51 protein-coding genes and 1 pseudogene (1 of these 52 only partly in view) are annotated in these 53,846 nt (G+C 69.1%); 29 read left to right on the forward strand and 23 right to left on the reverse strand.

Features of this window, described 5'->3' with window-relative positions; genetic code table 11:
• From ACTMTF_RS42945 to ACTMTF_RS42960, 4 genes are all read left to right on the forward strand, one after another.
• Nucleotides 1-800: the final stretch of an amino acid adenylation domain-containing protein gene (locus ACTMTF_RS42945; RefSeq protein WP_441115859.1), read on the forward strand. The gene continues 937 nt to the left of window position 1, outside the view; only the last 800 of its 1,737 coding nucleotides appear in the window; its start codon lies beyond the left edge, outside the window; its stop codon occupies nt 798-800.
• 4 nt (nt 801-804) lie between these two features.
• Nucleotides 805-1,752 carry a chlorinating enzyme gene (locus tag ACTMTF_RS42950; protein WP_441115860.1) on the forward strand — a complete coding sequence of 316 codons (948 nt, stop codon included), beginning with the start codon at nt 805-807 and terminating at the stop codon, nt 1,750-1,752.
• 45 nt (nt 1,753-1,797) lie between these two features.
• Nucleotides 1,798-2,922, forward strand: coding sequence for an alpha/beta fold hydrolase (locus tag ACTMTF_RS42955; RefSeq protein ID WP_441115861.1), 1,125 nt, complete (start codon nt 1,798-1,800; stop codon nt 2,920-2,922).
• 120 nt (nt 2,923-3,042) lie between these two features.
• Entirely contained in the window at nt 3,043-3,717 is a 675-nt protein-coding gene (locus tag ACTMTF_RS42960) for a Crp/Fnr family transcriptional regulator (protein ID WP_441115862.1), read from the forward strand.
• A 76-nt stretch (nt 3,718-3,793) separates the two neighbouring features.
• Here ACTMTF_RS42960 and ACTMTF_RS42965 read toward each other — a convergent pair whose 3' ends face one another.
• From ACTMTF_RS42965 to ACTMTF_RS42980, 4 genes are all read right to left on the reverse strand, one after another.
• Nucleotides 3,794-4,510, reverse strand: a complete 717-nt coding sequence (locus tag ACTMTF_RS42965; protein WP_441115863.1) for a PIG-L deacetylase family protein — start codon at nt 4,508-4,510, stop codon at nt 3,794-3,796.
• A 698-nt stretch (nt 4,511-5,208) separates the two neighbouring features.
• The gene (locus tag ACTMTF_RS42970) at nt 5,209-6,093 is read right to left on the reverse strand and encodes an HpcH/HpaI aldolase/citrate lyase family protein (RefSeq protein ID WP_441115864.1); all 885 of its coding nucleotides are present in this window, start codon (nt 6,091-6,093) and stop codon (nt 5,209-5,211) included.
• Nucleotides 6,083-7,267 (reverse strand): CaiB/BaiF CoA transferase family protein, encoded by a 1,185-nt coding sequence (locus tag ACTMTF_RS42975; RefSeq protein ID WP_441115865.1) that lies wholly within the window; start codon nt 7,265-7,267, stop codon nt 6,083-6,085. The genes ACTMTF_RS42970 and ACTMTF_RS42975 overlap by 11 nt, the downstream gene beginning before the upstream one ends.
• Before the next feature lie 99 nt (nt 7,268-7,366).
• Complete coding sequence (locus ACTMTF_RS42980; protein WP_441115866.1) at nt 7,367-8,296, reverse strand: LysR substrate-binding domain-containing protein; 930 nt, start codon at nt 8,294-8,296, stop codon at nt 7,367-7,369.
• A gap of 106 nt (nt 8,297-8,402) precedes the next feature.
• Between ACTMTF_RS42980 and ACTMTF_RS42985 the strand changes: the two genes are divergently transcribed.
• Genes ACTMTF_RS42985 through ACTMTF_RS42995 form a run of 3 tightly spaced genes read left to right on the forward strand, consistent with a single transcriptional unit; the run spans nt 8,403 to nt 12,944 of the window.
• Nucleotides 8,403-9,740 carry a CitMHS family transporter gene (locus ACTMTF_RS42985; protein ID WP_441115867.1) on the forward strand — a complete coding sequence of 446 codons (1,338 nt, stop codon included), beginning with the start codon at nt 8,403-8,405 and terminating at the stop codon, nt 9,738-9,740.
• A gap of 10 nt (nt 9,741-9,750) precedes the next feature.
• Nucleotides 9,751-11,325: a CocE/NonD family hydrolase gene (locus ACTMTF_RS42990; protein ID WP_441115868.1), complete on the forward strand. Its 1,575-nt coding sequence runs from the start codon at nt 9,751-9,753 to the stop codon at nt 11,323-11,325.
• Entirely contained in the window at nt 11,322-12,944 is a 1,623-nt protein-coding gene (locus tag ACTMTF_RS42995) for a tannase/feruloyl esterase family alpha/beta hydrolase (protein ID WP_441115869.1), read from the forward strand. Before ACTMTF_RS42990 ends, ACTMTF_RS42995 begins: the two co-directional genes overlap by 4 nt.
• A 398-nt stretch (nt 12,945-13,342) precedes the next feature.
• Here ACTMTF_RS42995 and ACTMTF_RS43000 read toward each other — a convergent pair whose 3' ends face one another.
• A complete protein-coding gene (locus ACTMTF_RS43000; protein WP_441115870.1) occupies nt 13,343-14,143 on the reverse strand; it encodes a hypothetical protein in 801 nt (266 codons plus the stop codon).
• A gap of 101 nt (nt 14,144-14,244) precedes the next feature.
• Between ACTMTF_RS43000 and ACTMTF_RS43005 the strand changes: the two genes are divergently transcribed.
• Nucleotides 14,245-14,637 carry a hypothetical protein gene (locus ACTMTF_RS43005; protein WP_441115871.1) on the forward strand — a complete coding sequence of 131 codons (393 nt, stop codon included), beginning with the start codon at nt 14,245-14,247 and terminating at the stop codon, nt 14,635-14,637.
• Nucleotides 14,622-15,233 carry a class I SAM-dependent methyltransferase gene (locus ACTMTF_RS43010; RefSeq protein WP_441115872.1) on the forward strand — a complete coding sequence of 204 codons (612 nt, stop codon included), beginning with the start codon at nt 14,622-14,624 and terminating at the stop codon, nt 15,231-15,233. Before ACTMTF_RS43005 ends, ACTMTF_RS43010 begins: the two co-directional genes overlap by 16 nt.
• An 11-nt stretch (nt 15,234-15,244) precedes the next feature.
• Here ACTMTF_RS43010 and ACTMTF_RS43015 read toward each other — a convergent pair whose 3' ends face one another.
• On the reverse strand, nt 15,245-15,622 hold the full coding sequence (locus tag ACTMTF_RS43015; protein WP_441115873.1) for a hypothetical protein: 378 nt from the start codon (nt 15,620-15,622) through the stop codon (nt 15,245-15,247).
• A 612-nt stretch (nt 15,623-16,234) separates the two neighbouring features.
• Here ACTMTF_RS43015 and ACTMTF_RS43020 point away from each other — a divergent pair.
• From ACTMTF_RS43020 to ACTMTF_RS43030, 3 genes are all read left to right on the forward strand, one after another.
• Entirely contained in the window at nt 16,235-18,199 is a 1,965-nt protein-coding gene (locus ACTMTF_RS43020) for a BTAD domain-containing putative transcriptional regulator (RefSeq protein ID WP_441115874.1), read from the forward strand.
• Between the two features lie 67 nt (nt 18,200-18,266).
• Nucleotides 18,267-18,923 carry a peroxiredoxin gene (locus ACTMTF_RS43025; protein WP_441115875.1) on the forward strand — a complete coding sequence of 219 codons (657 nt, stop codon included), beginning with the start codon at nt 18,267-18,269 and terminating at the stop codon, nt 18,921-18,923.
• A 41-nt stretch (nt 18,924-18,964) separates the two neighbouring features.
• Nucleotides 18,965-20,107, forward strand: a complete 1,143-nt coding sequence (locus tag ACTMTF_RS43030) for an NAD(P)/FAD-dependent oxidoreductase (RefSeq protein ID WP_441115876.1) — start codon at nt 18,965-18,967, stop codon at nt 20,105-20,107.
• Between the two features lie 155 nt (nt 20,108-20,262).
• Here the strand turns inward: ACTMTF_RS43030 and ACTMTF_RS43035 are convergent, their stop codons facing one another.
• From ACTMTF_RS43035 to ACTMTF_RS43050, 4 genes and pseudogenes are all read right to left on the reverse strand, one after another.
• Nucleotides 20,263-20,730: a GOLPH3/VPS74 family protein gene (locus tag ACTMTF_RS43035; RefSeq protein WP_441115877.1), complete on the reverse strand. Its 468-nt coding sequence runs from the start codon at nt 20,728-20,730 to the stop codon at nt 20,263-20,265.
• 179 nt (nt 20,731-20,909) lie between these two features.
• A complete protein-coding gene (locus tag ACTMTF_RS43040; protein WP_441115878.1) occupies nt 20,910-21,686 on the reverse strand; it encodes a MerR family transcriptional regulator in 777 nt (258 codons plus the stop codon).
• Between the two features lie 97 nt (nt 21,687-21,783).
• Nucleotides 21,784-22,325 (reverse strand): annotated as a pseudogene (locus ACTMTF_RS43045) (transposase family protein); the annotation flags it as partial.
• A 29-nt stretch (nt 22,326-22,354) separates the two neighbouring features.
• A complete protein-coding gene (locus ACTMTF_RS43050) occupies nt 22,355-23,107 on the reverse strand; it encodes an SDR family NAD(P)-dependent oxidoreductase (protein WP_441115879.1) in 753 nt (250 codons plus the stop codon).
• Between the two features lie 113 nt (nt 23,108-23,220).
• Here ACTMTF_RS43050 and ACTMTF_RS43055 point away from each other — a divergent pair, with 113 nt between their 5' ends.
• The 3 genes from ACTMTF_RS43055 to ACTMTF_RS43065 all read left to right on the forward strand — a co-directional run bounded on the left by ACTMTF_RS43055 (nt 23,221) and on the right by ACTMTF_RS43065 (nt 25,071).
• Nucleotides 23,221-24,180, forward strand: coding sequence for an AraC family transcriptional regulator (locus ACTMTF_RS43055; protein ID WP_441115880.1), 960 nt, complete (start codon nt 23,221-23,223; stop codon nt 24,178-24,180).
• Between the two features lie 181 nt (nt 24,181-24,361).
• Complete coding sequence (locus ACTMTF_RS43060; RefSeq protein ID WP_441115881.1) at nt 24,362-24,703, forward strand: hypothetical protein; 342 nt, start codon at nt 24,362-24,364, stop codon at nt 24,701-24,703.
• Nucleotides 24,700-25,071, forward strand: a complete 372-nt coding sequence (locus ACTMTF_RS43065) for an integrase core domain-containing protein (protein ID WP_441115882.1) — start codon at nt 24,700-24,702, stop codon at nt 25,069-25,071. The genes ACTMTF_RS43060 and ACTMTF_RS43065 overlap by 4 nt, the downstream gene beginning before the upstream one ends.
• 167 nt (nt 25,072-25,238) lie before the next feature.
• Here the strand turns inward: ACTMTF_RS43065 and ACTMTF_RS43070 are convergent, their stop codons facing one another.
• Genes ACTMTF_RS43070 through ACTMTF_RS43090 form a run of 5 tightly spaced genes read right to left on the reverse strand, consistent with a single transcriptional unit; the run spans nt 25,239 to nt 33,861 of the window.
• Nucleotides 25,239-29,255, reverse strand: coding sequence for a glycoside hydrolase family 2 TIM barrel-domain containing protein (locus tag ACTMTF_RS43070; RefSeq protein WP_441115883.1), 4,017 nt, complete (start codon nt 29,253-29,255; stop codon nt 25,239-25,241).
• Complete coding sequence (locus ACTMTF_RS43075; protein WP_441115884.1) at nt 29,252-31,072, reverse strand: glycoside hydrolase family 2 protein; 1,821 nt, start codon at nt 31,070-31,072, stop codon at nt 29,252-29,254. The genes ACTMTF_RS43070 and ACTMTF_RS43075 overlap by 4 nt, the downstream gene beginning before the upstream one ends.
• Before the next feature lie 19 nt (nt 31,073-31,091).
• Nucleotides 31,092-31,934, reverse strand: coding sequence for a carbohydrate ABC transporter permease (locus ACTMTF_RS43080; protein WP_441115885.1), 843 nt, complete (start codon nt 31,932-31,934; stop codon nt 31,092-31,094).
• Entirely contained in the window at nt 31,931-32,860 is a 930-nt protein-coding gene (locus ACTMTF_RS43085) for a carbohydrate ABC transporter permease (protein WP_441115886.1), read from the reverse strand. Before ACTMTF_RS43085 ends, ACTMTF_RS43080 begins: the two co-directional genes overlap by 4 nt.
• Entirely contained in the window at nt 32,857-33,861 is a 1,005-nt protein-coding gene (locus ACTMTF_RS43090; RefSeq protein ID WP_441115909.1) for a LacI family DNA-binding transcriptional regulator, read from the reverse strand. The genes ACTMTF_RS43085 and ACTMTF_RS43090 overlap by 4 nt, the downstream gene beginning before the upstream one ends.
• 151 nt (nt 33,862-34,012) lie before the next feature.
• Between ACTMTF_RS43090 and ACTMTF_RS43095 the strand changes: the two genes are divergently transcribed.
• The 3 genes from ACTMTF_RS43095 (at nt 34,013) to ACTMTF_RS43105 (ending at nt 37,334) form a co-directional block, all read left to right on the forward strand.
• Nucleotides 34,013-35,464, forward strand: a complete 1,452-nt coding sequence (locus ACTMTF_RS43095; RefSeq protein ID WP_441115887.1) for an ABC transporter substrate-binding protein — start codon at nt 34,013-34,015, stop codon at nt 35,462-35,464.
• 9 nt (nt 35,465-35,473) lie between these two features.
• Complete coding sequence (locus tag ACTMTF_RS43100; protein ID WP_441115888.1) at nt 35,474-36,949, forward strand: sulfatase-like hydrolase/transferase; 1,476 nt, start codon at nt 35,474-35,476, stop codon at nt 36,947-36,949.
• A 241-nt stretch (nt 36,950-37,190) separates the two neighbouring features.
• Nucleotides 37,191-37,334, forward strand: a complete 144-nt coding sequence (locus ACTMTF_RS43105) for a hypothetical protein (protein ID WP_441115889.1) — start codon at nt 37,191-37,193, stop codon at nt 37,332-37,334.
• A 155-nt stretch (nt 37,335-37,489) separates the two neighbouring features.
• Here ACTMTF_RS43105 and ACTMTF_RS43110 read toward each other — a convergent pair whose 3' ends face one another.
• From ACTMTF_RS43110 to ACTMTF_RS43125, 4 genes are all read right to left on the reverse strand, one after another.
• Nucleotides 37,490-37,822, reverse strand: a complete 333-nt coding sequence (locus ACTMTF_RS43110; protein ID WP_441115890.1) for an MFS transporter — start codon at nt 37,820-37,822, stop codon at nt 37,490-37,492.
• Nucleotides 37,819-38,145, reverse strand: coding sequence for a hypothetical protein (locus ACTMTF_RS43115; RefSeq protein WP_441115891.1), 327 nt, complete (start codon nt 38,143-38,145; stop codon nt 37,819-37,821). Before ACTMTF_RS43115 ends, ACTMTF_RS43110 begins: the two co-directional genes overlap by 4 nt.
• A gap of 164 nt (nt 38,146-38,309) precedes the next feature.
• Nucleotides 38,310-38,492: a DUF6009 family protein gene (locus ACTMTF_RS43120; RefSeq protein WP_441115892.1), complete on the reverse strand. Its 183-nt coding sequence runs from the start codon at nt 38,490-38,492 to the stop codon at nt 38,310-38,312.
• Nucleotides 38,493-38,830: 338 nt separating this feature from the next.
• The gene (locus ACTMTF_RS43125) at nt 38,831-40,417 is read right to left on the reverse strand and encodes a golvesin C-terminal-like domain-containing protein (RefSeq protein WP_441115893.1); all 1,587 of its coding nucleotides are present in this window, start codon (nt 40,415-40,417) and stop codon (nt 38,831-38,833) included.
• Nucleotides 40,418-40,541: 124 nt separating this feature from the next.
• Here ACTMTF_RS43125 and ACTMTF_RS43130 point away from each other — a divergent pair, with 124 nt between their 5' ends.
• Nucleotides 40,542-41,351, forward strand: coding sequence for an IclR family transcriptional regulator (locus ACTMTF_RS43130; protein ID WP_441115894.1), 810 nt, complete (start codon nt 40,542-40,544; stop codon nt 41,349-41,351).
• On the opposite strand, the gene ACTMTF_RS43135 is transcribed toward ACTMTF_RS43130, so the two are convergent.
• From ACTMTF_RS43135 to ACTMTF_RS43150, 4 genes are read right to left on the reverse strand one after another with little or no spacing between them, the layout of a single operon-like run.
• Entirely contained in the window at nt 41,281-41,934 is a 654-nt protein-coding gene (locus ACTMTF_RS43135; protein ID WP_441115895.1) for a YesL family protein, read from the reverse strand. The genes ACTMTF_RS43130 and ACTMTF_RS43135 overlap by 71 nt on opposite strands.
• Complete coding sequence (locus ACTMTF_RS43140; protein ID WP_441115896.1) at nt 41,927-42,649, reverse strand: SDR family NAD(P)-dependent oxidoreductase; 723 nt, start codon at nt 42,647-42,649, stop codon at nt 41,927-41,929. The genes ACTMTF_RS43135 and ACTMTF_RS43140 overlap by 8 nt, the downstream gene beginning before the upstream one ends.
• Entirely contained in the window at nt 42,646-43,776 is a 1,131-nt protein-coding gene (locus tag ACTMTF_RS43145) for a mandelate racemase/muconate lactonizing enzyme family protein (protein ID WP_441115897.1), read from the reverse strand. Before ACTMTF_RS43145 ends, ACTMTF_RS43140 begins: the two co-directional genes overlap by 4 nt.
• A complete protein-coding gene (locus ACTMTF_RS43150; protein WP_441115898.1) occupies nt 43,773-44,639 on the reverse strand; it encodes a dihydrodipicolinate synthase family protein in 867 nt (288 codons plus the stop codon). The genes ACTMTF_RS43145 and ACTMTF_RS43150 overlap by 4 nt, the downstream gene beginning before the upstream one ends.
• 136 nt (nt 44,640-44,775) lie before the next feature.
• Here ACTMTF_RS43150 and ACTMTF_RS43155 point away from each other — a divergent pair, with 136 nt between their 5' ends.
• The 10 genes from ACTMTF_RS43155 to ACTMTF_RS43200 all read left to right on the forward strand — a co-directional run.
• A complete protein-coding gene (locus ACTMTF_RS43155) occupies nt 44,776-45,555 on the forward strand; it encodes an IclR family transcriptional regulator (protein WP_441115899.1) in 780 nt (259 codons plus the stop codon).
• The gene (locus ACTMTF_RS43160) at nt 45,552-46,997 is read left to right on the forward strand and encodes an ABC transporter substrate-binding protein (protein WP_441115900.1); all 1,446 of its coding nucleotides are present in this window, start codon (nt 45,552-45,554) and stop codon (nt 46,995-46,997) included. Before ACTMTF_RS43155 ends, ACTMTF_RS43160 begins: the two co-directional genes overlap by 4 nt.
• Nucleotides 46,994-47,887 carry a carbohydrate ABC transporter permease gene (locus tag ACTMTF_RS43165; RefSeq protein ID WP_441115901.1) on the forward strand — a complete coding sequence of 298 codons (894 nt, stop codon included), beginning with the start codon at nt 46,994-46,996 and terminating at the stop codon, nt 47,885-47,887. Before ACTMTF_RS43160 ends, ACTMTF_RS43165 begins: the two co-directional genes overlap by 4 nt.
• The gene (locus ACTMTF_RS43170; RefSeq protein ID WP_441115902.1) at nt 47,884-48,705 is read left to right on the forward strand and encodes a carbohydrate ABC transporter permease; all 822 of its coding nucleotides are present in this window, start codon (nt 47,884-47,886) and stop codon (nt 48,703-48,705) included. Before ACTMTF_RS43165 ends, ACTMTF_RS43170 begins: the two co-directional genes overlap by 4 nt.
• Nucleotides 48,689-49,546 (forward strand): SMP-30/gluconolactonase/LRE family protein, encoded by an 858-nt coding sequence (locus ACTMTF_RS43175; protein WP_441115903.1) that lies wholly within the window; start codon nt 48,689-48,691, stop codon nt 49,544-49,546. Before ACTMTF_RS43170 ends, ACTMTF_RS43175 begins: the two co-directional genes overlap by 17 nt.
• On the forward strand, nt 49,543-50,661 hold the full coding sequence (locus ACTMTF_RS43180; RefSeq protein WP_441115904.1) for a mandelate racemase/muconate lactonizing enzyme family protein: 1,119 nt from the start codon (nt 49,543-49,545) through the stop codon (nt 50,659-50,661). The genes ACTMTF_RS43175 and ACTMTF_RS43180 overlap by 4 nt, the downstream gene beginning before the upstream one ends.
• A gap of 7 nt (nt 50,662-50,668) precedes the next feature.
• Nucleotides 50,669-51,412 (forward strand): NAD-dependent epimerase/dehydratase family protein, encoded by a 744-nt coding sequence (locus ACTMTF_RS43185; RefSeq protein ID WP_441115905.1) that lies wholly within the window; start codon nt 50,669-50,671, stop codon nt 51,410-51,412.
• Between the two features lie 2 nt (nt 51,413-51,414).
• Nucleotides 51,415-52,359: a sugar kinase gene (locus ACTMTF_RS43190; RefSeq protein ID WP_441115906.1), complete on the forward strand. Its 945-nt coding sequence runs from the start codon at nt 51,415-51,417 to the stop codon at nt 52,357-52,359.
• Complete coding sequence (locus tag ACTMTF_RS43195; RefSeq protein WP_441115907.1) at nt 52,356-52,979, forward strand: bifunctional 4-hydroxy-2-oxoglutarate aldolase/2-dehydro-3-deoxy-phosphogluconate aldolase; 624 nt, start codon at nt 52,356-52,358, stop codon at nt 52,977-52,979. Before ACTMTF_RS43190 ends, ACTMTF_RS43195 begins: the two co-directional genes overlap by 4 nt.
• Before the next feature lie 591 nt (nt 52,980-53,570).
• The coding region (locus ACTMTF_RS43200; RefSeq protein WP_441115908.1) for a hypothetical protein at nt 53,571-53,846 on the forward strand (276 nt) is incomplete at its 3' end.

Here is a 53,846-nt window from a genome sequence, read left to right on the forward strand (position 1 = left end):
ACCTCGACCACCCGGAGCTGAGCCCGATCGGCGTGCCTATCCCGGACCTCCGGCTCGACGTGCTCGACGAGCACGGACGTCCGGCCACCACCGGGAACCTGCACGTCTCCGGCCCCGGGCTCGCCCGCGGCTACCTCGGCCGGCCTGAGCTGACCGCCGAGCGCTTCGCGGTCCTGCCGGACGGTGGCCGCCGCTACGACTCGGGCGACGTCGTCACCCGGCTGCCCGGCGGCGAGTACGCCTACCTGGGGCGGTCCGACGACCAGATCAAGGTCCGCGGATTCCGCCTGGAGCCCAGGGAGATCGAGCTGTGCCTCCTGGGTCATCCGCAGGTCGCCCACGCGGTGGTGGCCCACCGCGACTACGGAGAGGGCGACGTCCGGCTGCTGGCCTTCGTCGTCGCGGACGGCGAGCCCGGCCCGGACCTGATCGAGCAGCTCACCGAGCGGGCCGCCGGCCGGCTTCCGGCACACGCCCGCCCGTCCACCTACCACATCGTGTCGGAGATCCCCATGACGCCGCAGGGAAAGGCGGACCGCGCCGCTCTGGCCAGGTCCGCGCAGGCATCGTCGGCCGCCAAGGTCGTGCAGCGCATCGCCGAGGACGTGCTCGAACGCGACGAGGTGCCACCCCGGGTGGACCTGTTCGACCTGGGCGCCACCTCGCTGGCGATGGCCCGCATCATCACCCAGGTGAACGAGCGCTTCGGGCTGGAGCTGACGGGACGCGAGCTGGAGGAGGAGGCGTCGGTCGCCTGCCTGGCCTCCTGCGTCGAGGAACAACTGACCGTGAAGGGATAGACCCATGCAAGAGACCGGATTGCGCGGCAAGTACTCGATGAGCCCCGAGGAGCTGAAGAGCTTCCACACCCAGGGCTATTTCGGGCCGTTCAAGGTCTGCGAGATCGACGAGATGCGCCAGAACTGGCGGCGCGAGCGCATGCGCCTCATGGACCGCAGCAACGCCGTGTATCAGGACGACGCCGCCTCGTCGGGCAACACCAACATCTCCAACTACGACCGGCACCTGGACTCGGCCTTCCTCGCCGACCACATCAGCCGACCGCAGATCGTGGACCGGGTGGTCAGCGTGCTCGGCCCGGACGTGCTCTGCTGGCGCACGGAGTTCTTCCCCAAGTACCCCGGCGACGAGGGCACGGACTGGCACCAGGCCGACACCTTCGCCAACGCGTCGGGCAAGCCGCAGATCGTCTGGCCGGAGGCGGAGGAGTTCGGCGGCACCATCACCGTCTGGACCGCCTTCACCGAGGCGAACGAGGACACCGGGTGCCTGCAGTTCATCCCCGGCACGCACGAGACGATGTTCTACGACGAGACCAAGCGCATGCACTACGACCCCAACAAGATCAATCAGGAGGACAAAGAGGGCGTCCGGCGCGGTTTCTTCGGCTACGACTACCGCGACCTGCAGATCGACCCCGCGTGGAAACCTGACGAGTCGAAGGCCGTCTCCATGGTCATGAGGCCGGGCGAGGCCATCCTGTTCTGGTCGACGCTCATGCACGCGTCGCTGCCGCACAGGGGCCTGACCGAGGAGATGCGCCTCGGCTTCGCCTCGCGCTATGTGCCGACCAAGGTGGACGTCTACCCCGACACGGACGAGATCGAGGAGTACGGCGGCCGGGTCAGCCTGGAGCGGTACGGCGCCGTGCTGGTGGCCGGGCAGAACGGCAACCCGCGCAACCGGATCGCGACCGCCACCACCACCGGGCATCCCTTCACGACGCGGTGAGGCCGTCGTGACAGCTCACAACCCACGGAACGCGGTGATCATCTCGTGGCCACCGAACTCAGACGTCTGACGCGGGCCGTGCAGGACGCACGGCCGCTGGTGGACGTCCTGTGGCACCCGGTGCGCCTGGCCGGCCCACCCGGCCTCGCCTCCCTCTTGGGCCGTGTGACCCGACGGCTGGGCGCACCGGAGTTCGCGCTGGAGGACCAGGGCTCGCTAGACACCTTCGAACGCCTGGTCAGCGACCATCTCGCGCTGCGTGAGGGCATGGGGGAGGACCTGCCGCCCGCCGTCGTCGACGAGGTCGTGGACGGTGCGGCGAAGGACGGCTTCGAAGGACTGTGCGTCCGTGAGGAGGTCGAACCGGCGGACGGGGGCCCGCCGCTGCCCGCCTACGCGGCCGGTGACCCGGCGGCCCCCGCCGTGGTGATCGTGGCCGCCTGCGGCATGCCGGCCCGGCTGTGCGAGCGGTGGATACGCTTCCTGTCCCGCACCCATCACGTGATCACGTGGGAGACCCGCGGCCTCTTCGGCCCCGGCGCGGACGGCTGCCCGGAGGCCGGCGTGACGGCGCAGGCCGGCGATCTCTTCGCGGTCATGGACCACTTCGGCGTACGGAGCGCGCATCTGATGTGCCTGTGCGGCGGAGCCGTCATCGGCCTGGCCGCGGCGCACCGCGACACGACCCGCGTGGACTCCCTCAGCCTCTGGCACGGCGACTTCGCCGCTGTCTCGGGAGCCGAGCGAACCCACCACCAGCAGAACCTGGTGGCGCTCATGGAGATGGGCGCGGCCGGCCCCGACCGGGCCGCCGCCATCCATCCCGTGCTCTGCCAGACGATGCTCTCCTCGGTGCCGCCGGATCTGGCGCACCTGGTGGTCTATCCGTACGCGACGGCCGATCTCCTGTACCGCTACTGCCGGCTGAACGGGGAGATCATGAAGACCGACGTGACCCCCTGGCTGGCCGGCATCGACCGGCCCGCGCTCGTGGTCACCAGCCGTGACGACGAGACCGCGCATCCGGAGGGGTCGAAGACGGTCGCGGGCGCGCTGCCCGACGCCATGTTGCACGTCAGAGGGCACGGTGATCACATCTCGCTCTTCAAAGGAGAACCGGAGCTGATGAATATGGCCCGCGACTTTATTGATTCCACAGTGGGCCGATAACATCCGTAATCCGCCTGGGCCTATTTCTCCTCGAGCCCGAGAATCCTGGCACATCTTGTTAATCAGTCGATTGATGGGTAGGGCTAGAGCATTCCTGGCGAGAGCACGAGGGGCGGGCCTATGAAGTCACCGGATATCGCGCGGCTAATGGCAGACCTCCATTCCTTCATTGCGCACGATAAATCGGGAGCGCGTTCGGTCAGGGTGCCGAGGCGCTCCAACATCTACAACTGCGGGCAGCGCGACAGCAATATCTACGTGATCGAGAGCGGACAGATCAAGACGCAGATGTACGCCCGCTGCGGCAAGGAATGCCTGCTGTCGATCTTCACGGCCGGTGACATCTTCGGCGAGTCCTCGCTGCTCGGGGACGAGCGCAACGAGACGGCGACCGCCATGCGCACCACCTGGGTCCGCCGCATTCCGGCGGCCCGATTCCGCGCGGCGATGACCGAGAGCGAACTCATGGACGGGTTCATCGACTATCTCGCGTTGCGGTTGCAGGAGCAGCAGGAAGTCATCGCCACGATGGTCACAATGGACAGCGAGCAGCGCCTCGCCTCCGTCCTCCTGCGTTTATCCCGGAAAATCGGGAAACGTCGCGCACCGCATGTGAGCGCCATTGAGGAACGCATCACCCAGGAAGAACTCTCCGGTATGGTCGGCACCACCAGATCCCGCGTCGGCTTCTTCCTGAAAAGATTCAAGGACGCCGGTCTGGTCCTGCCGACCTCAGATCCGTTCCTTGTCGTGAACGAGGAACGCCTGGCCGAATACGTCGACGAGGTCGTCTGACCGAAAAACGGCTGGACCGGCCGTTGCGAAGGCCGATCCAGCCTCCTCGGCGGATTGGATCCGGTCGTGCGGCCACTCAGCAGGCGATCAGCTCGAAGGGAACCGCCGGACGCCCGCCGAAGCGCTGCCCGGCGGCGTTCACGAAGCCTTCGAGCGGCACCCGCGCACCACCCGGGGGCACGCCCAGCGCGGCCAGGTACGCGGCGTGCGCCTCGACCGAGGCCAGCGCCGCGTCCAGATACCCGGTCACGTCCACCGCGTGCGTCGGCCGGATGGAGCCGGCGATCGCCACGTACTTGACACCACCCCAGGGCTCGGCGCCGGCGTCGGGCAGGATCCACCGGTTGCCCGCGTCGAGGACCGCGTCCAGCACGGCCCGTCCGGTGGTGCGGTGATCGGGGCTGTTCCACTTCCCCGTGAAGGTGAAGTCGTGGTGGTTGAAGGTGATCACCAGCTCGGGGCGGTGACGGCGGAGCGCGGCCACCAGGTCGTGCCGGAGACGTGGCGAGTACTCGATCCCTCCGTCCGGATGGTCGAGGAACTCGACCGACGAGACGCCGACGATGGCGGCGCTGGCGTGTTGCTCCTCCTCCCGCACCTTGCGTGCCTGCTCCGGCGGCATCGAGTCGATGCCCGCCTCCCCGCGGGTGAGCAGGAGATAGCCGACCTCCTTGCCGGTCGCGGTCCATGCGGCCACGGCGCCGGCGCTGCCGAACTCCATGTCATCGGGATGGGCCACGACGGCCAGGGCTCTCGTCCAGTCATCGGGCATGGGCTGTAAGTCGTCCGTCATGCCCTTCCCCCTGACATGCACGGAGATCACTAAACGTTTCGGTGGGCTTCCCCTCGCAACGTGGAGACCGAACCAAGAGAGGTTCGGTCGTGGCAGGAACCACGAGGCGGCGCTTTGATCCGGAGTTCCGGGCCGGGGGCGCTGCGCATCGTCAAGGAGACCGGCAAACCCGTCTGGGTTCGAGACCTCTTCCCACAGGTCAGAGCCATCTGATCTTGTCAGGCACGTAAGGCATGTTGACCAGCCTTGAAGGCAGCGCCGAGCTGGGCGTGCGCGGCCCTCGGCCGGGGCCGCGATGACAGATGGCTGGAGTTCTGTGTCACACCGCCCGACGCATGCGGCCACCCGAGCGTCCCGGTTCTCCCGGCCGAAACCCGGTCGAGCGCCGCCCGCGGCTGAATGCCGCGGGCCCAAGCTCTGGCGGGCAGACCGGCAGGTAGGGCAGGTCGGATCAGAGGGTGTCCGGAACTGATCTGTGTTCCTCGCCGCGCTCCTCTTATGGTCACCGAGTGTGATCGCCAGGCGCATAGGTCTTCCACTCGCCTTCGCCCTCGGTGGCCAGGCGATGGGCAGGCTCCACGTGGGTAGCAGCATTTGGGACCGTACGGTTTACCGGACAGGCCGTATCGCCCTGCTGCAATGGATACGGCAGGTCACAGTCGTGGAGAGGGGACCGAGTCATCAACGATGACGAGCCGTCACCGGTACTGCGCTCTGTGCAGGGCCGCGCGAGCTCTGGCCGCCATGGCTTCGTCCACCATTTCGCCTTCGAAGGTGATCGCTCCTGCTCCGCGAGCCTGAGCTTCCTCGACTGTGGCGATCAGCCGCGCGTACCGGGCGAGGTCGTCGGGACCGGGTGAGAACGCCTCGTTGATGACGGGGATATGGGAGGGGTGGATGGCCATCATGCCCTCGTAGCCGAGGGAGCGGTTCTGCTCGGCGAAGGCGCGCAGGCCGTCGAGGTCGCCGATGGTGGTCCACAGCCCGGCGACAGGACAAGGCGCACCGGCGGCGCGGACGTCCAGCAGCACGCGCGAGCGCAGGGCCAGGGTCTCGGTGCCGGAAGGGCTCCAGCGGTAGCCGATGGCCCGCTCGACGTCGCCGCCCTTGCCGGTGACCGCGCCCAGATAGGCCGCCCGGGGCGCGGCCGTGGCGATGTCGTAGGCGGCGCGCAGCGCCAGCGCGCTCTCCAGTAGCGGCACCAGGGCGATGCGGCCCTCGGTAAGGCCGTGCTCGCGCTCGCACCAGGTCAGCATCCGGTCGGCCAGCAGCACGTCGGCGGGTTCGCCCACCTTGGGCAGGACCACCCCGTGCAGGCGGCTGTGGGTGATGGCGCGCAGGTCCTCGGCCGCTGCCCAGCCGTCGAGGGGGTTGATCCGGACGAAGAGCGCCATGTCACCGGTCCACTTGGCGACGGCCTCAGCCACCTGGGCGCGGGCGGCCGATTTCCCGGCCGGCGGGACGGCATCCTCCAGGTCCAGGATGGCCGCGTCGGCGCCGGCGGCCGCCGCCTTGAGCAGCCAGTCCGTACGATTGCCCGGCACGAACAGCAGCGACCGCAGCGGCGGCCGGTCAGATGACACCGCGCTTCTCCAGGTCGTCGACGTCGAGCTCGAGCCACTGGCGGTAGACCAGGTCGTTGTCCTGGCCGAGCGCGGGCCCGGTGCGCCAGATGTGTCCCGGCGCCTGATGGAAGTGTGGGATGACGGCCTGCATGCGTACGGGGCCGAGGTCGGCGTCGTCGACTGTGACGATGTCGCCGCGTTCGGCGTAGACGGGGTCGGTGAGGATGTCCTCGGCAGTGAACACACGCGAGGCGACCACCTCGGCTGCCTCGAACGCGCGTAGGCATTCGGCGGTGCCGCGTTCTGCCACCCACGTGCTCAGTGCCTGGTCGAGCTGCTCCTTGCCGGCGAGTTGTTGCCGGGTGGTGGCGAAGTCGTCCTCGGGCAGGCCGAGAAGCCGGACGACGTTCAGCACCGAGCGCAGGGTGGCGGAGGTGACGGTGATCCAGTCGCCGTCGCCCGACAGGTAGGTGTTGATCACCGCCGCGGGGGCGACGGCGAGCTGGTTGCCCGATCTGCCGGGGATGGTGCCAAGCTGATCATGGGTGATGATCTGCCACTCCACCAGCCGAAACAGCGGCTCGAATAGGGCCAGGTCGATCCACTCCCCGTCGAATTCGGGGTCGTGGGCGCGGCGGTGCAGCGCGGCCAGCACAGCGTAGGCGCCCATCAGCCCGGTCACCGCGTCTCCGTGGGAGAAGCCGGTGTGGACGGGCGGCCCGTCCGGGAATCCGGTCAGGTGCACCACGCCGCTTCTGGCCTCGCCGACCTTGCCGAACCCCGGCGCGTCGTTCTGCGCTCCGAAGCCGCTGATCTGCAGGAGGACGGCTTGGGGGTTGATGCGGTGTACGGCCTTCCAGTCGAGTTCCCACGCGCGCAGGCGCCCGGGGCGCAGCGTGACGATCACGACATCCGCCCAGGCCACCAGCCGGTGGGCGACCTGGCGGCCGTCCGGGTCGTGCAGGTCCAGGGTGACGGAGCGCTTGTTGCGGCCGGCGACCTTGAACCACAACGGTGTTCCGTCGCGGGTCGGCCCCATCGAGCGGGCGGCGTCACCGGAACCGGGCGGTTCGACGTGGACGACGTCGGCGCCCTGATCGGCGAGCATGGAGCCGGCCAGCGGTCCGGCGACCACGTGGGCGAACTCCACCACCTTCAATCCGCGCAACTGCCCGCGCTGTTCAAAGGCCACGCATGAACTCCTTCGCCCTGGTTGACGGAGCTTCATCGTGCACGGAGAGAGAAATGCGGGTCCAGCAGGATAGATGGATATATTCATGCACTTACTGCATCAGTGGGTGATCCAGGCGGCGCCGGCCGGCACCTCTCGTCCCTCGGCGCGCGCCTCCTGCAGCAGGTCGAGGAACGCGGTGGCGGCAGGAGGCAGGGCGCGCCGGGCCTGCACCACGATGTCCAGACGCCGTTCGACCACCGGGGCGACCAGTTCGCGATGCACGACGTGCCCGGGCCCCAGCAGGGGAAGCACGAGGGCGGGCATCGCGGAGACGCCGAGCCCGGCGGCGACCAATCCGCCCACCGTCGCCACGTTGCCGGCCTCCGCCGCAGGCGGAGCCACGGCCCCGGCCTGCTCGAAGGCCGCGTCGGTGAGCCGGCGCACGCTGGATTCGGGGCCGACGGCCAGGAACGGCTCGGCGGCCAGGTCCTGCCAGGTGACCTCCTCGCGGTCAGCCAGCGGATGACTTTCCGGCAATACGGCGCGGAAGCGGTCACGGATGAGCGGGCGGTGCTCGAGCCGGTCGGAGGCCGCACCGACGGTCGTGACGGCGAAGTCGGCGTCGCCACTGAGCACCTTGCCGAGCACTGCCTGTTCCAGACCGTCCATGATGCGCACGCTCACGTCCGGCCGCCGGCCCCGGAATGTGGAGATCATCCGGGGCAGCAGCACGGCCGCGACCGACGGGAGGGTGGCCATGGCGACGATGCCGGACTCGCCGAGCAGGTAGCGCCGCAACTGTTTCATTCCCGACCGGTGGGCCTCGACAATCTGCTCGGCAACCCGCAGGGTCTCCTGGCCGGCCGCGGTGAGCTGCACGTTGCGGGTGTCGCGTTCCAGCAGTTGGACGCCGAGGACGCGCTCCAGATCGGACACGGCGCGGCTCAACGTCGACTGGGAGACACGCATCTGCGCCGCCGCGGCGGTGAAACCGGCGGCTCTGGCCACGGCGACATAAGCGGCGAGCTGCCGCAGGCTGGCGTCCACGGCACCCACTGTTGCGCATACCGCATCGATAAATCCACTTTTGATGGTGGACGTGAAACGCCGGTGCTCGGAAACTTGCCCGTAACCTCCCGCCGAAAGGACCCCGATGATCGCGACCCTAGGCTTTCTCACCATTGGCCTGTTCCTGGTGCTGACCATGACCAGGCGCGTCTCGGTCCTGACCGCGCTCATCCTGGTCCCCGTCGTTACCGCGCTCGTCGGCGGGTTCGCCGCGGGCATGGGTCCGATGATCCTGGAAGGGCTGGGCAAGGTCGCCCCCACCGGTATCATGATCGCCTTCGCGGTCCTGTACTTCAGCCTGATGATCGACAGCGGCCTGTTCGACCCGCTGATCCGCGGCATCCTGCGCCTGGCCAAGGACGACCCGCTGCGCATCGCCGTCGGCACCGCGGTCCTCACCATGTGCGTGGCCCTCGACGGCGACGGCGCCTCCACCTTCCTCATCACCGTCTCGGCCCTGTTGCCCGTCTACAAGCGGCTGAACATGAGCCCTCTGGTGCTCACCGGCGTCGTCTGCCTCGGCGCGGGCGTGATGAACATGGTCCCCTGGGGCGGCCCCACCGCCCGCGCGATGGCGGTGTTGAAGCTCGACAGCTCCCAGGTGTTCACCCCGGTGCTGCCCGCCATGGCCGCCGGCATCGCCTGGGTGCTGGTGGCCTCCTACCTGATCGGGCTGCGCGAACGCCGCCGCCTGGGCACCCTGACCCTGCCTGCCGAGCCCGCCGAGCCCGCCGAAGCGCAAGCCGGGCAGGTCCGCGGTGACGGGCCGAGCGCGTCTTCGGCCCCGGAGCGCGAGCGCAAGAGCCGAGCTCTGATCCTCTTCAACCTCGTGCTCACCATCGTGCTGCTCGTCGCGCTGGTGTTGCAGGTCATGCCGCTGCCGGTGCTGTTCGTGCTCGGCTTCGCCATCGCCGCCGTGGTCAATCTGCCCACCTGGGACAAGCAGCAGGCGCTGCTCGACAAGCACGCCAGGAGCGTCGTCCTGGTCACCACCATGATTTTCGCGGCAGGCGTCTTCACCGGCATTCTCAACGGAACCAAGATGATCAACGAGATGGCCACCGCGTTCGTCGGGATCATCCCCGACTCCTTCGGCGGTCACCTGCCGCTGCTCGTGGCGATCACCAGTATGCCGCTCAGCCTCGTCTTCACCCCCGACGCCTACTACTTCGGCGTGCTGCCCGTGCTGGCCCAGACCGCGAGCGGCTTCGGCATCGACTCGGCCGAGATCGCCAGGGCGGCCATCCTCGGCCAGATGACCACCGGCTTCCCGCTCAGCCCGCTCACCGCCGCCACGTTCATCCTCCTCGGCATGAGCGGCGTACAGCTCGGCCAGCACCAGCGCTTCATCTTCGGCTGGGCGTTCGCCACCACCGCCGTCATGACCGTCGTCGCGCTCCTGACCGGCGCCATCTCGTTCTGAAGGAGAGTCTGTGTTCGTGACGTACGGCCGGATCCTCGCCGCCCTGTCCACCGCGTTAACCGTGCCGCTGGCAGCACACACCCCGGCCGCCGCGCAGATCGGCCCCTCCCTCACCCACGACCAGCCGGCCGCGCACGAGGTGCGTATCGACGAAGCGACCGACCCCTTCTTCACCTACGACCGGCCGGCCGCCTACGAGGTGCGCACCGAGCGTGTCCAGGTCCCGCTGCGCGACGGCAGCCACCTGGCCTGCGACTTGCACCGGCCCGCCGCCGACGGCCGTTTCCCGGTGATCGTGTACGACTACACCGCCTACGACCGGCTCGACAGCCTCGGCCGGGCGGCCGCCTACTTCGTCGCCCGCGGCTACAACGCCGCCGTCTGCAACGCCCGCGGCTCCGGCGGCTCGCCCGGCTACCTCGACCCGTTCAGCGCCCAGGAGCAGCGCGACAACTACGACCTCATCGAATGGCTGGCCGCCCAACCCTGGTCCACCGGCAAGGTCGGGCAGATGGGCGTCAGCTACGGCGGGCACTCCTCCCTGCTCGTCGCGGTCAACAAGCCGCCCCACCTGGCCGCGATCATTCCCGTGGACGGCATCAGCGACTGGTATGAGAACACCATCTACCGCGGCGGCATCTACTCGGCCAGGATCCGCGACTGGCAGCGCTCCACCGCCCCCGACACCCTGACGACCTACGCCCAGCACCCGCTCTACGACGATTACTGGCGCGAACGCAGCGTCAAGGCCCGCTGGAAGGACCTCGACATCCCGGTCCTGCAGATCGCCGGCTGGTACGACCGCTACCGCGCGGCCATGGTGGAGAACTTCCAGGCCCGCCCCGGCAACGTCTGGCTCGTCGCCGGCCCCTGGCAGCACGGCTGGCCGGCCGGACAGCCCGCCGATATCGGCAACGGGCCCTATCTCGCCTGGTGGGACCGCTGGCTCTCCGGACGACGCAACGCCCCGCTGCCCGCCGCCAAGGTCACCTCCTACGAGATCCCCGGCCCTGGCGCCGGTACCGGGTGGAAGCGCTTGTCCACCTGGCCCCCGCGCGGCGCCCGACAGGAACGGCTCCGGCTCGGCGGCGATGGCGGGCTGACCGCCGACGCCGGCGCGCCGGCCAGTCGCCGCTTCACCGTCAATACCGACCAGGCGCCCGCCGCCCCGGACGAGCGCCTGACCTTCCATACGCGGCCCTACCAGTCGGACATCGTGCTGACCGGCGAGATCACCGCGACGGTGCGGGCCGCCTTCAGCGCCACCGACGGCAACCTCGCCGTCGTGGCCGAGGATGTCGCCCCCGACGGCATGGCCGTCCGCATCACCCAGGGCTGGCTCAAGGCCAGCCACCGCTTCGGGCACGACCATGCCGTCCCTGTCCGCCCTGGTAAGACCTACGACCTGCAGATCCGCACCTGGCCGACTCACTACCGGCTGGCCGCCGGGCACAGTCTGCGCATCATCGTCTCCAGCGACGACTACCCCGAGATCGACTCCGACGCCCCCGAAGGCTCGGTCGACGTGCGTATCGGCCGCGGCGGCACTGACATCGTCCTCACCACCTGGAGGGAGACCCCGTGAGCCGCCTGTACGGATTCCTGACCGCGGTCGTGGCCTCGACCATCATGGTGCTGAGCATCCCGGCGAACGCCGCAGCACGCTTCACCAGTCCCCCAGACGGCACCGGTGGTACGGCCGGCATGAGCACGGACGCCGATGCCGAAAGCAGGGCGTGCGAGGACCTGACCAGCATCTCGTTGCCGCACACCACGATCACCGTCGCCGAGACGATCCCCGCCGGTGACTACACCGCGCCCGACGGGCGCGCGCTGCCATCCGTGCCGGGCTTTTGCCGCGTCCACGGCATCGCCAAGCCGGTGCCCGCCTCCACCATCGGCTTCGAGGTGTGGATACCCCAGCAGTGGAACCAGCGGCTCCTGATGTACGGCAACGGAGGCTACGACTCCGCCATCGATTTCGCGTCCATGGGCGGCCCCACCCTGGCGGCCGGGTATGCCACGGTCGGTACCGACACCGGTCACACCGGCAACGACCCCGAGGTGTTCATCCAAGGGGCGGCCAATCCGGAAATCATCGTGGACTGGGGACACCGGGCTGTTCACGAGACGATCGTCAACGCCAAACTCATCGTCGAGGCCTACACCGGGGCCAAGCCCCGCTACTCCTACTTCATCGGCTGCTCCACCGGCGGCCACCAGGCGCTGATGGAGGCCCAGCGCTACCCGGACGACTTCGACGGCATCGTGGCCGGTGCCCCCGGCAACAACCGCGTCGCCCTCAACGCCGGCTTCCTGTGGCAGTTCCTCCGCAACCACATCCCCGGTAACGACACCGAGCCGATCATCCCCGCCGCGAAGCTGCCGCTGCTCACCAAGGCCGCGGTCGAGCAGTGCCGGGGCAAAGACGGCGGCCGGCCCACCGACGCATTCCTCACCGACCCGAGCCGCTGCACCTTCGACCCCGCCTCGCTGCGGTGCCGTTCCGCTGACGCCCCCACCTGCCTGACCGCACGTCAGGTCAAGGCCCTGCGGACGATGTACGCCGGAGCCCGCGACCCGCGCACCGGCAAGCAGATCTATCCCGGCTGGCCCATCGGCAGCGAGGCCGCCGTGGTAGACGCGACCGGCAGGGTCCGCTCGGGGTGGAGCGGTTATTGGGGCACCACCGAACCCGCCCGCGCCAACTTCTGGCGCTACTGGGTGTTCAACGACCCCCACTGGGACTGGTGGGACTTCGACTACCACCGCGATCTGCGCCACGCCCAGAACAAGCTGGGGCCGATCATCGACGCCACCGACCCTGACCTGCGCCCCTTCCGCCGCAGCGGCGGCAAACTCCTCATGTACACAGGCTGGGCTGACCCGGTCGTGTCCGCCCACGACACCATCGACTACTTCCGCCAGGTGGTCCGTACGACCTCCGGTGGCCGCGCACACGAGACCGGCACGTTCGCGCGGCTGTTCCTGGTGCCCGGCATGACCCATTGCAGCGGGGGGCCTGGCCCGAACACCTTCGACAAGCTGACCCCGATCGTTCGCTGGGTGGAACAGGGCATCGCCCCGGCCAAGATCGTCGCGACGAAATTCGTGAACGACAACCCCGGCGATGGTGTCGTGACGACCAGGTCCCTCATGCCGTTCGCGTGTGAGGCAACTCCATGGAACTCGGTCGGCCGATGAGGCGCTGGGCAAGCCGGTGACCGGCTGGCGCATGTCCATCCGTTCTCCCCCCAGCCGGCCGGCCTGCGACTGCGGGCGGTCGTGCCAGTCTGCGCGTTCTGAGAGGTTTCGGCCCGACGGCACTATCGGCGAACGCTCTGTCGGGCCGGGCGCGGACAGGCGGCGGATACGGTGCCGGCCGGGACGGCCTTGTGATGGTGGCGGCTCGGCGGCCGCTGGTTGAGCGGTGCCGTGTTTACCTGCCGGCGTAGAGGTCGGCGGCTGCGGTCATGTGGTCTTCGACGACTTTGAGCCATCGGTGGATCATCCGGTTGAGCGGGAGATCCGGCCACCGGGCTGGATTACGCGACTGCCGCGCACTGGTCCGGCCGGAGGGCCGCGGCCTGTCAGGCCTGTTCTTACGAAGGTGCCGTTCCTGGCCCGGCCTCTGTCCTGTCCTCGTCGAAATCCAAAAGATGATAGAGAATTCGGTTCCGATCCGGAGCTTCTCTTAGCGCAGCAGAGACTACGTTCGCCCAGATATCTACATAGGTGCGCCTGTCCTTTCCACTCGGCATATGAATACGGTCTGAGTGGTCGATAATTTGAGCAACGGAGCGCCTGGACAGTTGAGTCGAACCAAGAATTTCTTCAGCGTCAACCCCGAGCAGATCCAGCACTTCGGGCAATGCGTCGCGACCACGGGCTCGCAAGAGATTGAGACACTTTCCGCTCTCTATTTCCGTGTTTTTTGCTGAGGTTAGATACTTAGCCACATCGCCCTCAGTCTCTCGTCTAAACCCTGGTACACGGCCAAATCTATCGGCCAGCGTTGAGGCGACATGTCGAGAGAGACGCAATGCCAGCCTATCCTGGGCCAACTCCCGGCCCCACTGTGAGTCGGCGATGGTTCCGTCAGCGCGAATATGACTTGAGAGCCGTGCCTCAGGCGAGTCGCTCTCACCGATCAGCAGATGCGCAGCCTCATGTGCCATAGCAAACGAAATTGCCGAGCGGAAGAGCAGAGTTGATGGGATCGTTAGCCTTGGGCGATAGCTCGCTACAATGCCATGGAAATCTAGCTGAGTGAGGAGATCCCGGACTATCGCAGACCGAACCATGGCGGCGTACTCTTCCGGCAAGGCCCCCGGAATCTTTGGGGCTCCGAACCATTTGATAACGAACTGCAAGGTTGACCTGGACAGCTCGAAGTCCGCCAAAGTAGAGAGAATGAGACTGGCGCGACGGCGACCGTGTCCCGGTTCTGCTGTCAGCCGCCTCTTGGGACCCCAGCCGCGAGGAGAAGCTGGGTGACTGGGTCGTGCGGACTCTGGCCGTATCCCACTACGGCGGCGCCACGGAGATCCCCCGCAGCCTTTATGGCCACGGTCTGTTGCTGCCCGTGGTGGACGGGCTCGACGAGATCCCCGAGTTCGCGCGTCGCCTCGCGGTAAGGGCCATCAACGACGCCCTTGGCGAGGGCCAGCCGGTCGTGCTCACCTGCCGCTCGACCGAGTACCGAGAGCTCATCCAAGAAGGCGGCCCGCCTCTGCGCCGAGCACCACTCATCGAGATCGTGCCCCTGTGGATCGAGGACGTGCTCGCCTACCTGCGTGCTGTCACGTGGCCGGACCCAGGCCTTCTGGAGCCGCTCTACGAGTACCTGGACGAGCGTTCTACAGCCCGTTGGCAGCGGCGTTGTCCACGCCTCTGACGGTCTCGCTGTTACGCAGGGTGTGCGAAAGTCGCAGTGACGTCACGGCACTCTTCTCCATGAAGTCCCGAGCAGAAGTAGAGGACGCGCTCGTCGACGCAGCCGTGGCTGCCGCCTACCGCCATGAACGCGGGTCTGGCTGGGACGCCGGCAAGGCCCGGCAGTGGCTGTCCTTCCTGGCGCGCCATCTGCACGAGCATCGTGAACGTGACCTCGCCTGGTGGCGGTTGAGCCGACGCCTGCTCTCCCCGTGGGTTCCGACGCGAGGTCGCCAGTGCCGACCCCCTCCCAGAGCCTCTGAACTGTCGGCGGCGCTCGATGCGTTCCGGCCGACCGGCAGCCTGCTCGAACTCGCCTGCGGCCCAGGCAGATGGACCGCCCAGTTGCTCCAGCACGCCACAGATGTCACGGCCGTGGACGCGTCCCCGGAAATGCTCGCCATCGCCTCGACGCGGGTGGGCGAGGACGAGCGGGTGCGCTTCGTGTCGGCCGACCTGTTCCGCTGGCAGCCGGACCGTTGTTACGACGTCGTCTTCTTCGGGACTGGCTGTCACACGTTCCCCCCGAACGCTTCGCGTCCTTCTGGTCGCTTTTGACGGTGCCCGGCTCAGCCGGAGGTGCCGGTGTCTGAGTTGCCACCGATGCGCGCAAGCACCTGTTGGCTGAGCACGACGTCGTGCGGCAGTTGCCTGAGCGCGGCCGCGTCGACAATGACTCCCTGCCGCTGGACGATCTGCTGGAGCGAGGCCCAATGGTCTGCTTCCATGGCTTCCTGGGAACGGCCGCTGAACGGCTCATCGGGTCCGACCACCGCCCGCGTCGTCTCTTGTATGTCTGCTACCGACGTCGCGGCCCAGCCTTGCGATGAGCCCCAACCTCGGTCATTCAGCAGCAACACCCGGGTTCCGTCCACGAGCTCCGCCTCGTGACGGGCCGACACCGAGATGGTGTCAGCCGCCTCATTATCGACGTCGACGAACGTCACGAGACGTGTGAGAGCAGTCATACACCTCATCCTCGGTGCAAGTATCTACGATTGCAGCGGCGGCGGCCGCGCCTGCCCGCCAGAAGAAGACATCGGCGGCCCTCCTCAGCAGCCGTCGTAGTTGCGCACGGTGATGTGCGACGATGCCGCCGTTTGTGCCGTGTGGCGTTCTCACCAGCTGGCCGACAAGGCCAGGACGATCACGATGGTGTCGCCGGCTGTTCCCGACGGGGATCAGCCCACCTTGGCGCAGGTCGTGGTCAGCACCTCCGCCTGCTCACGCCCGCGCGGCCGGAGCCTGGCGTCCACCCCCACCGCACCGTCCACCGCAGCCGCTTCTGCCCTCGTGGGTCTGGGTGGCTTCCCACGCCGCGGCCCGAGAGGGGAACCTGACCGTCGGCCCGATGGATCTGGAGACTTGGCGGACCCGCCGGCCGCTGCGCACCGTCCTCGCCGCGTCGGTCAGGTCAAGCGGCGAGTCCAGTGCGTACGGGCGCAATTCAGGAATGCGTGTGAAATGATCTGCTTCGTGCTGATCACGTCTGCCTTTGGAACGATGTAATGGATTTCCGGATCGGGCTGTTCGGGGGGTTTCGGGTCTCGGTGGGAGGGGTGCCTGTCGTACCGGAGGCGTGGTCTCAGCGGAAGCCCGCGGCGCTGGTGAAGCTGCTCGCCCTGGCACCTGGGCACCGGCTGCGGCGGGAACAGGTGATGGAGGCGCTGTGGCCGGAACTCGACCAGCGGGCGGCGGGGGCGAATCTTCGCAAGGCGCTGCATTCCGCACGGCGCAGTCTTGGTACCGACGACGGGAACGAGCTGATCGTGTCGGTCGGGGATCTGCTGTGCCTGCCTGATGGGACCTCGGTGGATGTGGCCGACTACTGGTCGCTCGTGGCCGTGGCCCGCAGGTCCAGGGAGCCCGACGCGTACGGGGTCCCGATCGAGGTCTATCGAGACGGTCTGCTTCCTGAGGACCTGTACGAGGACTGGGCCGCGGCGCCGCGGGAGGAGCTTCGGCTCGACTGGCTGGGCGTCGTCGAGGAGTTCGCCGCGCTGCTGGAAGCGCGAGGCGAGCTGAACCGCGCGGCACGGGCGGTGCAGCAGCTGGTCGCGGCCGATCCCTTGCGGGAGGACGCGCACGCCTGGCTGATGCGCTTGTACGCGCTGGCCGGCCGCCGCGACGAGGCACGACGCCAGTACGCGCGCCTGCGGGAGCTGCTCGACGCGGAACTCGGCGTCGAGCCCCGTCCGGAGACGCAACGCCAGTTCGAGGAGATCAACAGCGGGCAGACGTCCGATCCGAAACTGACAACCGACCTGTGGGAACGGGTCGGCGACCTCCGGGTGCAGTCTGGCGACCCGGCGGGGGCCGTGAAGGCGTTCGGCCAGGCCCTCGCCGACTCGGCGGATCCCGCGGTGGCCGGTCGCATCCACCGTAAATGCGCGAGCGCGTGGTTGATGCAACACCTGTCCGACGAGGCCGAACCGCATCTGGCCGCCGCGGACGGCCTCGCGCCCGACCAGGCCGAGCATGGGCGGCTCGTCTGCCTGAGAGCGAACCTCGCCTGGGAACGCGGCGACTTCGCCACGGCACGCCAGCTCGCTGAGCGGGCCCATGCCATCGCCCGCGCCGACGGAGACTCAGCCGACGTCGCGGCGGCGCTGGAAGCGCTGGCGTTCATCGCGCACGTCCAGGGGGATTGGCGGCCAGGGCTGCAGGCTCAGATCGAAGGGCTCGCCGGTGTGGCGCTCGGGGTCCGGGTCGCCCGTTTCTGCGACTTCAACCACTGTCTCAGCCAATACCAGCTCTACGGTGACGGGCTCGCCGGCGACGTCGAGGAGTACGCCCGCCAGACGCTGGCCATCGCCGAGCGAGCCGACGCGATCCCGGCGCAGGCGTTCGCCTGGTGCCTGCTGGGCGAGTCGCTGCTGTTGCGTGCCCAATGGGACGAGGCGGAGGCGTGCCTGGAACGGAGCTGCGAGCTGTACGCGCCGCTGGGAAGCCGTTCGGTCGCGCTGCCGTGGCTGCGGCGGGCGGAGCTGGCCGCCTGCGGGGGCGCGCACGACGACGCGGCGGTCTATCTGAAGCGCGCGGCGGCGATCGCGACCGTCACCCCGATGGCGCGCCATGCGTGGGCCCGGCTGCATGCGACCGCGGCCTTCGCCTCCATGGAGCGGGACAGACCGGAGGAGGTGCTCCGGGCGGTACGCGCGACCCAGAGCGCGGCGGCCCGCTACGGCGACTGCCCGACCTGCAGCGCGCTACTCCACCCGGTCGGCGCCCAGGCGTACGCCCTGGTCGGCGATCGGGAGGGCGCGCACGCCCACGCCGCGGCGGCCGCCCAGTTCGCCGGCTCCTTCGCGAGCTCGGCCTGGAGCGCGATGGCCGAGTCTGCGGCGGCGAGCGCTGCGGTCGCGGACGGCGACCCGTACGCGGCCCGCGAGCGGTTCCAGTCGGCGGCCGCGCTCTATGCGGAGGTCGGGCACTCCTTCTGGGCCGACCGGGCGACGGCTCAGGCGAACAGCGTACGGGACGGCCTCCAGCGAAGGAACGTTCAGGGAACGCGGCCGTCCTAGTGTCTTCGATGACAGGGCGTCCGGCTTCACCCGGAAGCAGGACGCTCCTCTCGAATGGAGATCGACGATGGGCCTGACCATTGGTGACACCGCCCCCGACTTCGTCGCCGCCACCACGGACGGCGTGATCCGGTTCCACGACTGGATCGGCGACTCCTGGGCCGTGCTCTTCTCGCACCCCAAGGACTTCACCCCGATCTGCACGACCGAACTCGGCTACATGGCTGCGATCAAGGGTGATTTCGACCGCCGCGGCGTGAAGATCATGGCGCTGTCGGTCGACCCGGTCGACAAGCACGCCGTCTGGGCCGCCGACATCGAGGAGACCCAGGGCACCGCGCCGAACTACCCGATGGTCGGTGACGCCGACTTCACCATCTCCAAGGCCTATGGGATGCTCGGCGCGGACGTCAGCGGGGACCCGGCGGACCGTACGGCCGCCGACAACCAGACCGTGCGCGGCGTCTTCGTGATCGGCCCGGACAAGAAGATCAAGTTGATCCTGCTCTATCCGATGACGACCGGCCGCAACTTCGACGAGATCCTGCGGGTGATCGACTCCCTGCAGCTCACCGCGAGACACAAAGTGGCCACGCCGGCGAACTGGACGCAGGGCCAGGACGTCGTCATCGCGGGATCGGTCTCCAACGACCAGGCCAAGGACCTCTTCGGCGACTGGGACGAGCCCAAGCCCTACCTTCGGATCGTTCCTCAGCCGAAGTGATCTGACGGATTCGAGGAAATCTCAGGAAGGTAGCGAAGATCATGCGGATCCTGGTGCTGGGCGCCGGTTTCGGTGGCCTGGAGCTGACGGCCCGGCTCTCGGAGGAACTGGGGGACGACGCCGACATCGTCTTGATCGACAAGTCCGAGGGGTTCGTTTTCGGCTTCTCCAAGCTCGATGTGATGTTCGGCCGCACCGCCGCCGAGGCGGTGCGGCACCCCTACGCGGACGTCGTCCGGCCCGGCGTGCGGTTCGTCCTGACCACCATCCGCGCCGTCGACCCCGAGCGGCGGCGCGTCGAGACCGACGCGGGGCCCTTCGAGGCCGACGTGATGGTCGTCGCCCTCGGCGCCGACCTCGATCCCGCGGCGACGCCGGGCCTCGTCGAGGCGGGCCACGAGTTCTACACCGTGGAGGGCGCGTTCGCGGTCCGGGACGTCCTGCGCGGCTTCCCCGGCGGCCGGGTCGTCGTGGGGGTGACCTCGACCCCCTTCAAGTGCCCGCCCGCGCCGAGCGAGACCGCGCTGATGGTCCACGACTTCCTGGTGGAACGCGGCCTGCGCGACACTTCCGAGATCGCGTTGGTCATGCCGCTGGGCGCGCCGATCCCGCCGTCCCCGGCGGCGTCGCAGGCGCTGCTGGCGGCGTTCACCGAACGTGGTATCGCCTGGCATCCCGATCGCCTCGTCCGCGCCCTCGATCCGCGACGCCGGGTGGCCGTACTCGCCGACGGTGGAGAGATCCCCTTCGACCTCTTCCTCGGCGTGCCCGTCCATCGGGCGCCCGACGTCGTCCTGAACTCCGGGATGTGCGTCGACGGCTGGATCCCCGTAGACCCCCTCACCCTGGAGACCGCCTACCCCGATGTCTACGCGGTCGGCGATGTCACCAGCGTCGGCACCCCCAAGGCCGGTGTCTTCGCCGAAGGCCAGGCCGCGGTCGCCGCCGACCAGATCATCGCCCGGCACCGCCGCGGCGAATCCGCCGCGGCCTACAACGGGACGGGTGTCTGCTACATCGAGTTCGGTCACGGCCAGGTGGCCCGCGTCGAAGTGACCTTCAAGACGGGCGAACGCCCCCACGGCCGATTCGACCACCCGTCCGCGACGTCCGCGGCGGACAAGTCCGTCTTCGGCTCCAGCCGCATCCGCCGCTGGTTCAACCGCGACTGGACCACCTACTGACCAATATGCCCTCTTCTCCGGACCAGCGATCATGAGCCTGGCCTGGAGCACCCGATCATGGGGCGACAACGCCGACTCCCACGCCGCTCGCGCATGCCTTTAGGCCCGCACCTGAGCCATCTCCCAGACTCCTGCGGCCATGCCTCCAGAGCAACTCAAGATCGTCCAGTTTGTTGGGCCTCGGTCGAGCAGCAGCGGCCACTCCAGCAGGCCGGCGAACGGGAGATCGCGGCCCGCGCATCAGTGCTTGAGGTGTCGAACAGGCCGAGCGCCTTGCGCGTGCCCCGCCGGAGGTCCCCGCGCTCGACGAGTCGATCCAAAAGCGGTTCACGCAAGGCCGGCCCCGTCGCGGCAAGGACGGTCTGCACTCCCCGAGGCTTGTCGGCGACGTACTCCCAACTAGCACGGAGGAGGTGATCCGAGGGCGGGTTGTCAGCGACGGCCTCCACTGTCATCGTTCCCATCCGTCCGGTGCCGCTCCGGACGTGGCCCCCGAGCCCGAGGTCGGCGAGCACCGCCCCGGCGAGCACATAGTAGAGCGTGCTCTCCCCGGAGATGCTTCCAGTGCCGGACCGCAGACCGGAATTCGGCTGGAACAGAATCAGGAGGAGGTCCTCCGCCAATGTCGGGTTCCCCCATACTGCTGTCTCGTCCGGCTCCTCTGAGGAAGCCGGATGTGAGTCTCCGTACCGTCCGGCCATTGCTCGTTCCCTTCTCGTCGCGTCATCGGGGTAGTTCTCGGCGGCAGTGGCGAGCCCTGCGACGGCCTGGCTTCAGCAAAGACCGTGTTCTCGGGACACGGTCAACCCCCGCGGGGAGCGCGTCCCTCGTCCGCCTGTCCGCTCTGCTCCCGAATGGCACGCACCTGGTCGCTCGCGAGGGTGTTAGCACGGACGAGCACGTCCAACTGGGCAGGGTTGTACAAATCCACCAAGACGTCCACGATCGTCTGCGCCGTGACGTAGGGGCTCTTGGACAGGTGCGAAGCTGGATCGCTCAACCACGGATAGTCGATGAGATTCTGCGCGAGAGTCCGAGCGAGTCTCTCGACCAGACGCTGCCGCGTGTCCTCATCTGCGTCGGCCGGCAATCGATCGATGTCAGCACCGACGTCGTCGATGTCAGCCTCCACCATCTTCTGAATGTCGGCCAAGGCGTCCTTGTCGTATAGCTGTGTGTAGACGTGAATCATCGAACTGTCCACCTCCGACAGTCGAGATGCTACGGACTCGAACCCGGCGGGGACATCCGCAGGCGCGTGGTCGCGGAGGATCGCTGCGATGTCTGCCCGCGCCTTCTGCAAGCGCTCGATGCTCATCTGGAGTTCGGCGTCAAGATCGCGCAGAGCACCCGGTGTGCTGACGGCGCCGGCACTAACGTCACCGATCCGCGAGAGCGGCACCCTAAGGTCTGCCAGACGTCGGACGCGCAGGAGGCTCACCAGGTGCCCTACCTCGTACTGTTTGTATCCGTTGTACCGGCGCTCGGGCTCGTCGAGCAGTCCGAGACGGTGGTAGTGGCGGATTGTGTTCACTGTCGTTCCCGCCAGTTCAGCGAGCTCGCGCGTGCTCCACGGCACGTCATGTCCTTCCCGCGCTCACGGAACACATATGAACCTTCAACGTCAGTTCGGCATTCCATATGCCACGTCGATGTCGACAACGCAGTGAGCGTTTTCAGCGTTGATGCTCCAACGTGAGGATGGTGGCGGAGATTGACGACAAGCGGTTTGGGCCGGCGCGAGCTCCGCGGAGGACGCGCCGGGACTTCACTCTCGCGACGCTTCGTTCGACTGGTGCGCGCGCCGCTGACAGCGCCATGTTGATTATCCGCTGGGTCGGGGTGAGGTCCTTGAGAGGAAGCCGTCTGATCGGCGTGGTCACCCAGGAGTCGGCCCCGATGTAGGCACGGGCGGCAAGGATGGGGACGCCCTGGCGTTCGCAGATCCGGATGATGCGGTGGGTACGGCCGGGTGGTGCGGGGGAGATCCACAGCACCTGCCGCCGGGATTGGCCACGACCTGAACGTTCATCCCGAGGCGGCGGTGCTTCTGGGAGAAGTCGGCCCGGCTGTCACCGACACGGTCGCGCTCGGCGAGCGTTCCGTCGAGCAGGACGTGCTCGGGATCGGTCTCCCTCGAGACCCGCAGCAGCCCGGGCGCCCGCCGGGACAGGTGGTCGACGACGGCCGTCACGTAAGTGTGAGCGGTGCCGACGCTTCAGATGCCACCCACCGTGTGGTGCCTGCTCAGATCTGGTTCGCGCCACCGTCGACGTAGAAGTTCGCGCCGACGACGTAGCTGCTCTGTTCCGAGGCCAGGAAGGCCACGACTGCGGCGGCCTCCTCAGGCTGACCCATGCGGCCCTTGGCCACGGTCGCGGCGACATTCTCCTTGACGGCCTGGGCGGTCTCCTCGTCGCCGAAAGCGGCGGTGCCCCCGGGAGTCTCGATCCATGCCGGCGAGACCACGTTGACCCGGATGCCACGCTCCTTGAGCTCGTTGGACCACGTCCGCGCGAAGGACCGGACGGCCGCCTTCGACGCCGCGTACGCGCCGAACGCCTCTACTCCACGGTCGCCGGCCGTCGAACCGACCAGGACGATCGAGGCTCCGTCGTTGAGCAGCGGCAACGCCTTCTGCACGGTGAACAGCGTGCCTCGGACGTTGACCGCGAAGGTCTGGTCGAAGTGCTCCTCGGTGGTCTGTTCCAGCGTCATGAACGCACCGACCGCCGCGTTCGCTACGAGCACGTCCAAACCCTTGCCTCGCGCCCGGACCGCCTTGTAGAGCCGGTCCAGGTCCTCCGGCTTCGAGATGTCGCCGACGACTGCGGCGGCTCGGTCTGCTCCGATGGTCTTGACGGCGGCCTCCAGCTCGGACTCGCGTCGGCCGGTGACGAACACGTACGCGCCCTCATCCGCCAGCCGTACGGCGGTGGCCAGACCGATACCGGTACTGCCCCCGGTGACCACCGACGTCTTGCCTTCCAGCTGTCCCATGTGGGTGTCTCCATCACTCTCTCGATGCCGATCCGTTCGACATCGAGACTACGGGGGCATCGGAGTATGATCCATGATGCAGAGTCCGGCTTTCTTTACGTATCGTCCAGGAGGTGTCGTCGGTGCTCGGATTTCGGGATCCAGTGGCTGACGCGATCGGCCTGCTCCGGCCCCGCACGGTGGTCGGGCCCAATCTCCGGGCCGCGGGAGAGTGGGCTTTGCGCTTCGACACGTTCTTGCACGTGCGGGTCGGGGGGCTCGTGCGCGGCACGTGCTGGTTGATCCTCGAAGGGCACGAGCCGGTGCTTCTGCAGGAGGGTGACACCTTCATGCTGGGCAACCCGCCGCCTTACGTGCTGGCCAGCACGCTCGACGCAAGCCCGCGCCCTGCGGAGCCGGTGTGGGCGGGTGCCGAAGACGGGTTCGTGCGGATCGGCCCGGAGTCCGAGGAGGACCTCTACCTCTGCGTCGGGCACATCGCGTTCGACGACAGGAACGCGGCCCTCCTGACCGATCTTCTGCCGCCGCTCGTGATCGTCCGCGTGGCCGATCCTCATGGCAGGCGGCTCGCGCAGCTGATCGATCTCCTTGCCACCGAGGTCGGGGTCGCCGCCGCTGGCGGCGCGCTGGTGCAGAACCACCTCGCACAGATCCTGCTCGTGCACATGCTGCGTGCTCACGCGAGTCAGACATACCGGCCCACCGGCTGGCTGGGCGCCCTGAACGAGGACGGCATCGGTGCCGCCCTGCGTGCCGTGCACGCGGACGTGGCCCACTCCTGGAGCCTCAAGGAGCTCGCCGAGATCAGCCACATGTCGCGTTCCGCGTTCGCCCAGGCCTTCAAGAGCCACGTCGGGGTCCCGCCGTTGGAGTACCTGATCCAATGGCGCATGAACCTCGCGCGCGACGCCCTCACCCGCGACACTCTGTCGATCTCCGAGCTCGCACGGGCCACGGGCTACCTGTCCGAGAGCGCGTTCAGCACCGCGTTCCGCCGCGTGGTCGGCTCATCGCCCGCACAGTTTCGGAACCAGGCACGGCAGCCACCGCGCTCAGCCGCGAACGGAAGCTGAAGGAGGCGTCCTGTGCTCAGCTGTGCCGCTTACGCTGGCGACGAAGACACCAGCACACCGTCCGCCGACACCACTACCAGCGACGCGGACACGCGTCATAAACGCGACTGTAGTACTGGCGGTGCCGCGGTGGGTGTCGACGGGGCGTAACCGGCGGGCCCCGACGGCAGTTGAGTTTGGTGTGAAGAAAAACAACCACGCCGTCGAGGGCCCTGACGGCCTTGTCTACACCGCCCGCCTGCCGCTGTCGAGCGCCACCTTGAACTATCTCGCCGACCTGATGCGCGGCCACTTGAAGAAGATCGGCTCGCGGTGGCGGGCGCTGCCTGTGGGAAAGATCGCGGGCATCGTGCTGGCGGTGCTGCGCTGTGACCAGCGGCCCGGCGACCTGGCCGGCGGCGACCAGATACACCGCACCACCGTGACCCGGTGGGCGAGGGAAGTCGTCGGCCTGCTGGCCTGTCGGGTGGCCGGGAGGAGTTTCACCTCCCGGCCACCCGACAGGATCGGGCCGAGGGCATGAGATTCCTCATTCGCGACCGCGATGCCAGGTTCACGGCGGCCTTTGACGAGGTGTTCACCTCGCTCGGCATCCGCATCATCAAAACACCAGTTTGCGCCCCGCAGGCCAATGCGATAGCCGAGCGCTGGGTCGGTACCGTTCGAAGGGAATGCACCGACCGGCCGCTGATCTACGGTGAAGGTCATCTCCACCGAGTCCTGCGGACATACGAACGGCATGACAACCGGCACCGTCCCCATCGCTCACGAGACTGTCGGCCACCTCAACCGCCACATGCCCCGGCTCCACCCACCGATCTCGATCAGGTCCGCTTGCAACGCAGACAGGTACTCGACGGCCTGATCAACCAATACCGGCGTGCCGCATAGATGGGGCGGATAGCCGCAGGCCAGAGGCCGCATCCGGGTTTTCGCACCCCACAGGCAGCCGGATGGTCGAGGAGGCCCGCAACCTCCTGCGAACGATCGCGAGGTGATCGCCGTACCGAGCCGCACCGGGAGCGGCCCGGTGACGGTTATGGTCGCCGGCCCTATTCTCAGCCGGGGTCGCTGCGGCCTTCGAGGCGGCCGATCGCCTGGGGGCCGGCGTTGCCGCGCAGGCCCACGGCGTAGTGCCAGCCATCCAGCGCGCCGGGCCTGGTGAAGTCGATGCGGCCCTGTGTCGTGCCCGTCATGGTCTGGGACCAGCCCCAGCCACCCCCGCGGTCGACCCAGGTGCTGATCGAGTTGCCGTCGAGGACGAATGCCCAGCGGTCGCCGGGCTCCAGCATCCCCGTGGCGCCGGAGGCGGCGGTGAGCCTGCCGTCGATCCTGATGTCGATGCCGTGCTGGCCCTTGACCCCGGTCCAAGCCATGACGTAGTTGCGCTCGTCCTTGACCAGGCCGTTGAACAGAGCATCCTGCCCCTTCCCGGTGCCGGCCCACCGGTCATGGTCGACGATCACGACAGCCCGGGAGCTCTTCGGCCCGGAGCCGTGGGAGACCAGGCCGTAGTAGGCGCCCGGTCCCTGCGCCTGCAGCGTTCCCGTGCCGAAGGTCAGCTGCGGCAACGCCTCGGTCGCCGACGGCTTGTGGACCGTGTAGGCGGCGCTGGAATCGGTGTCGAAGGTGTCGTCCACGCCGACCTCGGGGTAGGCCCCGGGGGCGAAGGTCACCGTCGTTCTGCTGATCGCTTGGATCGCGTGCCCGTCCCAGCTCGCGGTGGCGGTGAAGTCCGCGGTCTGGCCGGTCAGCACGGTCGATTCCGCCCGTACGGTGAACGCGACGTGACGGGCCTCGCCGGGCTTCAGTGAGCTGATCACGTCCGGCTCGGCGGCGTTCGCGGTCCAGCCCTTGGGGGCCGACAGCCGTACGAGAACATTCCGCGCCGTCTTGGCGGTGTCGTTGACGACCGAGACAATCGCCGTCCCGGCGCCGGTCGCGGTGGAGATCGCGGCTGGCGCCTGGTGCACCGAGAGCCGGGAGTCGACCGCCCGGAAGCGGGGACGCTCCTCGGGCACGGAGACCCGGCCGCTGACCAGCGTGGGCGGTGCGCCGTGGCGGCCCGAGCGGACGCCGAAGACGGACAGCCCGCCGCCGTTGGAGGCGAAGCGCAGTGTGACGGTGTCCCCGTCGCCGAGTTGGCGTGCGGTGATCGGGACGGCGATTCGATAGCCGTAGCGGTTGCCGAAGTCGGCCACGAGGGAACCCCGTGATCGACCGGCCAGCGCCGTCGGCCCGTGGGGATCGTCGGGCAGCTCGATCACCGGCAGTGCGGTGCCGTTGACCGACACGGTGAGGCGGGCGGGGTAGTGGCGTGCGGTGGTCACGTTGTTGGGGTCGTACCAGCCGCGGGGCTGGGCGGCCGCGATCTCCGCGATCAGGGTGGCTCCGCGCGCCCGGCCCGTGCGGACCTCCTCGGGCAACGGGACCTCGTACTCGAAGTGACCGCGGCCGTAACCGGTGACCCAGTCGGACCCACCGGTGGTCCTGGCTTGGGCTCCGCCGGTCCATTCCTGTGCGGTCACTGCGCCGGGGGAGAAGCCGCCATCGGGGGCGGGGGTGTCGAAGGTCAGGTAGTTCTCGGCGACGGTCCGGCCGCCGGTGTCGAGCCAGATCCACACGTACCCGTTGCGCAACTTGGCCGGCGCGGTGACCGACACGGTGCCGGCGTCGGTCACGGTGTAGCGTTCCGGGGCGAACGGCCGCGAACCGCCGCCGCCCGCGTCGGCGACCCAGCGGCCTTCGTCGTCGTAGCCGCCGATCTTCCACCGGAGCTTGGCCCGGGACAGGTCGGTGTCACCGAAGTGGCTGGCCTTGACCGGCACCTCGATCGCGTCGCCGCGTTCGACGCTCCGCGCTGACGTGCCCATCAGCGAGATCGCGTCGTCACCCTGGAACAGGTCGATGCCGCGCGGCCTGCCGTGATGGTCCACGAACTCCGGCCGGTTCGGCTGCCGGTCGAACGTGACCGGGCTCTGCACCTCCTGCTCGGTCTCAGCGAGCTGGACGCCGACGTATCCGTTGAGCTTGGGATAGGCGCGGAATAGGCCGAACGTGTGCGGTGCCTGCCCGGACCTGATGGCGAACTCGGAGTTCAGCCACGGCTGCCCGTTCTGGGCGCCGTCGTTGAAGTTCCAGGTGGAACCCGGCTTGACCTGGGCGTCGAACCCGTCCAGCAGCTTCTTCCACTCGTCGTAGCCGGCCAGGTAGTAGTGGAAGTCGTTGAGGTCGGTGTCGAGGTGGCCGTTCTGGCAGCAGGCGGAGTTGTCCACGATCAGCCGCGACGGGTCGGTGTCGCGGGCGACCTCGACCATCCTGCGGACGTACGGGAACGCCTCCGCCGGGATCGGCTGCTGCCACGGCTCCTTGCCGAGCCCCCACGCCTCGTTGAAGATCGTCCAGATCACGATCGACGGATGGTTGTGGTCCCGCTTGAGCGTGGCGCGCAGCAGCCCTTCGAACAGCCGCTCCGCCTCCGCGCCCAGGGAGTGCCAGCCCGCGTTGGGCATGTCGTACCAGATCATCAGCCCGAGCCGGTCCGCCCAATGGTAGTAGGCGGGCTCGTTGACCTTGAGGTGGTTCCTGACCACGTTGAAGCCGAGCTTCTTGGCGTTCTTCAGGTCGAGCAAGATCGAGCCGCGGCCCGGCTCGTTCTCGGTTCCGGTACGCAGGTCGGGCCCGGCGGTGACTCCGGTGTAGGTGTACAGGCCCCACGGGTTGTAGCCCTGGTCGAGCACACCCCTCAGGTAGACCGGCCGGTTGTTGAGGTACACGTACTGGTACTCGTTCTGGTGGCCGGGCGCCCATCTCCGCTCGATCGTCCGCAGACCGAACGTCGTCCGGACGCCGTCGTCGTTTCCGAGACGGAAGTCGGCGGTGTACAGGGCCGGATCGTCCGGCTCCCACAGGCGCGGTCGCTTGATCGGGATCCGCGCCGTCCCGCGCCCGTTCTCGAGCGGTACGTCGGCGCTGCCGACCACCTTGCCATCGGGGCCCCTCACCTGCACGGTGGCGCGCTGCCCGCCATCGGCCGCGACGTCGATCCGCGCGGCCGCCATGGACGGCGTGCGCGCGTCCCCTTCGAAGGTCAGCTCGGGTGTCACCCGCGTGTCGGTGAGCCGTGCGCCCGCGTAGGGCTCGATCCACACCGATTGCCAGATCCCGCCGACGTCGCTGAACCAGCCGGTGTCCGCCCCGTTGGGCTCACCCGTCTGCTTGCCCATCGGGTACGGCGACTCGGGCGTTGTCGGCGGCGCCACCACCCGGATCGTCACCGTGTGCGTTGAACCGGGAGCCAGCGCGCCCAGCCCGGCGCTGATCTCGGTGAACCCGTTGCCGGTGTACGACAGCACCGGCTCACCGTCGAGCCAGACCGCCGCGCCCCAGTCGGCGGCCCCGACGCGCAGCCGTACCTGCTGCTCGGGGAAGTCCCTGGGCACGGTGAACGACCGCTGGTACCAGACCGTCCCCCGGTAACCGGCGAATGCGCTGCGGAAGATTTCCTTGGTCGCCAGCTCCTCCTCGCCCCACGCGGCCAGCGACTGGTACGCGAACGGCACCCGGATCGCCTTGCCGAACGCGTGCCCAGGGGCGTACCAGCGTTCGCGCTCCCCGACATTCCCGGGATCGAAGTCGAACGACCAGGACCCGTTCAGCGACAGCCACGTGTCGCCGGTGAACGGGCGCCGGTCGGCGTCCGGGCGCGGGTACTCCTGCCGCGCCGGATCGGTGTCCCTGGCCAGTTCGAGGGTGACCGAACCGGCCGCGGTCGTGGACGCGAACGCGTACCCCTCCTTGCCGGCCACCACGAGCGCGCTGCTCTCCGGCACGCCGGCCAGCACGAACGTGCCGTTCTCGGCGGTCGTGGCGAACACGTCACTCCGCGAGGCGTGCACGCTGACCCCCTCGATCGGCGCGCCGCTGCCGGCGTCCACCACCCGGCCGCTGACCTCGGTCGTGCGGCCCTCCGGAGGGGTCGCGGGCGGCGGCGGAACCGCGATGGCGGGCGCCGTCGCCGCCAGCAGCGCCCCTGCGGTGAGCACCGCGACGGCGAAGGTCCGTCGTAATGTCATCGCCCATTCTCCGATCGGGCCCGCTCGATCGCCGCCGGTCGCAGTTGCGCCGCGCGGATCCGCGCGACGTCCAGCTTGCTCGACCGGTCGAAACGGTAGATGCCGTTCTGCTCCTGATAGACGTCGGTGAGCTGCGTGTAGCAGTAGCCGAACATCCGAGGATCGTCCAGCAGCGCTCCGGCCAGTCCGGCGAAACGCCGCTGCAACTCCTCCTCACTGGCGGGCCGCTGGCCGTAACCCCAGGACTGCTCCTCGGGAGGCGCGTCCGGGTTCCACCAGATGCCCCCGAACTCGCTGCAGAAGTACGGCTGCCCCTGGTACGGCACCGACCACGCGGTCCCGTCGGGGCCGGCGTTGACGTACGGCTCCCCGTCCGCCAGCCCTGCCATCAGTTTGCCGAACACCTCGGGATCCTGCTCGTAGCAGTGCGAGTCGTACACGTCGGCCCCCGGCACTCGGTGGGCGTACCCGGACGCGTCGATCACCGGCCGGGTCGGATCCGTCGCCTTCGTGGCCAGATACATGCCCCCCGTGACGTCGTCGAGCACGGTGATCCGGTCGTGCAGCTTCTGGAAGGTCTCGTTGAGCGGGCACCAGCCGACGATGGACGGATGGGAGTAGTCGCGTTCGACCGCCTCCAGCCACTGCGTCACAAAGGAGGCGGTCGGCCGCTGGTTGTCCCACGACGGGCCGCCGCCGGTGTTGGCGCCCCAGTCCCCGAACTCGCCCCACACCAGGAACCCCATCCGGTCCGCGTGGTACAGGTACCGCTCCTCGAATACCTTCTGGTGCAACCGGGCGCCGTTGAAACCGGCGGCCACGGCCAGCTCGATGTCGTGGCGCAGGGCCTCGTCCGAGGGCGCGGTCATCAGGCCGCCGGGGTAGTAGCCCTGGTCGAGCACGAGCCGCTGGAAGCGCACCTCGCCGTTGAGCAGCACGGCATGGCCGTCGATGGAGACCGAGCGCAGCCCGGCGTAGCTGGCGGCGGTGTCGATCACAATGCCGCCGCCGTCGAGCAGGTCGATGCGGACGTCGTACAGGTGGGGGTCCTCGGGGGACCAGAGTCGGACGCGGTCCTGCGGCAGCGGCAGCCACACCTCGGGGGCGAGATCGAGGTCGGCGCGCGCCCGCGCCCGCGCGACCTCTCCGTCCTGGTCCGACACTGTCACCTGTACCTGGTGCCCGGAGCGGGCGGCCGACACCGGCACGGTGATCCGGAACGCGGACGCGGCGACGTTGGGCGTGATCCGCGGCCGGCCGAGATGCTGGGCGGGCACGGGCTCGCACCACACCGTCTGCCAGATGCCGGTGGTGCGCCCGTAGCGTGCGCCGTGCCCCTCGTACGTGGTCGCCTGCTTGCCCCGCGCCTGCGAACCACTCCGCGGGTCGCGGGCCCGTACGACCACCGTGTACGTGTGCCCCGGATCGGCCGAACCGGCCAAGTCGCAACTGAACGGCGTGAACCCGCCCCGGTGCCGCCCGGCCTCCACGCCGTCCACCCACACGGTGGCGTCGTGGTCCACCGCCTGGAAGTGCAGCAGCACCCGCCGCCCGGCCCAGCTCTGCGGCACCCGCACGGTACGGCGGTACCAGACGGCCTCGTGGAAGTCCGGGTCGCCGATGCCGGACAGCGGCGCCTCCGGGCAGAACGGCACGACGATCTCGCCGCTCAGCTCCCGGTCGAGCAGCCCTCGCTCCAACCCGGAGTCGCCGGCGTCCCGCTCGAACTGCCACGTCCCGTTCAGGCACTGCCATTCGTCGCGGACGAACTGCGGCCGCGGATACTCGGGGCGGGGGATCATGGAATTGTCAGACATGATGCTCACTTTCGATAGATCAGGATTTGACGGCACCGGCGATGCCCTCGATGAAGTACCGCTGCAGCACGATGAACAGCACGACGACCGGCAGCAGCGAGATCGTCGCCGCGGCGGCCATGCCCGACCAGTCCGTGGCGTTCTCACCGACGAACGCCAGCATGCCGACGCTGACGGTGCGCAGGTCGGGCCGCGAGAACGTGAAGACCAGCGGCAGGAAGAACGCGTTCCAGGTGGACAGGAAGGTCAGCACGGTGACCGTGGCGGTCACCGGCTTGGCCAGTGGCAGCATGATGCGGAAGAAGATGGTGGCGAAGCCGGCGCCGTCGATGAGCGCGGCCTCGGTCAGCTCCTTGGGGATGCCGCGGAAGTAGCCGAAATAGAGCAGGATGGCCGCCACGTTCGCGGCTCCCGACATCGCCAGTATGAGGCCGGTCAGCGAGTTGAGCAGGCCGAGCTTCTGGGACAGGTCGACCAGCGGGATGATGGTGTACCCGGCCGGGACGAACAGCGTGGCCACCAGGACACCCATGATGATCTTGCGGCCGCGGAACTCGTGGCGCGCGAGGACGTACCCGGTCATGGCGCACCTGACCACCACGACCACCACCGTGCACACTGTGACGATCACGGTGTTGAGCAGGTATTTGCCGAACTCCGCCTCGACCCACGCGCGCTCGTAGTTGGCCCACTCCGGTGCGTCCGGCAGCAGGTCGAGCCCCTTGGTGAACACCTCGGCCGACGTCTTGAACGACGCCGAGACCATCCACAGGAACGGATAGATCCAGATCAGGCAGCCGATGGCGAGCGCGGCGGCGGCCAGCCACCAGGGCAGCCGGCGCAGGATCTTGGCCGCGTTCACGCCATCCCCCTGGTCCGGCGGGTGGCGCGCATCGCGAGCAGTTGCAACATGCCGACGAGGCACACGAACAGGCCGAACAGCACGGCGGCCGCGGACGCGTACCCGAGTCGGGGGACCGTCGCGGCGAAGGCCCACCGGTAGATGTACACCTCGATCACCTCGGTCGAGTAGAACGGGCCGCCGTTGGTCATGGTCAGGACGAGGTCGAAGACCTGCAGCGACGCCTCGATCGAGAGCAGGGTGATGATCACCAGGAAGGGCTTGAGCAGCGGCATGGTGATGTGGCGGAGCGTGGCCAGGGCGCCGGCGCCGTCGAGTCGGGCCGCCTCGTACACCTCGTTCGGCACGGTCTGCAGCGCGGCCAGCCAGTAGATCAGCGTGATGCCGAACCACTTCCAGACGTACACGCCGATCGTCGTGCCGAGCGCCGTCGAGGACTGCCCGAGGAAGTCGATGCCGTCCGGCGCCAGCCCGGCCTCGCGCAGCGCGAGGTTCACGGGGCCGCTGGCCGGGTCGAAGACGAACTGCATGACGACGCCGACGATCGCCGTGGTGGTGACCACCGGCAGGAACAGGGCGGTCCTGAACAACTTGCGCAGCGGCATGTGCGGCGAGTTGAGCACGATCGCGATCAGCAGGGTGGCCAGCACCTGGATCGGCACCGCGACGAGCATGAACGTCAGTGTCAGCCGGAACGAGCTCCAGAACATCGGGTCGGCCAGGACCTCTTGGTAGTTGGCCAGGCCGATGAACGATGGGCTCGCGTCGAACCCGTTCCAGTCGGTGAGGGAGTACATGTAGCTGCCGACGATCGGGTAGACCGTGAACGCGCCGTACAGGAGCACGGTCGGGGTCAGGAACAGCCAGATGTAGAGGGTGGTGCGGTCGCGGCGCCGGCGCGCCGGGGAGGGGAGTGCGACCGTCATCCGCGCGCGCCCGTGGTGCTCTCGTCGACCATCAGCCGCCACGGCGCCTCGAGCTGTACGGGGGCGCTGTCGTCGCCCTCGATGCGCTCCAGCAGGCGCCGCACGGCCAGCTCGGCGATCTTCTCCTTGTCGGGCACGATGGTGGTCAGCGGCGGGGTGGCGAACCGGCCCTCCTCGATGCCGTCGAACCCGGCCACGGCGATGTCCTGCGGCACCCGCAGACCTCGCGCCAGGATCGCCCGCATCGCGCCGAGCGCCAGCAGGTCGTTGTAGCAGAACACCGCGTCCGGCGGTTCCGGCAGGTCGAGCAGCCGCTCCATCGCGAGCCGGCCGTCCTGGCGCTGGTAGCGCAGCACCGGCCCGGTGAGCTCGGCACGCAGGCGCAGCCCGGCCTCCTCCAGCGCCTGCCGGTATCCGGCCGACCGGTGCGCCGCGGTGTTGCCCACCGGCCGGTCCACCAGGCCGATGGCGGCGATCCGCGTCCGGCCCAGGGAGGCCAGGTGCGCGGTGACGCTCCTGGCGGCGGCGGTGTCGTCGATGGCGACGTGGTCCACGCCCTTTACCTGCACCTCGCCCAGTGTCACCGCCGGGCACTCGCCCGCCCAGTCACGCAGCTCGTCGGAGGTCAGGCCGAGCGGGCTGAAGATGAATCCGTCGAAGAGGGCCGAGCGGTCCCGCCGCATGACGATCTGCCGCTCCCGTTCCGCCGCCCCCTCGGTACGGTCGATCAGCACCGTGTAGCCGCGCTCCTCCGCCTGGTCCACCACGTGGGCGGCCAGCTCGGTGAAGTACGGCACGTCCAGCGGTAGCACGAGGGCCAGCAGGTTGGAGCGCCCCAGGTTGAGGCTGCGCGCCGCGACGTTGGGCCGGTAGCCGAGCTCGTCCAGGGCCTGCTGGACCTGGGCGCGGGTCTCGTCGGACACGTACGCGAAGTTGTTGACGACGTTGGACACGGTCCGTACGGAGACTCCCGCCAGCCGTGCCACGTCTCTTTGGGTCACCAAGGTCGTTCACCCTCCGGTGGGAAGCCGGCGACATTTCAGTAGTGAAGAGTCTTGCCGCGCGGCATGCCGCGTGGCAAGAATGAATTTGCCACGCGGCAACATTTTTTTACGACACCTTCACGGGCCGCGCGGTTGAAAGGCAGGACCGATGACCGCGATGACTCGGCGAGGGTTCCTCGCCGCGGCGGGTGCCCTGACGGCCGTGGCCGCGACCAGTGCGTGCGGTGGGAGCGACAGTGCTGGTGGTGGTAACTCGCTGACCTGGTGGGACCACCAGAACCAGCTCCAGTCGGCGAAGAAGGAAATCTTCGCCCAGTTCGCCAAGAGCCCCGGCGGCGCCCCCGTCCAGTACACGTACTACAACCCCGCGAAGCTGGGCCAGGCGCTGCAACTGGCCAAACAGAGCAACCAGCTCCCCGACCTGCGCAGCAACGCCGGGCTCACGCTGCCCGCCGCGGCGCTCGTCGCCGCCGGATGGTCGCAGCCGCTGGAGCTCAGCGCCGAGGCGAAGGCCCGGGTCCAGGACTCGCTCATCGAGGGCCTGCACCTGTTCGACGGCAAGATCTACGCCTTCCCCATCTTCAGCCACCAGACCTACTCCGCGGTGACGTGGTTCAACAAGGAGCTGGTCGCGCGTGCCGGGCTGGATCCGGAGGCGCCGCCGAAGACGTACGACGAGTTCCGGGCCGCGGCGCGCGCGGTGCAGAGCAAGGGCAGCGGCCAGACGTACGGCTGGGTGTGGAACATCGGAATGCCGATACGGCTGGCCGAGCAGGTCAACGACCTGGCGCAGGCGGCCGGGTTCGCCGGGGCCGGCGGCGTCCGCTACGACAACGGCGAGTTCGCCTTCCACTCCGACGAGTACCTCGACGTGATCGAGTTCCTGGTCTCGCTGAGCCGGGACAAGGTGCTGGTGCCCGGGGCGAACTCCTGGCTGGACGACGTGGCCCGAGCCCGGTGGACGGCCGGGATCGCGGCGTACTACTTCGACGGCCCCTGGTGCCCCGGCGTGGCACTGAAGGCGACGCCCGACTTCGCGGACAAGCTCGGCGTGGGACCGATCCTGACGCCGGAGGCCGGTACCGACGTGGCCACCTACCATGTGCCGCAGCCCGGGGACTACTGGTTGTCCTCGACGAGCAAGAACGCCGCGCTGGCGAGCAAGCTGCTGAGCGAGCACTTCACCACGGAGGAGTACTCGCGCCGGGTCGCCGACACCATGTCGCAGCCGCCGCGCGACATCTCCGTCGTCGACCAGTCCCAGGCGCACCCTGCCTACAAGAAGCTGATCGGCTGGTTCAAGGAGAGCGTCTTTCTGGCCCCCGAGCCGATCGCCGGCAACAAGGACCTCCAGCAGGTGCAGATCGCCACCAAACCGGTCACCCCCACCTTCGGGGACATCGTGCAGGGCGCGCTCACCGGCGACGTCACCGACGTGCGCGCGGCGCTGACCAAGCTGTCCAGCGACAGCGCCAGGCAGCGCGACGCGGCGATCGCGGCGGCCAAGGCCAAGGGCGCGCAGGTCAGCCTGGACGACTACGCCTTCCCCAACTGGAAGCCGCGGACGGACTACACCAAGCCGATGTACGCCGAGCGCTGACGGAGCACCGTGAACCGACCCAACATCGTGCTGATCATGACCGATCAGCAGCGGGCCGACTGGACGGCCGCGAGCGGCTTCCCTCTGGACACCATGCCCTTCCTCGACGGGCTGATGGGCAGCGGGACGCGGTTCCGGCGGGCGTACACCACCTCGCCGCTGTGCGTGCCTGCCCGGATCAGCCTGCTCACCGGGCGCTACCCGTCCGCGCACCGCGTCCGACAGAACAGCGCCGCCCGGCACGTGCTGCGCGGGGCCGACCTGGTGGACGTACTCCGCGACGCCGGGTACGCGCTGCACCTGGCGGGCAAGACGCACTTCCACCGCGAGCGGGCCGACTTCGACACGTTCGCGGCACCGTACTGGCATGATCGCGGCCCGGACGGCGCGGCGACGCCCGAGCAGGCCCGTTTCGAGCGGTGGCTGGCCGAGCTGGACCACTCGGTCGGGCACGAGCCGACGCCGTTCCCGGTGGAGTGCCAGTTCCCGTACCGGATCGTGGACGGCGCGATCGACGCCATCGATCGGACCCCCGCCGACCGGTCGTTCTTCACCTGGTTGTCGTTTCCCGAACCGCACAACCCGTACCAGGTGCCGGAGCCGTACTTCAGCCTGTTCGCCCCCGAAGAGATGCCGGAACGGCTCGCAGGCCCTGAAGGCGCCGCGCGCAAGGGCGGCATGTACGCCTGGCTGCGCGAGCTGATCGAGGAGAAACGGCCCGGCTACGACGCCGAGTGGCGGCGCTACCGCGCCAACTACTGCGGCATGCTGCGGCTCATCGACGACCAGCTCCGCCGGTTCTTCACTCACCTGCGTGAGACCGGGCGGGACACGGATACGCTGGTGTTCTTCATGGCCGACCACGGCGACTACGTCGGCGACTACGGCTTGCAGCGCAAGGGCGCCGGCATGCCCGAGTGCCTGATGCGCATCCCGTTCGCCATGGCCGGGCCGGGCGTGCGGTCTTCGGTCAACCGCACCGACTTCGTCTCGCTCGCCGATCTGTTACCGACGATCTGCGACGCCCTCGACGCCGAGATCCCGCTCGGCGTCCAGGGCCGCAGCCTGTGGCCCCTGCTCACCGGCGCTCAGTACCCGGCCGAGGAGTTCGCCACCGGGTACGGCGAACGCGGGTTCGGCGGGCTGTCCTACGGCGTCGACGAGCGCCCTCCGCTGCACTTCCCGTACGAAGGCCGCACCTTCGACGAGCTCAACACCGTCACCCAGGCCGGCACGACGGTGATGCTCCGGCGCGAGCGCTGGAAGCTGCTCCTGGACGAGCGCGGCGTCGGCGAGCTCTACGACCTGGAGGCCGACCCGGCGGAGCTGGACAACCGGTACGACGATCCGGCGCTCGCCGAGATCCGCGCCGCCCTCACGACCGACCTCGCCCGCTGGATGATCCGCGTCCGGGACGACCTGCCGGAGGCGGCGTACTCCCTCAAACGCGCGCCACACAACTGGCACGCCCCGGAAGGGAGGTAGCTCCCGAGCCGCGCAGGCCGGCCAGTCCTCGGCCCGCTCCGCCACCGCGGCCCGCAGCGGGCTGAGGCCGAGGCCAAGTTGGAGGTGCAGATTGAAGACCAGGCCGAACCCGGAGATGGCGGCGAAGTAGATCGTCCCGGTGACGATGCCGCCGAGGAAGGCTCGCTTGCGGAACAGGCCGGGCATGATCAGCGGGTCACCGCCACCACGGTGCTTGCGCACCTCGTGCCATCCGAAGGCGGTGAACACCGCGACGGAGGCCGCCATCATCGCAAAAGTCCAGGCGGGCCAGTCCGTACTCGCGGCCCTGAACCAGCGGGAAGATCAGCAGCAGTGCTCCGCAGGAGGCGAGGACCGCGCCGGGCAGATCGAGCCGAACTTCTGAGACCGGTCGGCCTGCGGGCAGGAACGCGACGCGGCGATGAGGACCGCCAGGCCGATGGGCAGGTTGATCCCTGGGCGGGGAAGACCTCTTTCAGCATGCCGAGCCCTTGGGGGATCATGCAGGCCCCGAACCCTGCATCGCGCGAGCGGCGATCACTATCTCCGGCCCGGTCGCGATCGCGCACAGGAGGGAGCCGGCCATGAACCGCCGGCACCGATGAGGAACATGCGTTTTCGACCGGCGATGTCGCCCGGCCTGCCGCCGACCAGCAGGCCGGCGGTCATGGCCAGAGTGTAGGCCACCCCGAGCCATTGAATCAGGGAGGCGCCGCCGCCGAGGTCGGCCCGGATGGTGGGGCCGGCGATGCTGGTGACGGTGGAGTCCAGCATTTCCATCACCGAGCCAGTGAGGATCGCCGCCAGAGCCGGCCACCGCCACCGGTAGGGCGTGGGCTGTGTCGCCGGCGGCGTCAGGGTGTCGGTCGTCAAAGGGGTTCCCATACTGTGCGGAGGCGGGCGTCCCGTTCGAGGGGAGGGGACGCCCAGGCAGGTCGGTGATGGTCAGCGGAAGCCGGCGAGGTGGTCGCGGGCCCATTCGGCGTAGCTGCGCGGGGGTGTCCGGTGGCCTGCTCCACGTCCGGCCAGACCCGCATCAGCGCCGACCAGTCCTGGTCGGCGTAGTCGTCGTCGCCGGTCGCGGCGTCGCCGCTGTACTCGACGAAGCCCAGTATCAGGTCGGCCGACGCGGCGGCGAACCCTCCTTGCGCCTTCATCAGCTCACGGGCGCGCTCGCGGTGGATGGTGCTCGCCACGCACGCGGGGCTGCAGAACCGGCGCCGCCGCGGCGCTGGGCGCGGCAGCAGGTTCGGGCACGAGCGCCAGGCGCAGCGTCGCCTGCTCACCCTCCCGGTTGTACGCCCCTTCTGGCCGCCGCCTCCACTCTCGGCGCTACATGCATACAGACGTCACGGCTGAGCTATCTGCCGGCCTCGGAGCGCCCGCGCGCCCTGATGGTGACATAGCCCTCCTGGCCGGGGGCAACCGTGCGCGGGTCGACGGCTTCGGTGGGGCAGTCATGGGCGTAGATGCCGCTCGGGTCTTCGGAGCGGTATGGGGTTTGACCCAGAAGACGCGCCGCAGGAAGCCTCGAGGCGGCCATTCGGGCTTGGTGGCCGGGTCGCGAGGATGGCGGAGCCGATGGTGCGCCCTTCGGACGCGGTGGGGCAGCGGAGGTATCCCATGCGCGCCGTGCCCGTCACGCCGATGCGGGCAGTCGCCCCGCGAGGAGCTCCTCGGAGCGTCGGGGGCGGATCGCCGAATCCCAAGCCCCCGCGCCAGAGCTACCAAACGCCTGACGCTCATCAGAATGGTCGGCCGAGCCCATGACCGTCCTCTACCTGGTCGTAGATCGGACTCCAGAAGGGAAGGAAGTAACTCATAGCCGACCTTTTGGTCGGTGCAGACGGGAAGTGTAACCGCCCAACCTGGGGTTCCTCATCAGCCGGTCCCGGTGCGCACGAGTTTGACGGCGTCGGCACGGATGCAGCCCGCGCCGTCGCGCGCGAGGTCGAAGGTGAACTCCTGTCCCGCTGATGCGTCGGTCTGGCCGAGCGGGACCCAGTCGGCGCCGGGGGTGCTGAAGTCGATTCGGCGTTCGGCCACGTGCACTCCATCGCGGCTCAGCCTCACCCGCGACTGGATGTCTCCGCCCTCCGCGCCCGTCCGGTAGATGGAGGCCGTGTACCGGCCGGCGGCCTGCGCCTTCACCTTCCAGCTCGCGGCGGCTCCGAGGTCGCAGGAATGCCGCGAGGTCAGCGCGCCGAAGCCCGGCAGAGACGACTTCGCCCAGCCCGGGCCGCTCTCGGTGTACCCGGTGGGGTTGTCGTTGTCGCCGTAGGAATCCTTCTCATAGAAGCGGAAGTAGTCGAAGGCGACGGTGGCGGGGAGTTGGTTGACGTCGGGGTAGTCGTTGTAGGCGACCGCCGTGAGCCACACCTTCATCGGGTCGTGGACGAAGGGGCCGGCCGGGTAGGCCAGGTAGGAGCGCTGCCTGCCGTCGACGAAGAACCTGACGCCCGCCTCGTCGTACTCGTAGCCGAAGACGTGCCAGCCCTGGGACAGATCGCTGCCCACGTCGTACCAGCCGCTGGTCACCTGCCGTCGCGGCGCGCGGTGGTCGAAGACGTTGTGGATCACTCGGCTCGGGTTGATCGAGTCGATCTCGAAGCCGTCGATCTCGGCAAGCTGGCATCGGTGGACGCCGTCGGCGCCGCCGCACATGGACCAGAAGGCAGGGTGCCAGCCTGGTCCCTTGTTGATCCGGACCCGGGTCTCGTAGTAGCCGTAGCGCATGAGGCTCTTGGAGACCAGGCCGCCGCCGGTGAAGAGCTTGCCGCGGTCGGTCTCCGCCTTCAGGTCGATGACGGCGGCGCCCAGATTGGGGTCGAAGCGGACATTGGCTGCCCGCTGGGAGCTGTTGCCCCTGACATCGGTGCGCGGGTCCCATGGGCCGTTCGCCCAGTCGATGGGCTTGGTGAACTCATCGGCGAAGGCCAGCCGGTAGCCGCCGAGGTCGGGGCCGTTGCGCGGTGGCGGGTTGATCGGTCCGCCCCGGCGCAGCCGCACGGCGTAGGTGCGCGCGTACTCGTCCAACGGCTCGGCGGGGGTGGCATCGGGTCCTGCGGTGAGCTTCACCGTGACGGCCTGTCCCGCCGTCGCGGACACCGAACCGAGGCGGCGCCAGTAGCCGCCGCCCTCGCGCTGGTCGACGACGTACGTGCCGCCGCCCGGGGTGACCGTGTACTCGGCGTTGCGAGCGCTGGTGTGGAAGGGCGGGTACCACACGTCGACCTGGTAGGCGCCCGTCCTGGGCGCGTTCAGCGTCCAGGTGGCGGTGTCGCCCGCTTTGTTGGTGTAGCGGGCCTGACCGCCGGCGAACCCCGACAGCGCGCCGGGCAGCCACGTGCCCGATTCCTGGTATTCCGTGTCAAACACGGTCTTGACCAGGGTCTGCGGCGCAGCGCTGGCGGGCAGGGCGCTGGTGGCCGTCAGAGAGAGACAGACCATGAGGCGAAGGAAGGACATCGACACTCCTCTCAGATTGAAAACCTGTATAACAGATGTTTCATCCATATGACAGAGGCATCATCGCCATCGTCATCATCTACAATGTGGATGACAATTCCGCGATTTGGGACAGGGGAAGATCATGGTGGCCCGCGTTTCCGCTCGTGAATCCGCAGGCGGCACCCAGAGTGTCGAGCGCGCGCTCTCCCTGCTGTCGGCCTTCACCGAGGAGTACCCCGCCCGCCGCGTCTCCGAGCTCGTCGCCGTCACCGGGCTGGGCCAGTCAACGGTGTCACGCCTGGTGGGAGCGCTTGTCGCCTTGGGCTACCTGGCTCACGACGAGCGCAGCGGTCTCTACTCCGTCGGGCCGACGGTGATCACCCTGGCCGGTATCGGACTCAACCACACGCCGGTGCACCAGCAGTCGCGCCAGGCGGCCCAGAGCCTCGCAGGAGCCCTGGGCCTGGGCGTCAACGTGGCGGAACGCCACGGTTCCAGCCTGTTCTACCTGTGCCATTTCGAAGGCCCGAGCGCCCCCCGGCCCACGACACTGATCGGCCGTGGCGGGCCGCTGCACGCTACGGGCATGGGCAAGGCGCTGATCAGCGAGCTGCCGACGGACGAGATTCGCGCGCTGATCGGCTCCGCCTACGCCCGCTACACCCCGCACACGATCCCCGATCTCAAGGGGCTGACGGCGGTGCTGGAGGAGGTCCGGCAGCGCGGATACGCCACCGAGATCGAGGAGCTGGCGTTCGGCCGCGCCTGCCTGGCCGCGCCGATCAGGGACAGGACCGGCCACATCGTCGCCGCCCTGTCGGTCTCGGGCCCGCTGTCGGCCATGAACCTCGCGCAGCGTCAGGACGAGCTGGCGATGACGGTCATCGAATACGCGGACCAGATCTCCTCCGGACTCGGCTACCACGCGAAGGTGACGGGTCTGACGGGTTGAGCGCAGCCTGGGCGGCCAGGGTGCCCAGCAGGGCGGGCAGCGCCGGGACGAGCAAGGGTAGTGCGGCAGGCGTCGTGGCCCACGCGCCCGCGAGGAGGACGGCGACGAGCAGCGCCACGCCCAGTGTCGGCACCGGACGCTTCCACGCGACCTTCAGCGTGATCCGCCAGGCCCTGATCGGCGTCAGGTCCAGATGCGCGAGTACGGCAGGCAGTTGCAGCAGCGTGGCGAGGTAGAGGACCAGCGCGACGGCGCAGCCGTACACCATGGGGGTTCCACGGGCGGCCAGCAAGTAGAAAACGAGCACCCAGACGGTCAGCAGCGGTACACCGAGGGTGAGTTGCGAGGACAGCAGGTGCGCCCGCCACTGCGCCCAGAAGTCACGCCACATCCGGGGCGTGCGGCCGAGCAGGTAGGCGCGCTGGAGCGCGTACAGGGCGTAGGTGCTGGGTCCGAGCCCGCCGACCACCAGTCCGGCCAGCACGCCCAGCATCCACAGCAGGTTCAGCCCGACCAGCCGCGCCGGCCAGTCGAGCCACCCGTACAGGCGGCCGAAACGCCCGCCGATCTCCACCTCAGCCATCGTCGTCCAGTCTGGCTCTGAGGTCGGCGCGGGCGAAGGCTGCGGGCGAGGCGATCGACAGGCCACCGTCGACCGGCAGCACCACCCCGGTGATCCCGGAGGCGGCGGGTCCCGCGAGGAAGGCGACCGCCTCGGCCACCTCGGCCGCGGTGATGGTGCGGCGTATCGGGTAGCCGCCATGACTGCCGGGCAGTGCCGCACCGCCGACCATCCCCGGGGCGACGGAGTTCACCCGCACGCCCCTGCCCGCGAAGTCCAGCGCCAGCTGGCGGACCAGCGCGTCGACCCCGCCCTTGGCAGCGGCGTACGCGGCCACCCAGGGAGCGGCCAGAAACGCGTTCACTGACGACACCGCGACGATCGCGCCGCCGTCGCTTAGGTGCGGTAGGGCAGCCCGAGCGGTGAAGAAGAACGTGTCGAGGCATCCAGCGAACGCGGCGCGCCACTGGGCGTCGGTGGTGCGGTCGGCGCGGGCGATGGGCATCACACCCGCCGCGGGAACCAGCACGTCGAGGCCGCCCAGCACGTCGACAGCCTTGGCGACCGCGGCAGCCGCCTGCGCAGAGTCGGCGCAGTCGGCCACCAGGTCGGCGGCCAGCAGGTCGTGCTCCGACTTCTCCAGCGAGACACCCACCACCCGCGCGCCACCGGAGGCGAAGCGTTCGGCGATCGCCCGCCCGATGGGCGTGGAGGCTCCGACCAGCAGCACCCTCACGTGGCCACCAGCTTCTCGACCTCAGCGACGTCCACTTCGACCCCGAGGCCGGGGCCCTGGGGGAGGGCCATGCCCGTCGGGGTCGGTTCGAGCGGTGTGGCCAGGATGCGGTTGGCCTCGGCGAACAGCGTCGGGTGGTACTCGAAGGAGAGCAGGTTGCCCGCCGCGGCGCTCACGTGCAGCCCTGCGGCCACCGCGATGCCCAGCCCAGCCGAATGGTGCGGCGCCACCGGGAGGTGGTGCGTCTCGGCGTACTGCGCGATGGCCAGCCCCTCGGTGATGCCGGTGCGCCCGATGTCGGGCTGGAGCACGCCCACGGCCCGTGCCTCGACGTACGGGCGGAACTCGAAGCGGTGCCGCATGCTCTCCCCTGTGGCCACCGGAATGTCCAGCCGGGCGGCCAGGTCGGCATGCCCCGCCACGTCCTCGAAGGCCAGCGGCATCTCGAAGAACCAGGCGTCCAGCTCCACCAGCGCGCGACCCAGTCGCATCGCGTCCGCCAGGCCATACACGCCGTGCACGTCCACCGCCACCCGAAGATCATCATGTACGGCACACAGCGCGGCGACGCTGGCGATGTCGGCCCGCACCCCGTAGCCGAGCCCGACCTTCACCTGCCGCACCCCGCGCGCCACCCAGTCGCGGGCCTGTGCCACGCGTTCGGCGTCGTTCCTGCCGGGCAGCCCGGACACGTAAGTGGGCACGAAGTCGCGGTAGGCGCCGCCCAGAAGTTGCACGACCGGTTGCCCTGTCAGCTTGCCCGCCAGGTCCCACAGCGCGATGTCCACCGCCGCGAGCGCGTCGGCCTGGTGCCCGCCGAGGTGGCCGCGCTCGCGCATGAGGTCACGCAACCTGTCGACGATGGGCCGTACGGCGAGCGGATTCGTGCCGTTGAGCACCGGTGTGAATAGCTGCGACACGACCCGCGCGGGGACCTCGGGAGCCACCGGCGCCAAGGCCTCGCCCCAGCCGACCGTGCCGTCGTCGGCCACGATGCGCACGACCAGGGTCTCGCGGCGGCTGCCGTAGATGCTCAGCCACGGCGGCGCGGTGCGGTAGGTCCGCGGCGCGCCGTCCTGTCCGGGCAGTGAGAGCGGGTAGACGTCCACGCGCTCGATGGTGGTCATACCAGGACCTCCAGAATCTCGTCGACAAGGGCGGTGCCCGCCGCGTCCAGCGGCTTGGCGGGGGAGCGCACGATCGCGTGGTCGATGATGCCCCGCCGTACCAGCACATGCTTGTGCACCGCCCAGGCGATGCCCGGCTGCAGCCCGTGGACGATGAGCGGCAGCAGTCGCGCGAACGCCTGGCGCGCCTGACCCTGCCTGCCCGCGTTCCAGTCGGCCAGGATCGGCGCGAGCAGGTCGGGGAACTCGCACGCGGGCATCGTGCCGACCGCTCCGCGCGCGTACTCCTCCAGGACGAACTGCGCGTTCATCCCGCCGAGAACGGCCAGGTCCCCACCGCTGACGGCGCCTACCTTGGGCACCGTGGGCGGCGATTCGATCTTCACCGAGGTGACGCCGGGCACCTTGCCCAGCTCGACGAGCAACGCGGGCGACATCGCGACGCCGGTGATGCCGGGCGCGTCCTGCACCATCACCTCGCATCCCACGGCGCCGAGCTCACCGTAGAAGTCAAGAAGCTGGTCGGGCCCCGGTTTCACCATGAACGGCGGCAGCACCATAAGGGCGTCTGCGCCGATCGCCTCGCGGGCCTGTTCGAGCGCCGTGACCGTCGAGGTGCCGTTGACCCCGGCGACCACCGGGACCTGCCCGCCGACCGTCTCAGTGACGTCGGCCAGGATGGTCCGCCGCTCGGCCGCGGTCAGGGCGAAGCCCTCGCTGGCCATGCCGAACACGGCCACGCCGTCAACGCCCGAGGCGAGCTGGAACTCCACCAGCCTGCGCAGGCTCGGCCGGTCGAGTGACCCGTCCGGGAGGAAGGGGGTGGCCAGGATCGGGACCAGGCCGTGAACGGTATGGCTCATGCGCTACAGGGCTCCTCGGCATCACGAATCGGCATCGAGCATCCACTCAAGGATTGACGATATGCAACATATGCGTAACCTTCCCACATAGTGCATGAAACGTTCAAGATTCGGAGGGGCGTTGGCATCCCAGAGCGTGGAGAAGGTCGCAACGATCCTGTCCGCCTTCGTTGGCGGCCATCCGCTGCGCGTCTCCGACGTCGCCAGGCACGCCGGTCTCGGCCAGTCCACGGCCTCCAGGCTGCTGGCCACGCTGGAGTCGCTGGAGTACGTCGAGCGTGACCCGGTCAGCTCCCTGTACCGGCTCGGGCCAGGATTGATCACGCTGGCCGGCATCGCGATCAACCAGAATCCCGTCCACCGGCAGGCTCGGCAGGCGGCCCAGAACCTGGCAGCGCTGCTGGGCCTGGGCGTTAACGTCGCCGAGCGCCGCCATGAGTCGCTGTTCTACCTGTGCAACTTCGAGGGCAGGCTCGCGCCCAAGTCGTTCGCGCTGATGGGCCAGCGCAAACCCCTGCACGCCACCGGCCTGGGCAAATGCCTGCTGCTTGGCCTGGCCCCTGCCCAGCGCCGTGCTCTGCTGCCAGAACTGCCGCGCTACACGCCGTTCACCGTCACGACGCACGACGAACTCGACCGCGTCCTCGACGAGGCGGCACGGCGCGGCTACGCCATCGAGACCGAGGAGTTGGCGCTGGGGCGCGCGTGTGTCGCGGCCCCGATCCTCGACCACTCAGGCCTGGTGACGGCGGCCATCTCGATCTCCGGCCCACTGTCCACGCTGGACCTCGCCGACCGTGAGGCCGCGCTGGCCAGCGCCGCCATCGAGATCGCCGACTCGATCAGCGTCGGCCTCGGCTACGTCGGTCCGCCGCACGCACCATTCCCCCCACCCGCGAAGGAGCTCCACCCATGACCGGTACACGACGCGCTCTGCGCTGGGCGGCGGCCGCTTCGGCGCTCGCGCTGAGCACCACCGCCTGCAGCCTCATCGGCGCGGGGGGCGAGGAAGCCGCCTCATCTGGTTCGAAGGTCACCGTCACCGTGGCGCTGGTCCCCGACCCTCCGGGCGCCAGCGCGTTCTACCGCAAGCAGTTCGACGCCTTCCAGGCCGCCAACCCCGGCATCACCGTCAAGGTCGTGGAGAACCCCAGCGCCCAGCAGCTCAGCGCCATTGAACTGATGTTCCAGCAGGGCAAGGCGCCCGACGTGTTCCGCGCCCAGGACAACGGCATGGACCGGATGCTGGAGCGGGGGTGGGTGGCGCCGCTCGACCAGTACGTCACGCCCGAGTTCCTCAGCCGCTTCCCCGAGGGCTCCATGGAGCCCGCCTCCTCAGGGCTGCACCACGACGGCAAGCTGATGAGCCTGCCGCTGGTGTGGGGCAAGTGGTCGGCACTGCGGGTCTTCCTCTACAACAAGGCCGTGCTGAAGGAGAGCGGCTTCGACGCCCCGCCCAAGACCTGGTCGGAGCTGGAGAAGATGACCGCGGCCATCACGAAGAAGGGCGGCGGCAAGGTCTTCGGCTACGCCCCCCAGTCGGCCAAGGCGCTTGCGGTGGAGATGCTGGCCAACACCGCCGTCCCCTACTCCGTCACCGGGCACGGCATCGACTTCCGCACGGGCAAGGCGGCCACAGCGGATCCCGGGCTGGTCGAGGCTGTGGAGCTGCATCGCAGGATGCAGACGGCCAAGGTGATGATGCCCGGCTGGGAGAGTTGGGACGGCAACCGGGCGTTCACCGAGTTCGCCGCCGGACGGCTGGCCATGTACGCCACCCCGCCGTGGAACGTCGCCGAGATCCGCAAGCTCAACCCCCAGATCGAGATGGGCGTCTCGGCGATCCCCGTCCCTGACGCGGGTCGCGGCGCCTACACCGCCCTGCCGCAGGCCTTCGGCCCGCTGTGGGGCATGTCGGCCCAGTCCAAGCACCCGAAGGAGACGTGGAAGGTGATGGACTTCCTGGCCTCCAAGTCGTTCCACGAGGCCTACTACGCTCAGTTCGGCACGTTCACCGCGCTGGAGAGCGCCTGGCTGGACAAGGCGGCGCAGAACCCCGACCAGAAGGCGATCCTCGACGTCGCCGACGAGACGCTGCGTCTGGCGCCCAACCCCAAGCTCGTCACCAAGGGCGGGCTGGCGATCCTGGCCGCCCGCGAAGCCAAGCCCGAGCTGCGCCACATCGACGCCGCCGTCGCCGCCATCGTGGAGGACAAGCCGTTCCTGCCGATCGCCGAGGAGATCGACAAGAAGATCGAGGCGCTGATCGACGAGGTCGTCGCGACGGGCAAGGCCACCAGGAAGGACATCACCTTCCCCAGCTGGAACCCGCTCGAGCCGTACAAGCAGACCCCATGAGGAAGCACGCCTGGAGCTACGCCTTCCTCGTCCCGATGGTGCTGCTGTTCGGCGCGTTCACCATCTGGCCGATGATCGCGAGCTGGTGGTACGCCTTCTTCGACTGGGACGGCGTGGGCGCCGCGACCGACTGGGTGGGCCTGGCCAACTTCGGCGAGGTGCTCGGAAACGAGATGTTCTGGCAGTCGTTCTGGCACTCCTTCCTGTTCTCCGTGGTCGCCATCTGCGTAGAGATGCCGCTGGCGCTGCTGTTCGCGATCCTGCTGAACAACCGGCGCCTGCGCGGCCGCAATCTGTACCGGCTCGCGCTCTTCCTGCCCGTCGTGGCCACGACGGCGGTCATCGGCATCGTCTTCGCGGTGCTGTTCGACCCGGCGGGCGGGTTCGTCAACACCATCCTCACGACGCTCGGGCTGGTCGACGCGCCGGTCAACTTCCTCGGCTCACCCACCACCGCGCTGCCCACCCTCATGGGCATCGACCTGTGGAAGGGCTTCGGCATCACCCTCATCTACTGGCTCGCCGCCCTCCAGACCGTCCCGCAGAGCATCTACGAAGCCGCCAGGATCGACGGCGCCGGCCCAGGGCAGACCCTGCGTCATGTGACGCTACCCATGCTGACGCCCATCGCGATCGTCATCCTGCTGCTGGTCTTCCAGCGCAGCCTCAACACCTTCGACCTGGTGCAGGCCACCACGCAGGGCGGCCCGGTCTTCTCCACCGACGTGGTGCCCACCTACATCTACCGTTACGCCTTTGACCCGTTCATCCAGGCTCCGAGGTACGGCTTCGCCTGCGCTGCGGGCGTGGTCTTCGGCCTGCTGACCCTGGCCATCACGCTGATGCAGGCTCCGCTGCTGCGCAGCCGATACAAGGTGAGTGCGGCGTGAAGCACCGGATCAAGCTCTGGCACCTGTTCCTCATCCCGTTCTGCCTGGTCTGGGTCTACCCGTTCATCTGGATGATCTCGGCGGCCTTCAAGTCGCAGCGCGAGATGCTGCTCGGCGGCCTGTCGATCATCCCCGAGGACTGGACGTGGGAGAACTTCTCGCGCGCCTGGACCACCGCGCGGTTCGGCGACTACACGATGAACACCATCACCTACTCGGTCACGGTCGTCGTGCTGGTCGTGCTCGTCTCCGCGCTGGCCGGATACGCCCTGGCCCGCAAGGGCCTGCCGGGCAAGAAGGTGCTGGTCGGCGTCCTGGTGGTGACGATGTTCATCCCGCACGGCTACACGATCATCCCGACGTTCCTGCTGGTGAACGGGCTCGGCCTGAACAACGGCCTGCTCGGCGCCACCCTCGCGCAGGCGGGACCCGCCCTGGTGGTGCCCGTCCTGCTGTTCATGGGGTTCTTCGGCGGGATACCGAAGGAGCTGGAGGAGGCGGCCAGGGTGGACGGAGCCGGGTATCCCAGGACGTTCTTCCGCATCATGCTGCCGCTGGCCAAGCCGGTGATCGGCACGGTGGCGCTGATGCAGTTCATCAGCGCGTGGAACGCGTTCTTCATCCCGCTGGTGTTCACACTGGGCCGTCCCGACCTGCGCACGCTCGGCGTGGGCATGTACAACTTCTTCGGTCAGAACTCCACCGACTGGACGGGCCTGGCCGCTGGCGCATGCGTCGCGGTCATCCCGATCATCGTGGTGTTCCTGTTTCTGCAGCGCACTTTCGTCGAGGGGATCGCCGGTGCGGTCAAGAGCTGACGCCGTCTCCGCGTGCGCCTACGAGCAAGGCGAGGCGCCCAGGCTCGACCCGCGTACCGGCGAGGTGCTGTGGGTCGACATCAAGGCGGGCACTGTGCACCGGGCGCGGCTGGAGTCGGGTTTCCTGCGGGTCGTCGCCGACTACCAGGTGGGCGCGCGGGTCGGTGCTCTGGCGCCGTTGCGTGAACCGGGGGCGGGGTGGGTGCTTGCCGTACAGGATGGTTTCGCCCATCTGGCGCAGGACGGGCGCGTCACCCCGATCGCGTCCGGTCTGGTCGCGGGAGGCCACCAGATGAACGACGGCGTCTGCGATCCGGGCGGAAGATTCTGGGCGGGCTCGCAGGCGCTCCCGCGCGAGCCGTCCGCGGCGCTGTTCAGGCTCGCGGCGGACGGCTCGGTCGAGCGGGTGCTGGAGTCGGTCACCGTCTCCAACGGCATCGGGTTCACCGCAGACGGCGCCACCATGTACTACATCGACACGCTCCCGCACCGCCGGCTGGAGGCCTTCGACGTGGTCGGCGGGGAGCTGACCGGGCGGCGCGTGGTCGCCGACGTCGCCGGAGGCAACCCCGACGGCCTGGCCGTCGACGACGAGGGCTGTGTCTGGGTCGCGGTGTGGGACGCGGCGGCCGTGCGCCGATACGCGCCCGACGGGCGGCTGCTCGCCACCGTCGAGTTGCCGGTTCCGCGCCCGACCGCGATCTGCTTCGCGGGCAGCACACTGCTGATCACCACCGCGTGGCTGGGCCTGGACCCCGTGCCAGAGGGCAGCGGGAGAGTGTACGCGATGGACGCCGGAGTCAGCGGCCCACCCGCCGCCGCGTGGGCGGGCACGCCATGAGGATCACCGAGATCGAACCGCTGCCCTTCGGATCCTTCTTCCTCGTCGTCGTGCACACCGACGAAGGGCTGCACGGACTCGGCGAGATCGGCATGCGATCTCGGCCGGAGACTATTCGCGGGGCGCTGTGCGACATGGCCGGCCTGGTTGTCGGCCAGGACGCCACTCGGATCGAGCACCTGTGGCAGCTCATGCACCGCGGCGGCTTCTTCCCCGCGGGCTCCGACGTCGGGGCGGCCGTCGCGGCCGTGGACATCGCGCTGTGGGACCTGCGAGGCAAGGCACTCGGGGCGCCGCTGTACGACCTGCTGGGCGGCAGGTCGCGCGCCCACGTGCCCGCCTACGTCCATCTGCCCGGCGAGGAGCTGCCCGAGCTCGTCGACAACGCGCGCGGGCTGCTTGAGCGCGGCTGGACGCACCTGCGCATCGGCTTGGACGACCGGCCCGGCCAGGTGTTCGAGCCCAGGCGCGCGGTCCGGCGCACCCTCACAGTGCTGCACGGGCTTCGCGAGGAGTTCGGCGACGAGGTCGAGCTCCTGGTCGACGTGCACACCAGGCTTGACCCCGCCGATGCGCTCTGGTTCTGCCGCGAGGTCGAGGCGGCGCGGCCGTACTTCGTGGAGGATCCGCTGCGCGCCGAGGCCCTCGGGTCTTACCGGATGCTCCGCGCGCGCACCGGCGTGCCGCTGGCGGCGGGGGAGCAGCTCACCAGCAAGTGGGAATTCAGGTCGCTGATCGAGGGTGACCTGGTTGACCACGCGCGCATCGACCTGGCCAACACCGGTCTCACCGAGGGCCGCAAGATCGCGGCCATGTGCGAGGCCCACCACATCCGGGTGGCCACCCACAACCCGCTCGGCCCCGTCTGCACGGCCGCCTCAGCGCACCTCAACCTGAGCCTGCCCAACGTCAGCCTCCAGGAGCAGGCCAAGCCGTACGGCTGGGACGACCTGGTCCTGGTGGGCCCGCGCGTCGGAAACGGCGCGGTGGTCCCCTCCGACCTGCCCGGTCTTGGCGTGGAGGTCGATCTGCCCGCCGCTCGGCGTTCCGCGCCGACGGGGATGGGGCCGCCGCCGCGCTTCAGGCGCGACGACGGATCGTTCACGAACTGGTGAGGTGTCTGTGACCACCGTACTGATCACCGGCGCCGCCGGAAACGTGGCCGGCCAGCTCCGGCCCGGGCTGGAGGGGCTCGACCTGCGGGTGACCGACCGGCGTGCCGTACCAGGCTGGGGTCCTGCCGAGGTCGTCACGGGCGACCTGGCCGATCCGGCGTTCGCGGCGCGCGCGGTCGACGGCGTGGACACGGTGATCCACCTGGCCGCCAACCCCGTCCCCTCCGCCCTGTGGGCCGACCTGCGCGGTCCGAACGTCGGCGCGGCCGCCACCCTGCTCGACGCCGCCGCGGCCGCGGGCGTCGCCAAGGTGGTCCTGGCCACGTCGATCCACGTCGCGGGCGGCCACGTCAGGGCGGGCAAGGTGATCGTCGAACCGTCGTGGCAGGCCAGGCCGTGCTGCCGGTACGGCGCCACCAAGGCCTTCGCCGAGGCGTACGGCTACGCGGCCGCGGCGACGAGCGGCACCTCAGTCCTGTGCCTGCGGTTGGGCCTGTGCCTGCCCGCTCCCACCACGACCGGCAACCTGGCCGAGTGGCTCGCACCCGCCGACCTGCGGCGGCTGGTGCGCGGCGCGCTGGCGGCCGAGGTGCGCTACGGCGTCTACTTCGGGGTCTCGGCGAATACGCGCCGCCTGTTCGACCTCGGCAACGCCCGTGAGGAGCTCGGCTACGAGCCCGTGCTCGACTCCGAGCTGTTCGCCCACACCGTGCGGACCGGCCCGCCCGGCCTGTGCGCCGTGAAGGAGTGATCGTGACAGACGTGGTGACCTGCGGAGAGGTCATGCTGCTGATGGTGGCCGAGCCGGGAGTGCCCTTGGCTCGGGCCAGGAGCTTTCGCCCCTCGATCGCCGGGGCGGAGGGCAACGTCGCGGTCGGACTGGCCAGGCTGGGGCACTCCGTGCGGTGGCTGGGCAGGGTCGGCGCGGACCCCGCAGGGGAGAGCGTCATGGCGGAGCTACGGGCTGAGGGCATCGATCTCAGCCACGCGGAGGTGGACTCCGGCCGGCCCACCGGCCTGCTGGTGCGCGACAGCCATCCCGCCCGCGCCATCGACGTGATGTATCACCGGGCAGGATCCGCGGCCGCCCATCTCGCACCGGACTGGCCGGCGCCGGCGGTGCTCTCCGGCGCGCGTCTGCTGCACCTGACGGGCATCACGCCGATGCTCTCCGAGCAGGCCGCGTCGGCGACGGGACGGCTACTTCGCCTGGCCAGGCAGCAGGGCCTCACCGTGTCCTTCGACCCCAACATCCGCTACAAGCTCGGCGACGCGGCGCGCTGGCGCCACGTCGTGGGTCCGCTCCTGAACCAGGCCGACCTGGTGCTGAGCGGCGCCGACGAGCTGGAGGTCCTGACCGGCCTGCCGCGTGCCGAGTCCGTGTCCTCCCTACTGGAGTCCGGCGTCGGCACTGTGGTAGTAAAAAATGCCGACAAATCGGCTAATGCAGTGACGGCGAGCGGCGACTGGACGCGAGCCGCGTTCGACGTCCCCGTCACCGATCCGGTCGGGGCGGGCGACGCCTTCGCCGCAGGATTCCTGTCGGCGACGCTGCGCGGTCTGGCCCCCTCACAGGCGCTGACCCACGGTGCGGCGGTGGCGGCCATGGTGGTCCAATCGGTCACGGACGTCGAAGGGCTGCCTACCTCCGGGCAGTTGTCCCGATTCATTACCGGCGGGGAGGCAATACACCGATGAGGTATCGCTGGGAGATCATGAGCCAGATCACCGAGCAGCGGGTGATCGGCATCGTCAGGACCGCGACACCGGTGCAGGCGGTCGAGACCGTGCGCGACATGCTGGCCGCCGGGCTGCGGGTGGTCGAGGTGGCGCTGACTACCCCCGACGCGCTCAGGGCGATACGCGAGATCGCTGGGAGCGTGTCCGGGGACGCGCTGATCGGGGCCGGTACCGTGCTCGACGCGGCTGCTGCTCGCGCGGCGATCGAGGCGGGAGCCCGTTTCCTGGTCTCGCCCAGCCTGCACGCCGACGTCATCCAGACCGGTCATCGCCACGGGGTGGCGGTGATACCCGGCGTGGCCACACCCACCGAGATCGTGCGTGGCCTGGAGCTGGGCGCGGACGCGCTCAAGCTCTTCCCCGCCTCGGGCTGGTCACCCTCGTGGCTGCGGGACGTACGCGCCGCCCTTCCCCAGGCGCCGCTCGTCCCCACCGGCGGCATCAGCGTGGACAGCGCGCCCGATTGGATCGCGGCGGGTGCGGTCGCCTGCGGCATGGGCTCGGCGCTGACCTCGGGCGGGCCCTCGGAGGCGAGCGGCAGGGTGGCCCGCCTGCTCGCCGCGATCCATGCCCGTTAAGTGCGCCTCCGGGGTGGTCGGCCACCACGAGTCCGGGTCACCGCTCATGCACTGCCGGTGCGGCTGCCCGGGCTGCGGTTCACTCCGGCAGGGAGCGCGGTCCGTGTCACGCGGGGCTCGACGTATCCCGCGTATCCGGCGGGCCATCACCCCGGCGACCGGGTCGGGTATCGGGCGAACTTCCGCTTCAGCGGCTCCCGCACGGCTGAGAAGACCGCCGCACTGCTGAGCTCAGTCGGTGGTACGTATGACTCCGATGCCCTGCGCGAGGCGGGCCGCCACCAGGATGTCTCCGAGTCGCTCGGCGAGGGGTCCTGAGTCCGTCACAGTGCCGCATCTCGCACCATGCAAGTCTCAGCAGCAGGGCAGGCCCGCTCTTGCGTGAGAACGACCTCTCAGCGCCCAGGTCCTGATGCTTCCCTGATGTCGCCCGCGGCCGGATCCGAGACGCGGAAGGTGCGCCGGTACGCCGATGGGGCGACCCTGCGGGTGCCGAGAATTCATCCGTGCAGGTCGCAGCACTGTCTGGCGATCATGCAATTCGCGTCTGGAGGTCGCGGGGTCACACCGGGAACGGGATGATGATCTATCGTGCTGCTGCGCCTGGCCTACCTGGCCGTCACGGACACCTTCTCGTTCATGCGGTTCCTACCGATGGCCGATCGTGACAAGGAGATCGAGATCCTGGCGCTCCGGCATCAGCTGATGGTCTTACAGCGGCAGGTGGCCAAACCTCTATTCACTCCGGAGGACCGATTTCTGCTCTCAGGACTGCTCCACCGTCTGCCCGTGGACAAGCTGCGGCAGTTGGTGCTGCTGGTCCGCCCGGACACTCTCATGCGCTGGCATCGCGACCTGCTCAGGCGT

Source organism: Nonomuraea sp. ZG12 (assembly GCF_052068115.1).
Classification (GTDB): Bacteria; Actinomycetota; Actinomycetes; order Streptosporangiales; family Streptosporangiaceae; genus Nonomuraea.

Coding starts and splice junctions, on each gene's coding strand:
- ACTMTF_RS43145 (WP_441115897.1), bottom strand. CDS start 43,776: ATGACCACCATCGAGCGCGTGGACGTCTACCCGCTCTCACTGCCCGGA.
- ACTMTF_RS43050 (WP_441115879.1), bottom strand. CDS start 23,107: ATGGGACAGCTGGAAGGCAAGACGTCGGTGGTCACCGGGGGCAGTACC.
- ACTMTF_RS43125 (WP_441115893.1), bottom strand. CDS start 40,417: ATGTCCTTCCTTCGCCTCATGGTCTGTCTCTCTCTGACGGCCACCAGC.
- ACTMTF_RS43025 (WP_441115875.1), top strand. CDS start 18,267: ATGGGCCTGACCATTGGTGACACCGCCCCCGACTTCGTCGCCGCCACC.
- ACTMTF_RS43135 (WP_441115895.1), bottom strand. CDS start 41,934: ATGGCTGAGGTGGAGATCGGCGGGCGTTTCGGCCGCCTGTACGGGTGG.
- ACTMTF_RS43070 (WP_441115883.1), bottom strand. CDS start 29,255: ATGACATTACGACGGACCTTCGCCGTCGCGGTGCTCACCGCAGGGGCG.
- ACTMTF_RS42965 (WP_441115863.1), bottom strand. CDS start 4,510: ATGACGGACGACTTACAGCCCATGCCCGATGACTGGACGAGAGCCCTG.
- ACTMTF_RS43095 (WP_441115887.1), top strand. CDS start 34,013: ATGACCGCGATGACTCGGCGAGGGTTCCTCGCCGCGGCGGGTGCCCTG.
- ACTMTF_RS43120 (WP_441115892.1), bottom strand. CDS start 38,492: ATGGCCGCCTCGAGGCTTCCTGCGGCGCGTCTTCTGGGTCAAACCCCA.
- ACTMTF_RS42950 (WP_441115860.1), top strand. CDS start 805: ATGCAAGAGACCGGATTGCGCGGCAAGTACTCGATGAGCCCCGAGGAG.
- ACTMTF_RS43180 (WP_441115904.1), top strand. CDS start 49,543: ATGAGGATCACCGAGATCGAACCGCTGCCCTTCGGATCCTTCTTCCTC.
- ACTMTF_RS43075 (WP_441115884.1), bottom strand. CDS start 31,072: ATGTCTGACAATTCCATGATCCCCCGCCCCGAGTATCCGCGGCCGCAG.
- ACTMTF_RS43165 (WP_441115901.1), top strand. CDS start 46,994: ATGAGGAAGCACGCCTGGAGCTACGCCTTCCTCGTCCCGATGGTGCTG.
- ACTMTF_RS43130 (WP_441115894.1), top strand. CDS start 40,542: ATGGTGGCCCGCGTTTCCGCTCGTGAATCCGCAGGCGGCACCCAGAGT.
- ACTMTF_RS43065 (WP_441115882.1), top strand. CDS start 24,700: ATGAGATTCCTCATTCGCGACCGCGATGCCAGGTTCACGGCGGCCTTT.
- ACTMTF_RS42985 (WP_441115867.1), top strand. CDS start 8,403: ATGATCGCGACCCTAGGCTTTCTCACCATTGGCCTGTTCCTGGTGCTG.
- ACTMTF_RS43150 (WP_441115898.1), bottom strand. CDS start 44,639: ATGAGCCATACCGTTCACGGCCTGGTCCCGATCCTGGCCACCCCCTTC.
- ACTMTF_RS43030 (WP_441115876.1), top strand. CDS start 18,965: ATGCGGATCCTGGTGCTGGGCGCCGGTTTCGGTGGCCTGGAGCTGACG.
- ACTMTF_RS43085 (WP_441115886.1), bottom strand. CDS start 32,860: ATGACGGTCGCACTCCCCTCCCCGGCGCGCCGGCGCCGCGACCGCACC.
- ACTMTF_RS43195 (WP_441115907.1), top strand. CDS start 52,356: ATGAGGTATCGCTGGGAGATCATGAGCCAGATCACCGAGCAGCGGGTG.
- ACTMTF_RS42960 (WP_441115862.1), top strand. CDS start 3,043: ATGAAGTCACCGGATATCGCGCGGCTAATGGCAGACCTCCATTCCTTC.
- ACTMTF_RS43160 (WP_441115900.1), top strand. CDS start 45,552: ATGACCGGTACACGACGCGCTCTGCGCTGGGCGGCGGCCGCTTCGGCG.